The organism is Chitinophaga sp. H8, from assembly GCF_040567655.1.
Lineage (GTDB): Bacteria > Bacteroidota > Bacteroidia > Chitinophagales > Chitinophagaceae > Chitinophaga > Chitinophaga defluvii.
On the sequence record NZ_JBEXAC010000003.1, the window covers coordinates 288,358 to 346,028 of the forward strand.

The 57,671-nt window shown below is 45.3% G+C and carries 49 protein-coding genes (1 of these 49 running past the window's edge); 30 read left to right on the forward strand and 19 right to left on the reverse strand.

Going from position 1 to position 57,671, the window contains the following annotated elements:
• Both ABR189_RS28065 and ABR189_RS28070 read left to right on the forward strand, forming a co-directional pair.
• Positions 1-1,180, forward strand: partial view of a TonB-dependent siderophore receptor gene (locus ABR189_RS28065; RefSeq protein WP_354663843.1) — the 3' end only. The gene continues 1,256 nt to the left of window position 1, outside the view; only the last 1,180 of its 2,436 coding nucleotides appear in the window; its start codon lies off the left edge, out of view; its stop codon occupies positions 1,178-1,180.
• A 263-nt stretch (positions 1,181-1,443) separates the two neighbouring features.
• Entirely contained in the window at positions 1,444-3,762 is a 2,319-nt protein-coding gene (locus ABR189_RS28070; protein ID WP_354663844.1) for a TonB-dependent siderophore receptor, read from the forward strand.
• 55 nt (positions 3,763-3,817) lie between these two features.
• Here ABR189_RS28070 and ABR189_RS28075 read toward each other — a convergent pair whose 3' ends face one another.
• Entirely contained in the window at positions 3,818-5,335 is a 1,518-nt protein-coding gene (locus ABR189_RS28075; RefSeq protein WP_354663845.1) for a carboxypeptidase M32, read from the reverse strand.
• A gap of 141 nt (positions 5,336-5,476) precedes the next feature.
• On the opposite strand from ABR189_RS28075, the gene ABR189_RS28080 reads away from it, so the two are divergent.
• The 8 genes from ABR189_RS28080 to ABR189_RS28115 all read left to right on the forward strand — a co-directional run bounded on the left by ABR189_RS28080 (position 5,477) and on the right by ABR189_RS28115 (position 15,386).
• On the forward strand, positions 5,477-6,025 hold the full coding sequence (locus tag ABR189_RS28080) for an RNA polymerase sigma-70 factor (protein ID WP_354663846.1): 549 nt from the start codon (positions 5,477-5,479) through the stop codon (positions 6,023-6,025).
• Positions 6,026-6,057: 32 nt separating this feature from the next.
• Positions 6,058-7,056: a FecR family protein gene (locus ABR189_RS28085; RefSeq protein WP_354663847.1), complete on the forward strand. Its 999-nt coding sequence runs from the start codon at positions 6,058-6,060 to the stop codon at positions 7,054-7,056.
• A gap of 67 nt (positions 7,057-7,123) precedes the next feature.
• The gene (locus ABR189_RS28090; RefSeq protein WP_354663848.1) at positions 7,124-8,353 is read left to right on the forward strand and encodes an STN domain-containing protein; all 1,230 of its coding nucleotides are present in this window, start codon (positions 7,124-7,126) and stop codon (positions 8,351-8,353) included.
• 681 nt (positions 8,354-9,034) lie between these two features.
• Positions 9,035-10,129: a Nif3-like dinuclear metal center hexameric protein gene (locus tag ABR189_RS28095; protein ID WP_354663849.1), complete on the forward strand. Its 1,095-nt coding sequence runs from the start codon at positions 9,035-9,037 to the stop codon at positions 10,127-10,129.
• 3 nt (positions 10,130-10,132) lie between these two features.
• Entirely contained in the window at positions 10,133-10,885 is a 753-nt protein-coding gene (locus ABR189_RS28100; RefSeq protein ID WP_354663850.1) for a zinc ribbon domain-containing protein, read from the forward strand.
• A gap of 227 nt (positions 10,886-11,112) precedes the next feature.
• Positions 11,113-12,600 (forward strand): tetratricopeptide repeat protein, encoded by a 1,488-nt coding sequence (locus tag ABR189_RS28105; protein WP_354663851.1) that lies wholly within the window; start codon positions 11,113-11,115, stop codon positions 12,598-12,600.
• 97 nt (positions 12,601-12,697) lie between these two features.
• Positions 12,698-14,350 carry a DNA repair protein RecN gene (recN, locus tag ABR189_RS28110; RefSeq protein WP_354663852.1) on the forward strand — a complete coding sequence of 551 codons (1,653 nt, stop codon included), beginning with the start codon at positions 12,698-12,700 and terminating at the stop codon, positions 14,348-14,350.
• Positions 14,351-14,570: 220 nt separating this feature from the next.
• On the forward strand, positions 14,571-15,386 hold the full coding sequence (locus tag ABR189_RS28115) for an enoyl-ACP reductase FabI (protein ID WP_354663853.1): 816 nt from the start codon (positions 14,571-14,573) through the stop codon (positions 15,384-15,386).
• 131 nt (positions 15,387-15,517) lie between these two features.
• On the opposite strand, the gene ABR189_RS28120 is transcribed toward ABR189_RS28115, so the two are convergent.
• Positions 15,518-15,739 (reverse strand): DUF2795 domain-containing protein, encoded by a 222-nt coding sequence (locus tag ABR189_RS28120; protein WP_012794455.1) that lies wholly within the window; start codon positions 15,737-15,739, stop codon positions 15,518-15,520.
• A 101-nt stretch (positions 15,740-15,840) separates the two neighbouring features.
• Here ABR189_RS28120 and ABR189_RS28125 point away from each other — a divergent pair, with 101 nt between their 5' ends.
• From ABR189_RS28125 to ABR189_RS28135, 3 genes are read left to right on the forward strand one after another with little or no spacing between them, the layout of a single operon-like run.
• Positions 15,841-16,542 (forward strand): ABC transporter ATP-binding protein, encoded by a 702-nt coding sequence (locus ABR189_RS28125; protein ID WP_354663854.1) that lies wholly within the window; start codon positions 15,841-15,843, stop codon positions 16,540-16,542.
• 27 nt (positions 16,543-16,569) lie between these two features.
• Positions 16,570-16,884 (forward strand): nucleotidyltransferase family protein, encoded by a 315-nt coding sequence (locus ABR189_RS28130; RefSeq protein ID WP_354663855.1) that lies wholly within the window; start codon positions 16,570-16,572, stop codon positions 16,882-16,884.
• Entirely contained in the window at positions 16,871-17,215 is a 345-nt protein-coding gene (locus ABR189_RS28135; RefSeq protein WP_354663856.1) for a HepT-like ribonuclease domain-containing protein, read from the forward strand. The genes ABR189_RS28130 and ABR189_RS28135 overlap by 14 nt, the downstream gene beginning before the upstream one ends.
• A 32-nt stretch (positions 17,216-17,247) precedes the next feature.
• On the opposite strand, the gene ABR189_RS28140 is transcribed toward ABR189_RS28135, so the two are convergent.
• The 3 genes from ABR189_RS28140 to gatC all read right to left on the reverse strand — a co-directional run bounded on the left by ABR189_RS28140 (position 17,248) and on the right by gatC (position 19,070).
• A complete protein-coding gene (locus ABR189_RS28140; RefSeq protein ID WP_354663857.1) occupies positions 17,248-17,808 on the reverse strand; it encodes a cob(I)yrinic acid a,c-diamide adenosyltransferase in 561 nt (186 codons plus the stop codon).
• A 255-nt stretch (positions 17,809-18,063) separates the two neighbouring features.
• Positions 18,064-18,774, reverse strand: a complete 711-nt coding sequence (locus tag ABR189_RS28145) for an ABC transporter ATP-binding protein (protein ID WP_354663858.1) — start codon at positions 18,772-18,774, stop codon at positions 18,064-18,066.
• A gap of 5 nt (positions 18,775-18,779) precedes the next feature.
• Positions 18,780-19,070, reverse strand: coding sequence for an Asp-tRNA(Asn)/Glu-tRNA(Gln) amidotransferase subunit GatC (gene gatC, locus ABR189_RS28150; RefSeq protein WP_354663859.1), 291 nt, complete (start codon positions 19,068-19,070; stop codon positions 18,780-18,782).
• A 133-nt stretch (positions 19,071-19,203) separates the two neighbouring features.
• On the opposite strand from gatC, the gene trpS reads away from it, so the two are divergent.
• From trpS to ABR189_RS28190, 8 genes are all read left to right on the forward strand, one after another.
• Positions 19,204-20,208 (forward strand): tryptophan--tRNA ligase, encoded by a 1,005-nt coding sequence (gene trpS / locus ABR189_RS28155; protein WP_354663860.1) that lies wholly within the window; start codon positions 19,204-19,206, stop codon positions 20,206-20,208.
• 81 nt (positions 20,209-20,289) lie between these two features.
• Positions 20,290-20,925 carry a deoxynucleoside kinase gene (locus ABR189_RS28160; protein ID WP_354663861.1) on the forward strand — a complete coding sequence of 212 codons (636 nt, stop codon included), beginning with the start codon at positions 20,290-20,292 and terminating at the stop codon, positions 20,923-20,925.
• 220 nt (positions 20,926-21,145) lie between these two features.
• Positions 21,146-23,206, forward strand: coding sequence for a ComEA family DNA-binding protein (locus tag ABR189_RS28165; RefSeq protein ID WP_354663862.1), 2,061 nt, complete (start codon positions 21,146-21,148; stop codon positions 23,204-23,206).
• Between the two features lie 511 nt (positions 23,207-23,717).
• On the forward strand, positions 23,718-26,951 hold the full coding sequence (locus tag ABR189_RS28170; protein WP_354663863.1) for a SusC/RagA family TonB-linked outer membrane protein: 3,234 nt from the start codon (positions 23,718-23,720) through the stop codon (positions 26,949-26,951).
• A 49-nt stretch (positions 26,952-27,000) separates the two neighbouring features.
• A complete protein-coding gene (locus ABR189_RS28175) occupies positions 27,001-28,434 on the forward strand; it encodes a SusD/RagB family nutrient-binding outer membrane lipoprotein (protein WP_354663864.1) in 1,434 nt (477 codons plus the stop codon).
• Between the two features lie 156 nt (positions 28,435-28,590).
• On the forward strand, positions 28,591-28,905 hold the full coding sequence (locus ABR189_RS28180) for a DUF3467 domain-containing protein (protein ID WP_354663865.1): 315 nt from the start codon (positions 28,591-28,593) through the stop codon (positions 28,903-28,905).
• A gap of 21 nt (positions 28,906-28,926) precedes the next feature.
• Entirely contained in the window at positions 28,927-30,000 is a 1,074-nt protein-coding gene (locus ABR189_RS28185; protein WP_354663866.1) for an Ldh family oxidoreductase, read from the forward strand.
• Positions 30,001-30,111: 111 nt separating this feature from the next.
• Complete coding sequence (locus ABR189_RS28190; RefSeq protein WP_354663867.1) at positions 30,112-31,434, forward strand: aspartate kinase; 1,323 nt, start codon at positions 30,112-30,114, stop codon at positions 31,432-31,434.
• 94 nt (positions 31,435-31,528) lie between these two features.
• On the opposite strand, the gene ABR189_RS28195 is transcribed toward ABR189_RS28190, so the two are convergent.
• The 4 genes from ABR189_RS28195 to dinB are packed head-to-tail and all read right to left on the reverse strand — an operon-like array spanning position 31,529 to position 36,755.
• Positions 31,529-32,026 (reverse strand): RES family NAD+ phosphorylase, encoded by a 498-nt coding sequence (locus tag ABR189_RS28195; RefSeq protein WP_354663868.1) that lies wholly within the window; start codon positions 32,024-32,026, stop codon positions 31,529-31,531.
• Between the two features lie 50 nt (positions 32,027-32,076).
• Complete coding sequence (locus ABR189_RS28200; protein ID WP_354663869.1) at positions 32,077-32,538, reverse strand: Xre family toxin-antitoxin system antitoxin; 462 nt, start codon at positions 32,536-32,538, stop codon at positions 32,077-32,079.
• A gap of 46 nt (positions 32,539-32,584) precedes the next feature.
• A complete protein-coding gene (locus ABR189_RS28205) occupies positions 32,585-35,530 on the reverse strand; it encodes a DNA polymerase III subunit alpha (protein ID WP_354663870.1) in 2,946 nt (981 codons plus the stop codon).
• Between the two features lie 10 nt (positions 35,531-35,540).
• Entirely contained in the window at positions 35,541-36,755 is a 1,215-nt protein-coding gene (dinB, locus tag ABR189_RS28210) for a DNA polymerase IV (RefSeq protein ID WP_354663871.1), read from the reverse strand.
• Between the two features lie 248 nt (positions 36,756-37,003).
• On the opposite strand from dinB, the gene ABR189_RS28215 reads away from it, so the two are divergent.
• Complete coding sequence (locus ABR189_RS28215) at positions 37,004-37,672, forward strand: SdpI family protein (protein WP_354663872.1); 669 nt, start codon at positions 37,004-37,006, stop codon at positions 37,670-37,672.
• Positions 37,673-37,773: 101 nt separating this feature from the next.
• Here ABR189_RS28215 and ABR189_RS28220 read toward each other — a convergent pair whose 3' ends face one another.
• On the reverse strand, positions 37,774-38,220 hold the full coding sequence (locus ABR189_RS28220) for a hypothetical protein (protein ID WP_354663873.1): 447 nt from the start codon (positions 38,218-38,220) through the stop codon (positions 37,774-37,776).
• A 111-nt stretch (positions 38,221-38,331) separates the two neighbouring features.
• Here ABR189_RS28220 and ABR189_RS28225 point away from each other — a divergent pair, with 111 nt between their 5' ends.
• The gene (locus tag ABR189_RS28225; RefSeq protein WP_354663874.1) at positions 38,332-39,084 is read left to right on the forward strand and encodes an XRE family transcriptional regulator; all 753 of its coding nucleotides are present in this window, start codon (positions 38,332-38,334) and stop codon (positions 39,082-39,084) included.
• 72 nt (positions 39,085-39,156) lie between these two features.
• Positions 39,157-39,552 (forward strand): cupin domain-containing protein, encoded by a 396-nt coding sequence (locus ABR189_RS28230; RefSeq protein WP_354663875.1) that lies wholly within the window; start codon positions 39,157-39,159, stop codon positions 39,550-39,552.
• 39 nt (positions 39,553-39,591) lie between these two features.
• Here ABR189_RS28230 and ABR189_RS28235 read toward each other — a convergent pair whose 3' ends face one another.
• The 3 genes from ABR189_RS28235 to ABR189_RS28245 are packed head-to-tail and all read right to left on the reverse strand — an operon-like array spanning position 39,592 to position 43,664.
• Complete coding sequence (locus tag ABR189_RS28235; RefSeq protein ID WP_354663876.1) at positions 39,592-40,488, reverse strand: histone deacetylase family protein; 897 nt, start codon at positions 40,486-40,488, stop codon at positions 39,592-39,594.
• 21 nt (positions 40,489-40,509) lie between these two features.
• Positions 40,510-41,157 (reverse strand): ligase-associated DNA damage response endonuclease PdeM, encoded by a 648-nt coding sequence (gene pdeM / locus ABR189_RS28240; RefSeq protein ID WP_354663877.1) that lies wholly within the window; start codon positions 41,155-41,157, stop codon positions 40,510-40,512.
• 35 nt (positions 41,158-41,192) lie between these two features.
• The gene (locus tag ABR189_RS28245; RefSeq protein ID WP_354663878.1) at positions 41,193-43,664 is read right to left on the reverse strand and encodes a ligase-associated DNA damage response DEXH box helicase; all 2,472 of its coding nucleotides are present in this window, start codon (positions 43,662-43,664) and stop codon (positions 41,193-41,195) included.
• Positions 43,665-43,711: 47 nt separating this feature from the next.
• Here ABR189_RS28245 and ABR189_RS28250 point away from each other — a divergent pair, with 47 nt between their 5' ends.
• Positions 43,712-45,037, forward strand: coding sequence for an NCS2 family permease (locus ABR189_RS28250; RefSeq protein ID WP_354663879.1), 1,326 nt, complete (start codon positions 43,712-43,714; stop codon positions 45,035-45,037).
• Between the two features lie 17 nt (positions 45,038-45,054).
• Here ABR189_RS28250 and ABR189_RS28255 read toward each other — a convergent pair whose 3' ends face one another.
• Positions 45,055-46,095, reverse strand: coding sequence for a S66 peptidase family protein (locus tag ABR189_RS28255; protein ID WP_354663880.1), 1,041 nt, complete (start codon positions 46,093-46,095; stop codon positions 45,055-45,057).
• 102 nt (positions 46,096-46,197) lie between these two features.
• On the opposite strand from ABR189_RS28255, the gene ABR189_RS28260 reads away from it, so the two are divergent.
• On the forward strand, positions 46,198-46,791 hold the full coding sequence (locus ABR189_RS28260) for a hypothetical protein (RefSeq protein ID WP_354663881.1): 594 nt from the start codon (positions 46,198-46,200) through the stop codon (positions 46,789-46,791).
• A gap of 39 nt (positions 46,792-46,830) precedes the next feature.
• Here the strand turns inward: ABR189_RS28260 and ABR189_RS28265 are convergent, their stop codons facing one another.
• The 5 genes from ABR189_RS28265 to guaA all read right to left on the reverse strand — a co-directional run bounded on the left by ABR189_RS28265 (position 46,831) and on the right by guaA (position 53,264).
• Complete coding sequence (locus ABR189_RS28265; protein ID WP_354663882.1) at positions 46,831-47,325, reverse strand: Lrp/AsnC family transcriptional regulator; 495 nt, start codon at positions 47,323-47,325, stop codon at positions 46,831-46,833.
• Positions 47,326-47,476: 151 nt separating this feature from the next.
• Positions 47,477-49,069, reverse strand: coding sequence for an ATP-dependent DNA ligase (locus ABR189_RS28270; protein WP_354663883.1), 1,593 nt, complete (start codon positions 49,067-49,069; stop codon positions 47,477-47,479).
• A gap of 53 nt (positions 49,070-49,122) precedes the next feature.
• On the reverse strand, positions 49,123-50,142 hold the full coding sequence (locus ABR189_RS28275) for a ligase-associated DNA damage response exonuclease (protein WP_354663884.1): 1,020 nt from the start codon (positions 50,140-50,142) through the stop codon (positions 49,123-49,125).
• Between the two features lie 123 nt (positions 50,143-50,265).
• On the reverse strand, positions 50,266-51,585 hold the full coding sequence (locus tag ABR189_RS28280) for an ABC transporter substrate-binding protein (protein ID WP_354663885.1): 1,320 nt from the start codon (positions 51,583-51,585) through the stop codon (positions 50,266-50,268).
• Between the two features lie 110 nt (positions 51,586-51,695).
• Positions 51,696-53,264 (reverse strand): glutamine-hydrolyzing GMP synthase, encoded by a 1,569-nt coding sequence (guaA, locus tag ABR189_RS28285; RefSeq protein WP_435575343.1) that lies wholly within the window; start codon positions 53,262-53,264, stop codon positions 51,696-51,698.
• 429 nt (positions 53,265-53,693) lie between these two features.
• Here guaA and ABR189_RS28290 point away from each other — a divergent pair, with 429 nt between their 5' ends.
• The 4 genes from ABR189_RS28290 (at position 53,694) to DarG (ending at position 57,665) form a co-directional block, all read left to right on the forward strand.
• A complete protein-coding gene (locus ABR189_RS28290; protein WP_354663886.1) occupies positions 53,694-54,425 on the forward strand; it encodes a head GIN domain-containing protein in 732 nt (243 codons plus the stop codon).
• A 433-nt stretch (positions 54,426-54,858) separates the two neighbouring features.
• Positions 54,859-55,779 (forward strand): hypothetical protein, encoded by a 921-nt coding sequence (locus ABR189_RS28295; RefSeq protein ID WP_354663887.1) that lies wholly within the window; start codon positions 54,859-54,861, stop codon positions 55,777-55,779.
• A gap of 196 nt (positions 55,780-55,975) precedes the next feature.
• Positions 55,976-57,112 carry a dialkylresorcinol biosynthesis protein DarB gene (gene darB, locus ABR189_RS28300; RefSeq protein ID WP_354663888.1) on the forward strand — a complete coding sequence of 379 codons (1,137 nt, stop codon included), beginning with the start codon at positions 55,976-55,978 and terminating at the stop codon, positions 57,110-57,112.
• Between the two features lie 154 nt (positions 57,113-57,266).
• Positions 57,267-57,665, forward strand: coding sequence for a flexirubin biosynthesis protein DarG (gene DarG, locus ABR189_RS28305; protein WP_354663889.1), 399 nt, complete (start codon positions 57,267-57,269; stop codon positions 57,663-57,665).
• Positions 57,666-57,671 lie beyond the last annotated feature (6 nt).

Genomic DNA, 57,671 nt, shown 5'->3' on the forward strand with positions numbered 1-57,671 from the left:
CAATGATACGTTGATCAGCCGCTATGCTTATCATCAGAACTCTACTTCTTTGACTACAGATATACAGCAGAATTTTATTGGTGATTTTAAAATCGGCAAGATGCGTAACCGGCTGGTAGCTGGGTTAGATTTCCTCCGCATGGAAGTAGATAACGATTTCTCCCCCTACCTGCTTTTTGATTATGTAAATGTGGTCAATAAAAAGGATCCCCGTTACTCACAGCTGAACCGTCAGGCGGTAGATGCCAGGATAGCAGCAGCTACTTCCGGGTTTACAAAAAATACCAGTACCAGGAATACATACAGTGCCTATGTATCTGATGTACTGAACATTACGGATGCATTGATTGCTATGTTAAGCGTGCGGGTGGATTATTTTGATAATAAAGGTACGGTGGATCATACAGATGCCAGCCGCTCAGGTGATTTCAGCCAAACTACCGTATCTCCTAAATTTGGATTGGTATACCAGGTGGTGAAAAATAAGGTGAGCATATTCGCCAACTATATGAATGGTTTCCAGAATGTGCCTCCTGTAACACAGCCACTGGGTATCGACGGCAACTTCAAACCTCAGCAGGCTAACCAGTTCGAGGGTGGTATCAAGTTGGACGCACTGAACCATTTGCTCAACTTCACCGCCAGCTACTATAATATCCTGGTAGATAATATGACCCGTGGGGCCTCTATTGAAAAAGACGGGGTGACCTATAACTATACGATACAGGACGGCTCCCAGCGCAGTAAAGGAATAGAGCTGGACCTGGCAGCCAACCCTGTTCAGGGACTGAATATTGTGGCCGGATATGGTTATAACGACAGCAAAATGGAAAAGGCGGATAAAAATGTAGATGGCAGAAGACCAACCAGTGCAGGACCGGAACACCTGGCTAACCTGTGGATCAGCTATACCACCAGCGGTGGAAAACTGGAGGGTTTGGGAGCCGGGTTGGGTGGTAACTATGCCAGCAGCAATATCATTACCAATGATCTTAATACTGGCATCTTTACATTGCCTGCCTATACCATCCTGAATGGTACCATTTTTTACAACGTAAAAAAATACCGCCTGGCCGTGAAAGTGGATAACCTGACCAATAAAGCGTATTATGGTGGATGGACCACCGTAGAAAGACAAATGCCAAGACGTGTATCCGCCAGCGTTGCCTTTAAATTTTAAGCAGGGATTTATTACTGTTCGATAACCGGAAAGGGGTAATTCAAAGTATTTCACTTGAATTGCCCCTTTGTTATAGTATGGATACTGGTCGATGTATCCTGCTGTGGTATTGTGTATCTGCCCATTGCTACTTTTTCCTCATTGCGTAAATCATATTCCTGATTACGGAAATCACATAGCTGTTTCATTTATATTTTGTGCCTGCATTAATAGTGCTGAATAACACTGTTTACCTTCTCTTTTTTTATAATAACTAAAACAATATGAAAGGAATTTTTACACTTGTAGCGTGTCTGTTTGTGATCACAGCAGCTGCGCAAAATACATCCATCATCAGAGGTGTTGTAAAAACAGCTGATGGGATCCCTGCCGGATTTGTAAGTGTTGGTCTGAAAGGTACCTCCAAAGGAGCGGTAACCAATAATTATGGCCAGTTTGAAATAAAGAAAGTAGCCCCGGGGAAATATGTTTTGAAAGCATCTTTCACCGGTTTACAAACGCAGGAAACAATGGTTACGATAGCAGCAAATGAAATCCTGACGCTACCGGATATTGTATTGAAAGAGAATGAAACGCAGTTAAAAGAAGTAATGATCAACGGGGTAAATAACAAACGTCTCGTTAATAAAGAAAGCGGATATATTGCCCGTATGCCATTGAAAAACCTGGAAAACCCCCAGGTATATACCGTGATTGGAAAAGAGATTATAAAACAGCAGGTGATTACAAATATTGCTGATGCATTTAATGCCGGATCAAGTGCTGCTCCAGCCAGTTACCCAAGTGGGGGTATTGCTATTGTTTCACGGGGATTTCTTACTGAAATTAATGCCCGCAACGGGTTACCCACTACTTCCGGAAGAAGTCAGCCAGATATTGTAAATGTAGAAAGAATAGAGATACTAAAAGGACCATCAGGTACTTTGTTTGGGGGGTCCGTTTCATCTTTCGGAGGTGTGGTAAATCTCGTCACCAAAAAACCGGTGGAAGGTTTTCTTGGTGAAGTGAGCTATAATGTAGGCAGCTTTGGTTTAAACAGGGTGACTGCAGATATCAATACTCCTTTTAACAAAGAAGAAACAGCTTTGTTCCGGATCAATGCTTCTCTGCATCGGGAAAATAGTTTTAGAAATGCTGGGCACAACAATTCATTTGTAATAGCACCCAGCTTTTCCTATAAAGTGAATGACCGCCTCACTTTCTTTGCTGATATTGAAATACAGCGTGCAGATCAAACACGTATGACTTATACACAAAACCCTGGTTTACTCTTTAAGCATGTGAAAGAAATTCCATTGGGTTATGATCAGACACTTTTTGGCAACGATATAGATGCACAAACCTTTTCCAGCAAATACTTTGCAGAAGCGCGATATAAGATCTCTGACAACTGGACGGCTGTAACCAATGCCTCTTTTGTTAGTGAAAATGTACTCAGCAGTTATCAGTCCTACACCCGGTGGTTAAATAATAATGAGGTGGTAAGATCTGTGGGTTTATGGGGACCTATTTATAACAATTATACTACGGTACAGCAGAATTTCAACGGGAGCTTTAAAACGGGCGTGTTAAAGCATAAAATACTGATGGGACTGGATTATAGTAATTATATCACTACCAGAGAAGGATGGTCCACAACTGTCATAGATACTGTTAATATCTTAAAAGACTACAAACTGTTAAAAAAGGCGAAAGTGGATGCCGCATTTGTGAATGGCTCCAAAGATTATAGCTGGAAAGGTAAAACCAACAATAGCAGTTATGGTGCATATGTATCTGATGTAGTAAGTCTGGGAGACAGATTATACGCTATGCTGAGCCTTCGGTTTGATCGCTTTGAGCAATCAGACAAGGCTGCTGCCCCTTCCTCGTATAATCAAAATTCGCTGACCCCAAAATTGGGGCTGGTGTATCAACCTGTAAAGGAACAGGTATCGTTGTTTGCTAATTATATGTCCGGATTTCAAAATATAGCGCCGATAGAGCAGCCCGATGGCAGGTTATTCGTGGTATCACCGATATATGCCAAACAATGGGAGGCAGGTATAAAAACAGACGCTTTCCAACATAAATTGATTACAACATTAAGCTATTATAGCATTGCTATTGATAACGCCATCCGCACGGATGGAGAACGTTTTACCTTCCAGGATGGTAAACAAAACAGCAAAGGGATAGAATTGGAAGTAGCAGCACAGCTATTGGAGGGCTTAAACTTACTTGGGGCTTATGGTTATAACGAGAATAAATATATACGAGCTACCTCCAATGAAGGAAAAATAGCTGCCAATGCGCCCAATAACCTGGTAAATTACTGGATCAGTTATCAGTTTAACCGTACCGGATTAAAAGGTTTGGGCATAGGCGCAGGAGGAAACTATGTAGATAAGATATTTGCTACTGCTGATAATACCTTTTATGTTCCGGCCTACCATGTTTTAAATGCTACCCTGTTTTATGAAACTACACAGTGGAGGCTGGGAATTAAGCTAAATAACCTCAGTAATGAAAAGTATTGGGATAGTTATGGATATGCTCAGAAACCAAGGAATGTAGTCTGTAATCTGACATTTAAATTTTAACCGTCATGGTGCCGGGTAGGTATGATCTCGCTGCCCGGCACCATGATATTCTTCTTTAGTAGCCTTGCCCGCCTGCCAGGAATTTTTCCTGTGCATATTCCAGGAAATAACGGAACTGCAAGGTTTCGCCTGTTATCTTTTCACACAGTTCATTGGAGGTATAAAAACGGCCATATTCGTGAATGTTGGTCCTGAGCCACTGGAATAAGGATTGGTAATTGCCCGCAGCTATCTGTTCCGTAAGTCCGGGGAGCTGCTGTTGTGCGGTCCTGAAAAACTGGGCGGCATAGAAACTGCCCAGGGAATAAGTGGGGAAGTAGCCAAAGCTGCCGTGCGACCAATGAATATCCTGCAATACGCCCTGTGCATCATCCGGCACCGTTACCTGCAGGTATTCCTGGTAGTACCGGTTCCAGGTTGCGGCCAGGTCTTTGGTAGTGATACTGCCTGCTATCAGGCCCTTCTCTATTTCATAACGTATCATCACGTGAAAATGATAAGTCAGCTCATCCGCTTCTGTGCGGATCAGAGAAGGCTGTACGTGGTTGATGGCTTTATAGAAACGGTGGATATCCACCTGCCCGAGATTGTCGGGGAAGATGGCCTGTAAAGGAGCGTAGTGGTGCCGCCAGAAAGCCAGGCTGCGACCTACATTATTTTCCCACAGGCGCGACTGTGACTCATGGATGCCCAGGCTGATAGCCTCTCCACAGGGAAGTCCGTATTCGGTAGCCGGAAGTCCTTGCTCATAAAGGGCATGTCCGCCCTCATGAATACAGCTCCACGTCATATTGGTAAAGTCTTTTTCGTCGATACGGGTAGTGACCCTCACATCCTGTGGATTAAAGCTGGTGGTAAACGGATGTTCAGAAACATCCTGTCTGCCTGCCGCCATATCATAGCCCATTGCTTTTAACAGGCCGATCCCAAACTCCCATTGTTTATTGCGGTCATAATGCTGGAACAGGAAATCCCGGTTTTCAGCCGGTTGTTGGGTTACGGCACGCAATAACGGGGTTAAGGCCGTTTTTACTTCGCTGAAAACAGTATCCAGAAGGGTAGTGGTACACCCTTTTTCATATTCGTTTAGCAGCGCATTGTAGGGATGTCCTTCATGGCCCAGGATGTTGGCTTCCTGTTGTTTGAGCTTTACCATGGTGGCCAGCAGGGGTTCGTACACTGCATAACTGTTGGCTTTGCGGGCCTTTATCCAGGCATGATAACAGGCATTGGTGGCCTGAGATAGCGCTGCTACAAAGGCAGCGGGGTATCTTTTGTTCTTTTCATAATCTTCCAGGGAGAGGGCTACGTTTTTTTGCTGCACCGGGGTGAGGTCCTGGCGCTGATGCAGTTCCTGCAAAATTTCACCCAGGGGTGCAGCGGCAAACATTTCATGGGCTATACTGCTCAGGGTGGTGATTTGCTGCCCGCGGAAGGCTGCTCCCTTTTCAGGCAGGTACGTTTCCTGGTCCCATCCCAATACGGCAATAGCATTTCTTACATCGGCCAGCTGTTGCATCCGGGTAGTATAGTCGTTGTATAATTCCGAAGTAGGTTTGCGTATTACCATCATTATTACTTTTTTGCAAAAGTATACTGTTCGGTTTAATTACCTGCGTATAGACTGCCCTGAAAAAAAATATGGGGAGAGATAAGGGTTTTTCTTTTCATAAGTGTCTTATAAAAGGTACCTATTGATCCAGATACAAAAAAATTGGACAAACGAATAAATACAGCAAGCTTTTCAGCGGATAATCAGGCAGCATTTGCGCATTTTTTTCATACCTATTATGAACAATTGCACAGATATGCTTTTACGATTGTAAAAAATAATGAAGAAGCAGAAGATATTGTACAGGCCGTTTTTGCCAAGCTTTGGGAAAAATGGAATGATATCGATATGCAGGAGTCTGCCAGGGCCTATCTGTATAAATGGGTACACAACCGTTGTCTGAATAACTTACGGCACGAAAGAATCAGAGCAAATTATGTGGTGCAGGCCACCGCTGCCAACACAGAGAGCAGGACCACCGCTGTGGAAAATTCCGTTCAGGAAAAAGAGTTGGGGAAACAGATCCGGGACGCCATCGCCAGCCTGCCTGCCCAGTGCAGGCTGATATTTCAAAAAAGCCGCTTCGAGCATAAAAAGTATCATGAAATAGCAGATGAATTGAGTATCTCGCCTAAAACAGTGGAAGTTCAGATGGGAAAGGCATTAAAGGTGCTAAGGAAAAAACTATTGGATATTACCGGTAAGTCCTGATATAACAGGCCATTTTAAAATTGTCGGGCATTTTGAAAACAACACCAGACATCATCGTAAACATTGAAGTGCTGACCAGGTATCTGGCCGGGGAAGCTACGCCGGAGGAAGCGATGGCAGTAGACGATTGGCGGATGGCTTCAGCCGAAAATACCGCACTTTTTGCCCAGCTTTCCAGAGCATGGGAGGTGGCAGGAGAAAACAATTATCAACAGCCGGATCTTACCGCCAGTTGGCAGCAATTCCTGCAGCAGCCTGTGATGACTGTACCACCATTAAGGAAACGTACTTTCTCCCTGTATAAAATAGCGGCTGCTGCCATCTTTTTAATAGCAGCATTGGTTGCCGGGGTACTGCTCTTCCGCCATCCGGTAGCCAGATTACCTCAACAGGTAGTGGTACACACCGCTCACCAGATGGATACTACGGTCCTGCCGGATCAAACAACGGTGGTGTTGTGTCCACAAACCAGTATTTCCCATCCGCCCGTATTTAATAGCGCTGCCAGGGAAGTGACGATGAACGGAAAAGCATTCTTTGAGGTAACCAGCCAGGTACAGCACCCTTTTCGTATCAGCCTGGGAGATATCATTTTGGAAGTGATAGGTACTACCTTTGAGGTAAACAATACAGCCACAGACAGCCTTATTACGGTAAGCGTGGTTACAGGGGCTGTAAAACTGTACAGCAAAAAGGATACCTTGCTGGTACGCGCGGCTCAAACCGGTACTTATAATAAAATTCGTAAACAATTTGAAAGCATGGAGGGGGTTAACCTCAATGCACTGGCCTATGCTACCAGAAGCTTTGACTTTAACAACCTTACCCTGCAGGAAGTAGCCGGATACCTCGAAAGTGCTTACCAGGTAAAGATTCACTTTCAACAGGCGGCTACAGGGCAATGTCGGTTGAGTGCGGCCTTTGATCAGCAATCGCTTACCTATATTCTAGATATTATTGCGGCAACCATGGGAATAACTTATACAATAGCGGGCAATCAGGTAGATATTTCAGGAAATGGGTGTAATTAAACGTGTACGGTATTATTGTTTGCTGCTACTCTGTATGTGCGGTTGTCTTTTGGCAAAAGGACAGACCGTGCAGGCCCGCCTTCAGCAAAAGTTAGTACTCACCCCGGGTACGGTATCTTCCGCTTTTTTATTAACCGTGCTAAAACAACAGGCCGGATTAAAACTGTCCTACAATCCCAAGCAGTTACCATTAAGCGCTAATGTAGAAATAAAGTCCAATGCCCTCACGGTGCAGGAAGTGCTGCAGGTATTGCAAAGTGCGGATATCCATTACCGTATTATAGGAGGGCATGTGATCCTGCAAACAAAAAAGGCAGTTGTTAATGTTCCCCCGTCTAAAGTTATTACCGCACCACCAGCCGGAGATAAAACAGCGGAGCTGTTGCATAAAAAGGCCGGAGGTCCCGCAACATCCGGGCGTAAGACAGCTGTAGCAGGTGTGCAGGTGAAAACTGCAGCTGCGGGCATGGGCCGGACCAGCCAGGATACGCTTTCGGTACCTGGTAAGCCTGAGAAGCATACGATTACAGCTGCAGGTATAATCCTGACCAGCCAGGATACCCTGGCCACTTCCGGTAAGCCGGTTGGAGATAGTACGTTAGAACAGGGGCGTAGTTTTTACATGTATGCTATTCCATCCGCTTATCCTCGTATAGCTGCTCCGGTACATTTATTGCGCGCACCTGTTCCCGCTTTTGCTGCAAATACCCCGGTCGCTTTCTTCTCTCCGCAACAGAAAAAAAACGGAACTGTTTTTTATGTAGCCGCAGGGATCGCTACGGATGAAATCTGGAGAGTAAGCCCGGTGATACAAATCGGTGTACCCTGGCTGTTTGCCGTAGGTGCCTGGAATACCAACTTTACACAGCATAGCTGGAGTTATGGCCTGGGTACTTCCCTGAGGTTGTCTGATCAATGGAAGCTTGGCCTGACCCTGACTACCGGAACCATGGAAAAAAAATATCTGGATACGCTATTTATCAGATCCGACTTTGTAGTAAAGGGGAGATTGACGAGAGGGGGGATTACACTGGAAAAACAATTGAATGAGCAATGTAGTATACGGTTTGGGCCGGTCATGAATATCCTGAAAACCACCTATTATCTGAAAGGCGTTGCGATCCCCCCGCCAAGAACAGTTGCTGCGAATAGCTCGCCGGATAAGCTGTATGTTCCGCTGAAAGTACCCTATACCTTATCCAATACCTATTCTCCCTCGGCAGTATCTAACACTAAAACCTGGATAGGTGTGCAGGTAAGTATCTTTTACCGCCCGGATTTTTTTACCCGCAAATAAGGGAACGCTGCCGCTAAAGTGTCTAAGCGTAAGGGACAATACGGAAACCAGATGACTACATCCAGACTTTTGCCTGCTTTTATCCAGCGTTTTTTCCGGAATATAAAAACATATGGGTGGCCATATGTTTGCGTGATGTGTTTCCTGGTGCTGGTAAACGGATTATATATGCTGCTGGTCTTATTGGCGGGAGCTGCCATGATCGCATTAGGCACATGCTTCATCGGGAGCACCCCCCACTTTTAGCCGTAGATACACCTGGGGCGACCCGGAGAAAAATCAAGGATAAAACAACAATAAGCCATAAATATTCCATAGATATCCCGTAGATATCCCGACCAGTTACATTGTCGGGATATCTACGGGATATATACGGGACATATACGGGATATATACGGGATATCCCTATGCAAACGTAGGCCCATGGTAGGAATTGCTATGAAAATGCTATGTAAATGATTGATTATGTTTACTTTAATATCTATAAGATGATGACGATGATGGCATTTTACCACCCTGCACTATGGCTTATTGCCAGACTTTAAGCGGATTGGAATAATATTTACCTTATTCAGAAGTATAGCGTTAGTAGATTATGTACGTAATAGGCTGGCGCTCGCAGGTGACCAGAATGTTTGGACAGTTGGCATTTCAATGCAAATCTGTCTTAATTTTACGGATATGAAAATAAAGGACGTGATAGCGGTACTGGAAGGGTTTGCGCCATTGCAGTATCAGGAAAGCTATGATAACGCAGGACTTTTGTTTGGGGATGCCAGCCGGGAAGTCACTAATGTACTATTAACACTGGATGCAACGGAAGCGGTGATGGATGAAGCCATTGCCAAAAACTGCAACCTGGTCATTGCCCATCATCCTATTGTATTTGGCGGATTAAAGAAGATCACCGGCCGCAATTATGTGGAAAGGGTAGCTATAAAAGCCATTAAGCACGATATAGCGGTATATGCCGCCCATACAAACCTGGATAATGTACGTTACGGGGTAAGTGAACGGATGGCCGCCCGTATAGGATTACAGGACTGCCGGGTATTGGACCCCAAACATGGGATTTTAAGAAAGTTATACACATTTGTACCCTGGAAGGATGTGGAAATGGTGCGCGCGGCTTTATTTGAAGCCGGGGCTGGTCATATCGGAAACTACAGTGAGTGTAGTTTTACGGGAGAAGGCACGGGCACTTTTAAGGGAAATGAGCAGTCGGATCCTTATGTAGGTAAACCAGGGGAGCGGCATTTTGAGCCGGAAACGAAACTTGAAGTGATTTTTCCGGTATATTTGGAGCAGCAGATCGTGAAGGCCATGTTGGCCAGCCACCCATATGAAGAAGTGGCCTATGATGTGATCAGCCTGGAGAATGCATACCAGCAGGTAGGTTCCGGATTGGTAGGGGTACTACCGGAGCCGTTGCCCGAGCTGGATTTTTTACGCATGGTAAAAACGCGGTTCAATACCGGTTGTGTGCGGTATACCCCATTACGGGGGAAGCCGGTACACCAGGTGGCAGTTTGCGGAGGAGCAGGCAGCTTTCTGCTGAAGAAGGCAATTGCCGCGGGTGCAGACGCCTATATTTCCGCAGATTTTAAATACCATGAGTTTTTTGATGCTGAAAATCAATTAGTTATAGCGGACGTAGGACATTTTGAGAGCGAGCAGTTTACAGTAGAATTATTTTATCATATATTGACTGAAAAATTCCGTAATTTTGCGCCTCTTAAATCTACGATTCGTACAAACCCGGTAAATTACTTATAATACATGGCTACCGCAAAAGAATACTCCGTTGAAGAAAAATTAGCATCTGTACTCAAGTTACAGAAGATTGATTCAAAGCTGGATGGAATCCAGGTGTTGAAAGGGGAGTTGCCGATAGAAGTTAAAGACCTGGAAGATGAGATCGAAGGGTTAAACACCCGCCAGTCTCATATTGAGAGTGAACTTAAAAGCATCCAGGACTTCGTTGCCAACAAGAAAGTGGCCATCAAGGAAGCTGAAGCACTGATCAAGAAGTATGAAAAGCAACAGGACAACGTAAAGAACAACCGCGAGTTTGAAGCTATTACCAAGGAAATGGAAATGCAGGCGCTGGAAATTAAACTGGCAGAAAAGCATATCAAAGACGCGAATGAAGAAGTAAAGGATAAATCCCGTGCACTCGAAGTAGCTAAAAAAGCTGTTTCTGATAAAGAAACCAACCTGAAGCACAAGAAGGGGGAACTGGAAAAAATCATTGCGGAAACGGATAAGGAAGAAAAACAATTCCGTAAGCAGAGTGAAGAAGCCCGCACCAAGGTAGAACCACGCTTGCTGGCAGCCTATGAAAAGATCCGTACCAACTACCGTAACGGTCTGGCTGTGGTAACTGTTTCCCGTGACTCCTGCGGTGGTTGCTTTAATGCCATCCCTCCGCAACGCCAGGCTGAAATACGCCAGCACAAGAAAATTATCGTTTGCGAGCACTGTGGCCGTATCCTCGTGGATAACGACCTGGAAGCAACTGTAACTATTTAATATCCTGCAATGCCAGCTCCGGGCAATGACAGGTAGCAAAGACTTTTATTAGCGTGAGCGTGACAGGGCATCTTCGGATGCCCTTTTTACATTTATACCCCCCGGCTTTTTATCCACCACGCAAATAGTCTGCGTGATGATGATGGTTTTTTGGGTTAGGTATCTGATATTTGAAGTTTGGATTGAAGTTTGGATGTAGGAATCCGTTATCTGGAATTTTAGCTCATATGCGTAGTGTTTTTTCAATTATCCTAATGCTGACCATTTCTTTTGCCGCCTCCGGCAGGCAAAAGGTATATGATTTTAACGGCAGATGCCAACAGGCATATGCAGCGATCATGCAATTACGCCTGGATGCCGGCAGGGCATTCCTGGAAGCAGAAAAAAAAGAAAACCCCGACAACCTCATCCCTTATTTCCTGGATAACTATGCCGATTTCTTTACCCTTTTCTTTAATGAAGATCCGGCAGAATATGCGCAGAAAAGAAAACTGCGGAATGAAAGACTGAACCGCATGGCCGAAGGCCCGGAAAACTCTCCTTACTATCTCTACACCCAGGCAGCCATTAAATTTCAATGGGCGCTGGTAAAAGTAAAACATAACGAAAAGTGGGATGCCGTATGGGAAGTACGCAAGGCCTACATTACTTTAAAAGATAACCAACGCCAGTTTCCCCAGTTCTTACCCAATAACATGCTCCTGGGTACCATGCAAACTGTTTTTGGGACCATCCCCGATGGTTTTAAGTGGATCACCAATATACTTGGTCTTAAAGGCAGTATCAAAGACGGCATGCAAAACATGCAAACCGTGATAGACAGTAATGCGCCGGATGCCCGCCTGTTCAGGGAAGAAGCCTATTACTACTATTGTTACCTGAAATTATTTATCCAGAACAAGCCGGAAGAACTGTGGCAGTTCCTGCAACGCCGGCAGCTGGATACGAAAAACAACTATCTCTTTGCCCTGATGGTGGCCAACCTGTCGCTTAACAACCAGAAGGCAGCCATTGGTATCAAAGTATTGGAAGAAAAGAATGATAGTGTGCAATACGCCAATATACAGTACTACAACTATGTATTTGGGCTCCTGAAATTAAGCCGGATGGATGATGATGCCCATGTATACCTGGAAAGGTTTATCAATGAATTTAAAGGCAAGTTCTACGTGAAGGAAGCCCTGCAAAGGCTGAGCTGGTACTACTACCTGGAAAATAATATGGCATTGGCCAATAAATACCGGAACATGATCCTCACGCAGGGTAATACAGAAACGGATGCAGATAAGCAGGCGCTGAAAGAAGCCAAAGGCGGGCGTTGGCCTAACCCCTTATTACTGCGGGTACGGCTGGAGAGTGATGGGGGCTTTTTTAATGAAGCTCTGCACTTGCTGCTCACCAAAAAAGCCGCTGACTTTGAGCATATGGAAGAAAAGCTGGAATATGCTTACCGCCTGGGCCGTATCTATGATGAAATGGGGCAGGATGATAAAGCCATTCCCATGTATGAAGTAACGGTAAAGGTAGGAGCCAACAGGCCGGAATATTATGCTGCACGTGCTGCCCTGCAAATGGGCTATATTTATGAAAAAAGAAATAATAAGGCCAAAGCCGCCGAATGCTATCAAGCAACACTGAGCATGAAGGGGCATGATTATAAAAACTCTCTGGACCAGCGTGCTAAAGCAGGTCTTCAGCGGTTAAACGGCAGCTGAGGCCGTGCTTCGTGAATGGGTAAATAGTATTGGTTACATTTGAAACCGGTACCCTGAATTTGTTATCTGGCATTTGATATTGGAATTTTCCTGACTTATGTTACACCGTCTTACAATTAAGAATTACGCTATCATCTCACACCTGGAAGTAGATTTTTCCGGTAACCTGAATGTGATTACCGGAGAAACAGGAGCGGGTAAATCTATTTTGCTGGGAGCGCTTTCACTGATATTAGGCGAAAGAGCAGATCCGGGTGTTTTGTTTGACAAAACAGGCAAGTGTGTGATTGAAGGCCTGTTTAAGGTTAAAAAAACACAGGTACTTCCTTTTTTTAACAAACATGAGCTGGACCTGGAAGATCAGGTGATCCTCCGCCGGGAGATCAGTGCGGCTGGTAAATCACGCGCTTTTATCAATGATACTCCGGTAAACCTGTCCCAGCTGGCAGAACTGAGCACTTACCTGGTAGACCTGCACCAGCAGTTTGATACCCTGGAGCTGGAAAAGTCCGACTTTCAGCGGGAGGTGGTAGATGCGCTGGTCAACAAACCCACCCTGTTGCAGCAATACCAGCAAAGCTATCAGGAGTATGTACAGGTCCAGAAAAAATACAGGCAGCTGCAGGAACAGCGGGATAACGCTAATAAAGAGCTGGACTACAATAAGTTTTTGCTGGACGAGCTGGCAGATGCCGGTTTTACAGCGGATGAAATAGAAACCCTGGACGCCGAACTGAAAACCCTCAGTCATGCCGAAGAAATTAAAAACACGCTTAACAAGGTTTATTTTCAGCTGAAGGAAGATGAGCAACCCATCCTCCAGCAGCTAAAGCAATTGCAGGCCTCCCTCCAGGGGCTGGCCGACTTTCATAAGGAAGTGCCTGCTATCGCTGCCCGCCTGCAATCTTCCTACCTGGAATTGCAGGATATAGCGGCCGAGGTGGAACATATCAATGACCAGGTGCACTACGATGGAGAGCGTATAGCGCAGGTAAACGAACGTCAGACCCTGGGATACCGCCTTTTGAAAAAACACAGCGTACAAACTACTGCCGAACTGCTGGCTATCCAGGAAGAACTGTCGCAGAAGGTAGGTAATGTGCTGAACCTGGACGAGGCGCTGGCACAGCTGGAAAAACAACAAACCTCCCTGCAGGAGTCATTAAAAGCTGCTGCTGCAGTGATCAGTGCGGAGCGCCTTAAACAGGTGGCACCATTTGAAAAGCAGGTAAATGCCTTACTGGCACAGGTAGGGATGCCTAATGCCCGTATCCGGGTGGAGATCACCACCGGCCACCTGCATGCATACGGACAGGACAATATTGAATTTTTATTTGATGCCAATAAAAGCAACCAGTTTGCCCCTATCCGTAAGGTAGCTTCCGGTGGGGAGCTAAGCAGGCTGATGCTGTGTATCAAATCACTGGTAGCCCAGTCGGTAGCACTGCCTACCCTGATCTTTGATGAAATCGATACGGGTATTTCCGGGGAAGCTGCCCGCCAGGTGGGCGTGATCCTGAAAGGACTGGCCAAGGCACACCAGGTAATCTGTATCACCCACCAGCCACAGATAGCCGGAAAAGCAGATGCGCACTATTTTGTGTATAAAGATGCCAGCGCTGATAAAGTAACCACCAATATACGCCTGCTCAGCAAAGAAGAGCGGATCACCCATATTGCCCAGATGCTCAGCGGAGAGAAACCCACGGCCGCCGCATTGGAGAATGCCAGGGAAATGGTTGGTAGTTAGCTTTGAGCTTTTAGCAGTTAGCTTTTAGCATCAAAGCGAATATTAAATGTATATTGTGGGCCGCTAACTGCTTAAACAACAAAACATCATACTAACAGCTAATAGCTAAAGGGTAATAGTTAGCAACAAAACATAATGCTAACAGCTAAAAGCTAATAGCCAACAGCTACTTTTTTTCAACTATAACAACTATTTTTGCCAAAATTAATTTTCGACCATTATGGCTCATAACTTATTAAAAGGAAAGAAAGGCATCATATTTGGCGCACTGGACGAAAAGTCTATAGCCTGGAGAACTGCATTGCGTTGTGTGGAAGAAGGCGCTGAAATTGTGCTGACTAACGCACCTGTTGCCATGCGCATGGGGGAAATCAACAAGCTGGCAGAAATATGCAAGGCTCCTGTAATTGCCGCTGATGTTACCAGCATGGAAGATATCGAGAATCTCCTTACCAAATCCATGGAGCATTTTGGTGGAAAAATAGATTTTATACTGCACTCCGTAGGGATGAGTCTGAATATCCGTAAAGGCAGAAGTTATACAGACCTGGACTACAATTTTACCCAGAAAACAATGGATATCTCTGCATTATCCCTGCACCGGGTATTGCAAACGGCGTATAAGCTGGATGCGATCAACGAGTGGGGATCTGTGGTAGCGCTTACCTACATTGCTGCACAGCGTGTATTTACGCACTACAGTGAGATGGCAGATGCCAAGTCCTTGCTGGAATCTATTGCCCGCAGCTTTGGTTACCACTATGGTGTGAAGAAAAAAGTACGTATCAATACCATTTCCCAGTCTCCTACTAAAACAACGGCAGGTTCAGGCGTAAAAGGATTTGACGGATTTGTAAGTTATGCAGAGAAAATGAGTCCGTTGGGCAATGCCACTGCGGATGAATGTGCAGATTACACTGTGAGTCTGTTCTCTGACTATACGAAGATGGTAACCATGCAGAACCTTTACCACGATGGAGGTTTCTCTTCAACAGGGATTTCTACTGCAGTAGCGGAACAAATGGAAAAAGAGTAACAATATAATTGTACCCGTCATCTTTCCGGCAGGAGGGATACGGATAAAATAAAAAAATAGCCGGTCCGTAAAGGAGCGGCTATTTTTTTAGCACAGGGACTGTTGGGCTGAATTAACAACGAACGATCCCATTAATATTCGTCTTCATTAAAGAAAAAGTCGTCCTGCGAAGGATAATCCGACCAGATATCCTCTATGCCTTCGTAAATTTCACCTTCGTCTTCCAGTTCCTGAAGATTTTCAATTACTTCAATGGGTGCACCGGAACGGATGGCGTAATCGATAAGTTCGTCCTTCGTAGCTGGCCAGGGAGCGTCCTCCAGGTATGAAGCTAATTCTAATGTCCAGTACATGTTATATAAATTTTTACTTTTTTAATTTTCCGCAAAAGTATTATTTAATTTGAAATAAACAACTATTACTATTTTAACGGTTAATTACTTTTCTTTGGGTTATGCTTACTGCACGCAACATTACCAAAAATTATTCCAACTTACACGTTTTGAAGGGAGTAAATATTACTGTCCACCAGGGAGAGATTGTAACGATCGTAGGCTCTTCCGGAGCAGGTAAAAGTACCCTTTTGCATATTCTGGGTACCCTGGACACGCCCTCCGGGGGAGAAGTATGGCTGGATGATGTCAATCTGACCGCTTTAAAGGGGTCTTTACTGGCAGATGTCCGTAATAAGTATATGGGATTCATTTTTCAGTTCCACCATTTGCTGCCGGAGTTTAATGCCCTGGAGAATGTATGTATTCCCGGCTTTATAGCAGGTACTGCCAAGTCGGCCGTGAGGGAGCGGGCGGCTTTTTTACTGGAAACCCTGGGGCTGAAAGACCGGATGGACCATAAACCTAAAGCGCTTTCCGGTGGAGAACAGCAAAGAGTGGCCGTAGCCCGTGCATTGATCAACAACCCGGCAGTGGTAATGGCAGACGAACCTACCGGCAACCTGGACTCCAAAAATGCCCGGGAATTGCATAACCTCTTTTTTGAACTGCGGGATAAATTTCAGCAAACCTTTATTATCGTTACCCATAATGAGGAGCTGGCTCCTTTGAGCGACCGGCAGCTGGTGATGAAAGATGGCCGTATCGTAAGCGGTAATGCTGAGGAGAACGGGGCACTGGAAAATATCATTGTGGAAAAGTAGCGGGACAAAAAGCCTTATATTTGTAATATGAATTCGTCCGTACATACCAAAAAGCTCTTGCTCCACCGTTTATCTCTGCATAGGGATAAGATAAAATCATTTGGGGTGAAGGAGTTGGGATTGTTCGGTTCTTTCAAAAAGGATACGAATATTCATATCAATAGCGATATTGATTTCTTAATAGAATTTGAAAAAGGTAAAAAAAACTACGATAACTTTATAGGGCTTTCTTTTTATCTGGAGGAACTTCTTGGCAGAAAAGTTGAACTGGTTACTTCCAAATCTCTAAGTAAATATATAGGTCCTCATATATTAAAAGAGGTGGAGCATGTCAGTCTCTAATGTCGAGTTGTTGAAGCATATTGAAGAGGAAGTAAACTTTATTCTGAAGGTGACTGCTGGTAAAACCCTCTCCGAACTTGAAGATGATCCTGTTTTAAGCCGGGCAGTAATCAGGAGCCTGGAAATCATTGGAGAAGCTGCAAAAAAGATTGATGATGAATTCAGGTCCCAATACCCATATATTGAATGGAAGAAAATGGCGGGTACACGAGACAAGTTGATTCATGACTATTTTGGGGTAGATTATGACATTGTTTGGAACATCATTGAAAGTAAACTCCCTACGCTAAAGGAACATGTAGATGTTATCCTTAGGGAACAATACCCTTAGTATTCCTTATATTTTTACGAAGTCTGATTTTACTACACCCTTGGCCGCCATGGTATTTCCGCTACGCCTAAACGTTGCGCTTCCCAACGGGCCAGCACAAACAGGTAGTCACTGAGGCGGTTGATATATTTTAAAACCAGGGGCTCGATAAACAGGTCCTGCTCCTGCATCCCTACACAAAGCCGTTCTGCCCTGCGGCACACACAACGGGCAATATGACAGGTAGATACCGCTACATGCCCACCCGGTAAAATAAACGACTTCATAACAGGCAGTTCTTCATTCATCTTATCGATACTGTTTTCCAGCAGGGTAATATCCGCTTCATGCAGATCCGGAATCTTCATCTTCGTTTCCTTATCCGGATCACAGGCTAATGCCGAACCTACTGTAAATAAACGATCCTGTACTTCTTTCAGCAAATTGTTGGTGTCCTGGTCGGCGATATAATCATTTACCAGCCCTATGTAGGAGTTGAGCTCGTCAATAGTGCCATAGGCATCTATCCGGATATGACTTTTGGGTACCTTGGTACCACCTATGAGGGAGGTTTTCCCCTTATCGCCTGTTTTGGTGTATATCTTGAAGGACATGTAGTTAAGCTTTTAGCTGTTGGCTGTTAGCTTTTAGCTGGCGATCGCAAATAGATCATTACTTACATCCCCAGCTAAAGGCTGTGAGCATTAAATGTGAACACTAAATAAGACTGCTAAGATAACTAAATGTCTTTGGTTTATTGCGGGTTACTGCTGGTTCAAAGGGCTTAAGCAAACAACTATTTCCATCCGCTTCAACCAGCTAACGGCTAAGAGCTAACAGCTCTTTATATTCGCTTCAATCGCTAACAGCTAAATGCTAACAGCTGATTTTATTTCATTCAGCTTATCGCTTTCTATCACACCATCGCGGAGGCGTACAATGCGGCGGGCATGTTCGGCAATATCTTCTTCGTGGGTAACGAGTACTACGGTATTACCGGAGGCATGGATGTTACCGAATATATCCATGATCTCTACAGAGGTTTTACTATCCAGGTTACCGGTAGGTTCATCGGCCAGGATAAGGGAGGGATCATTTACCAGGGCGCGGGCAATGGCCACACGCTGGCATTGTCCACCGGAGAGTTCGTTGGGACGGTGTTTATAACGTTCGCCCAGCCCTACTTTTTCGAGCATGGCCCTGGCTTTATCTTCTCTTTCTTTTTTGCTTACCCCCGCATAGATGAGGGGCACTGCCACATTTTCAAGTGCCGTGAGGCGGGGCATGAGGTTAAACTGCTGGAATACAAATCCGATCTCCTGGTTTCGTATCCGGGCCAGTTCATTGTCTTCCATTGTGCTCACATCATGGCCGCTTAATACGTACTTACCACCGGAAGGGGTATCCAGGCATCCTAATATATTCATCAGGGTGGATTTGCCGGAACCGGAGGGTCCCATGAGGGCTACATATTCATTCTTAAAAATGTTGAGGGATACCCCTTTCAACACTTGTAAGTCATTGTTGCCCATGTGGTAACTCTTCAGGATGTTTTCCAGGTGGATGACGGCATCTTTCATGTGCGTTATTTCTTAATGATTTTCGGAACTTTAAAATACTGGTCATTGCGGGAGGGCGCGTTTAACAAACCTTCTTCCCGGCTGATGGAAGGGACCACGGCATCTTCCCTGAAAACATTATAGTCTTCCGTTAAATGGAGCAAAGGCGCCACTTCCGTAGTGTCCAGCTCATTCAGCTTCTCCACAAAGGTAATCATGCGCTGCAAATCGCCTTTGATTTCGGATTTCTCCTCCTGGTTAAACTCCAGTCTGGCCAGCTCAGCTAATTGTTGCACCAGGGCATCATTCACTTCCATATTCAAATTAAATGAAAAAATAATAAAAGATAAGTTATAATTATGATGGTTTCCTCAAAAATAGGGATAAACGGGAGAATGTACTAATGGTCCGTCATTCACCTCCTCATTTTTTATTAACTTGCGCCCTTATATGGCAACAGAAAAAGAAATAGTGGTGAGCGGTATTCGCTCGACCGGTTTTTTACACTTGGGTAATTATTTTGGAGCAATCCGCAACTATATCCGGATGCAGGAAGATTTTAACTGTTACTTCTTTGTGGCAGACTGGCACTCCCTGACTACCCATCCCGATCCTAAAGATTTACGCGGCAATGTATTGCGTGTACTGGCAGAAAATATAGCGTCCGGCCTGGACCCTGAAAAGGTAGCTTTATATGCTCAAAGCGATATTCCTGAAATTGCAGAATTGTACCTGTTACTGAATATGCTGGCCTATAAGGGGGAGCTGGAAAAAGTACCCACTTTTAAGGATAAAGTACGCTTAAGCCCGCAAAACGTAAATGCAGGGTTATTAACTTATCCTGTACTGATGAGTGCAGACATTATGATCCAGCGTGCGGTAAAAGTACCTGTGGGTAAAGACCAGGAGCAACACCTGGAAATGACCCGTAATTATGCACAACGTTTTAATAACCGGTATGGTTATTTATTCCCGGAGCCGGTAGCCTTTAATTTTGGCGACAACCTGGTGAGAATCCCCAGTCTGGATGGTTCCGGTAAGATGAGCAAAAGCGAAAATGAAATGGCTACCCTTTATCTGGCAGATGAAGATGATATGATCCGAAAAAAGATCATGAAGGCCAAAACAGACAGCGGTCCGGCTGCGCCTGATGCGCCCCGTCCGGAATCTATTGTAAACCTGTTTCAGTTAATGAGCCTGGTATCAGCACCCGATACCCTGCAGTTTTTTGAAACCGCTTATGATAACCAGTCTATCCGTTACGGTGATATGAAAAAACAACTGGCGGAAGATATGGTCAATTTTATTGCGCCTATCCGTAACAAAGCCAGGGATCTGCAGCAAAATCCCGGATACCTGAACAGGATCATGAGAGATGGTGCTGCTAAAGCAAGAGAAAATGCGGCACAAACTTTGCAACAGGCGAGAAAACTTATTGGTATCAATTATTATTGATAATATGGGTTATTATTGATATTATGAGGACGGGTAGTGTGATTGCTACTCATTGCATTTACTTCTTACGATTTATAAAGCATGGCAAAACAAAATAAGATCAAGCACATAGCAGTAGCCGGAAACATTGGCGCCGGTAAAACTACGCTTACTGAAATGCTGTCAAAGCATTATAAGTGGATTCCACAATTTGAAGATGTAGAGCACAACCCGTACCTCAACGATTTTTATGAAGATATGCCCCGCTGGTCGTTCAACCTGCAGGTGTACTTCCTGAATGGCAGGTTAAAACAATTACTGGAAATACAACATGGCAAAGATGTAGTGATCCAGGACCGTACTATTTATGAGGATGCGCACATCTTTGCGCCCAACCTCTATGAAATGGGCCTGATGACCAAAAGAGACTTTGACAACTATTTCAATTTCTTTGAAACCCTGAAGTCGATGGTGAAACCACCGGACTTGCTGATCTACCTGCAGGCATCTGTACCTACCCTGGTAGCGCAGATACAAAAAAGGGGGCGGGAATATGAAGAAAATATCCGCCTCGATTACCTGAAACGCCTCAACGAATACTACAATAACTGGATCGATAAATACCAGGAAGGCCCCTTGCTGATCATTGATATCGATAAAAATAAATTCCCTGAGAGCGATGAAGACCTCGGTGAAATCATTTCAAAAGTAGACGCTCAGTTATACGGACTTTTCTGATTTTATTTTTTTAAGTATATTGCTGTTAGTGCTCTTTGTGTAAAGAGCAGGTTGACCCATTTTGGTATCACCTACCATCATAACTTTTCCACTTTAATGAGTTAAAAGTATACCCCCTGCAGGTGGCAGGCAGTTTTTGCTATGCCTGATCGGTATACCTGTAAATGAATACCTGTTGTACGGCAACAGGTATCACGATTGTCATTAAATGAACCCCCATATGAAACCCCTTTATGTATCCATTGTTTATGTATTGTTATCCACATGGGCATCTGCACAACAACCGGAAGAAGCATTGCCGGATATGCAGGAAAGCATGCTGGAAGAAGCTGCCGCAGCAACTGATATGGTACCGGAAGATGATACCCAATGGCAACGGCTTTCTATTTATGCCCGCCGCAAATTATCGCTTAATACTGCCGATGAAGCGGCTTTGCAATCATTGGGATTACTGCATCCTTTGCAGATAAACAGTTTTTTAGCTTACCGGCAACTAATGGGTAAGCTGGTCAGTATTTATGAATTGCAGGCAATACCAGGATTTGATCAGGAGCTGATCCGGCAGTTGTTACCTTATGTGGCAGTAGGCAATGACCTGGCACCACATTACACGCTCCGGGATTATATGCGTAATGGAGAACATAGTTTGTTGCTGCGTTATAGCCGGCAGCTGGAACGCGCAAAGGGATACCTTAAAAAAGAAGCTGCGGCTCCCCATTACCTGGGCAGCCCGGATAAGCTATTGCTACGGTACCGGTATAGTTTTCCGCAGTATGCCAGCTGGGGAATCACAATGAAGAAAGATGCCGGCGAACAATTTTTCAAAGGCGCACAACGGGCCGGATTTGATTTTTACAGTGCCCATTTATTTATCCGTAATTACAGAAAAATAAAAGCACTGGCGCTGGGTGATTTTACGGTGAATATGGGGCAGGGGCTGGTCAACTGGCAGGCACATGCCACAGGGAAAAGTGCGGCTGTCATGAATATGAAAAGGGAAGGCGAAGTGTTACGGCCTTACTCAGCTACCGGTGAGTTTAATTTTTTCAGGGGCATAGGTATTACGGTGCAACAAAAAGCCTGGCAGCTAACGGGATTTCTTTCCCACCGGCAACTGGATGGTAATCTGCTGCCACCTGATTCACTATGGAAAGAAGGACATATATCTTCCATCATCATGGGAGGATATCACCGGGCTGCTAATGAGCTGGCGCATCAAAATACCGTGCAACAATTATCGGGAGGTGGCAATCTGCAATACAACGGCAACCGGTGGAAGGTAGGGACCAATGTTATTTACCATCATTTATCCCTGCCATTGCAGAAAAAACAAGCACCCTATAATCAATTTGAATTTAGTGGGCAGGAAGCAGGCAGTGCCAGTATTGATTATGCAGGCTACTGGAAAAATGTTCACTTCTTTGGAGAAACCGCCATGAGTTATAATGGCCATATGGCTACTGTAAATGGTATCCTTACCAGTATATCGCCGAGGGTGGATATGGCGTTATTATATCGTAATTATCATCCTGCTTATCAAGCCATGTATAGCAATGCTTTTGGCGATGGTTATAAAGCCGCTAATGAAAGTGGAGTATATATAGCCGCAACGGTAAATATTACCCCACAGCTGAAAGTAAATGTCTATGCAGACCTATTCCGGTTTCCCTGGCAGAAGTTTAAGATCAGTACGCCTTCTGACGGACAGCAACATTTACTATTGTTCACGTACAGTCCTTCCAAACGTCTGATGGCCAGCATACGGTATCGTGCTGAAAGCGGTGCTGCCAATATTCCTACAGCGGATACTGCCCGGTTGATGAAGATAGTAATGCCAGTGACTAAACGAAATATCAGATGCCAGCTGCAGGTAGCTCCCGGCCAGGAGATAACCCTGCAAAGCCGGTTGGAAATAAATTACTATCGCACGCTTTATGGCAAACAAACAGGATGGATGGCATATCAACAGGTGCGATATAAACCTAAAAAAGTACCGGTAAGTATCACCTGCCGGTTAACTGCGTTTAGTACTACCAGTTATGACAGCCGTATTTATACAATAGAAAGCAGTGTGCTGTATGATTATGCTTTATCACAATTGTATGGAAAAGGCTGGCAGTATAATACCACGGTTAAATGGCGTGTCAGAAAAGGGTTGTCCTGCTGGGTACGGATACAACAGGTGTTTTATGCAGATACAGCCAGCATTGGCAGTGGCTGGGATCAGATAAACGGGCATAAAAAATCGGTAGTACAATTGCAAGTACAGCAGTTATTCTAGCGGAATTGTAGAATAAAAACACCTTGTTTTTGGCTATTTTTTCAGGTTAAGTAATTGATAACCATATTTGTAAGTCGTTTGGTTAATGAATTGTTAAATTAAACTTGTTGTTGATTTGATTTTTTTCCTAAATTGCCAGTACGTTCAACCAAAATCTAAATCATTTTATGAAGGAGTCCTACCTCTTTTATACTGTGCTTATGAGCATAACCTGCATTTCCGCGCATCTTTGCCTGCAATCAGCGTTATCAACCACCGGAACAATGACCATTATCACAGCAATTACTTAAAGTCAATTTATTTGTTATTGGGCGGACCGTATGCTATTCATAATGCTTAACCAATGTTAAAACAACGCAGTTAACTGGCCAACACTATAGACGATTTCCATGACACAAGACTGAACCATTCGTTTAACAGTAAAATTAATCTATGACCTGATGCAACACAACAGCTATATAAAGCTATAGCAGGACTAACTATTTTTTTCAACCAAAATCTGAATCATTGTATGAAAAAGTTCTTTCTTTTTCTCACCATGTTATTGGTGAGTGCATGCCTGGCCTATGCCCAGCAACGCCAGGTTACAGGAAAGGTCACAGGCAGCGATGGAGCGCCTGTACCATTTGCTACTATACAGCTTAAAGGTACCAACTCCGGTACAACCGCCAACCAGGACGGGGTTTTTAAGCTAAATGTATCCGGTAATTCCGCAGTTTTAATTGTAAGAAGTGTAGGATATGCTACACAGGAAGTAATGGTAGGCAGTACCAATACGGTTGCCGTTACGCTCAAAGCCGATGACCAGAACCTTGATGAGGTAGTGGTAACTGCATTGGGTGTACGAAGAAATAAAAATGAACTGGCTTACTCTGCACAGAATATAGGTGGGGAAGAGCTGAACAGAACAAGAGATGCGAACGTGGTAAATTCTTTGTCGGGTAAGATATCTGGATTGGAGATCCGCAGGAATAATACATTGGGGGGATCTACCAACATTGTATTGCGGGGTACCAAATCACTGACCGGCAATAACCAGGCACTGTTTGTAGTAGACGGCGTACCTATTGACAACTCCAATACCAACGCTGTGAATAACAGTGTGAATCGTGCCACTAACAGGGATCAGTCTACCGGTGGAGGTGGATACGATTATGGCAATGCTGCTGCTGATATCAACCCGGATGACATTGAATCAGTAAACGTACTGAAAGGTGCCGCTGCCGCTGCACTATATGGCTCCAGGGCCTCCAACGGTGTGGTAATGATTACTACCAAAAAGGGCAGGAGAGGTTTAGGCGTTACCGTTAATTCCGGCGTAACATTGGGTTATGTGGATAAAAAAACCTTCCCTACTTATCAGAAGGAATATGGTTCCGGTTACAGTGCTGATTACGGATCTCCTGATGGCGGATATTTTTCCTACGAAGATGTAGATGGCGACGGGCAACCGGATCTGCTGGTACCTTTAACAGAAGATGCCTCCTATGGTGGCCGGTTTGATCCTAATCTGCAAACTTTTTACTGGGGATCAGTATATCCCAAACTGGCTTCTTACCGGAAAAAACATGCCTGGGTAGGTGCTGCCAATGATCCCTCCTCATTTTTTGAAACAGCGGTTGGTACCAACAACAGTGTTATGGTAGATGGTGGTGGAGATCAGGGATATTTTAAACTGGGCTATACCAAAAATATCGATAAAGGTATTATGCCTAACAGCAAGATCACTAAAGACCTGATCAACTTTGGCGCTTCCTATAATATTACTTCCAAGCTCACCGCTTCTGCTTCCGTGAATACTACTATCATCAACGGATTGGGTAGATATGGTACAGGTTATAATTCAAAAAACCTGATGACCAACTTCAAGCAATGGTGGCAAACCAATGTGGATGTAAAAGAGCAAAAAGATGCTTATTTCCTGACCAAAGACAATGTCACCTGGAATCCCAAAGGTGTAGATAACCTGGTACCTGCTTATTGGGATAATCCCTACTGGACCAGGTATGAGAACTTTGAATCTGATAAGCGTACCAGGAATTTCGGCAATGTAAGTTTGAATTATAAACCTACGGACTGGCTGGAAGTACTGGGACGTGTTTCACTGGATACTTATAATGAAACACAGGAAGAAAGAACTGCTATAGGTTCGTTTGATCCATCAGAATATGCACGGTTTGAACATGCTTTCCAGGAGTTTAACTATGACCTGTTATTGAATTTTAGTAAGAATATATCAGATGATATCTCCTTCAAAGGCATACTGGGAGGTAATGTGCGAAGAACCACCAACGAATCCATTTTGTCTAAAACCAATGGTGGTTTACTGATTCCCCACCTCTATGCATTGCTCAACTCTGCCAACCCCATGGAAGCGCCAAGGGAAGTATCCACTACAGAAGAAGTAGATGGTATTTTTGCCAGTGTGAGTTTTGGCTTCAAGGAATACCTGTTTCTGGATCTGACTGCCAGAAGGGATGTGTCTTCTACCTTACCGGCAGGTAGCAATGATTATTATTATCCATCCGCTTCCCTGGGTTTTGTATTTTCTAAACTGATGCCGGACGCTACCTGGTTATCGCATGGTAAATTCAGGGTCAACTATGCAGAAGTGGGTACCAGTGCTCCTCCTTTGTATGTAAAGAACTACTATGATGTACCTACCGGCATTGATGGCGTACCGCTGGCTTCTGTAGACGGCAGAAAATATAATCCTAATCTGAAACCGGAACGTACCAAGAGCTTTGAAACAGGGCTTGAAATGGCCTTCCTGAATAACCGCGTTGGTTTTGACCTCACTTACTATAAACAAAATACGATAGACCAGATCGTACCACTTCCGGTATCAAGATCTACCGGTTTTGACTACAAAGTAATTAATGCAGGTAATATCCAGAATAAGGGAGTAGAAGTATCCGCTTTTGGTACACCGGTTAAAACAAATGATTTTTCATGGACGATTAATCTGAACTGGTCACGCAACCGGAATGAAGTAAAATCGTTACCAGGTATTACTACTTTGCAGCTGGCCAACTTCCAGGGAGGAGTTTCACTGAATGCTTCTGTGGGACAGCCTTATGGCACTATCATTGGCAGCAACTTTGTGTATAAGGATGGACAAAAGCTGATCGGAGAAGATGGCTATTATGTACAGTCTCCCACCTCCAATGAAATTATCGGAAATGTGAACCCCAACTGGATTGGTGGTATCAGCAACACTTTGAAATACAAGGATCTTGCCCTGAGCTTTTTAGTAGACATACGTCAGGGAGGCGATCTGTTTTCGCTGGATTTGTATTATGGACTGGCCACAGGCGTATTACCTGAAACAGTAGGCAACAATGATAAAGGCAATCCCTCCAGAAGCCCGATTGCAGATGGGGGAGGTGTGATCCTGCCTGGTATAACAGAAGACGGTAAAGCCAATGCCACCCGGGTAGAGAATATCTACGGTTTGTATGGATACGTAAATAACCCATCTGCTGCTTTCGTGTATGATGCCAGTTATGTAAAACTGCGTGAAGTGGCCCTGACTTATTCTTTGCCAAGATCAGTGATGGCGCGTATCTCTCCTTTCAAAGCAATTGATTTTTCATTGATCGGCAGAAACCTCTGGATCATTCATAAAAACATTCCTTACAACGATCCGGAAGAAGGTTTAGGTTCCGGTAACCTGCAGGGGTATTTATCCGGTAGTTATCCTGCCACCCGGACTTTTGGATTTAACGTGAAATTCAGATTCTGACATTTGCCATATGCAAGGAATTACATATAGCCAATAAAAATAGAAAAACATGAAAAAGCTTATTATATATACATCAGTTGCCCTGGCGGTATTGTTCACCGGAGTGTCTTGTACAAAGGACCTGACGGACCTGAACAATGATAAGAAAAAACCTGCTGGCGTATCACAGGGCGCGCTCTTTGCCAGCGCCCAGAAAGAGTTGGTAGATGCCGTGACCAGCACCAACGTAAACCTGAACATTTTCAGATTGATTGTACAACATTGGCAGGAAACCACCTACCTGGATGAGTCCCGCTATGATTTAAATACCAGAAGTATTCCGGATAATTTCTGGGATGCTATTTATACCGATGTGGTAAAAGACCTGGAAGAATCGAGAGGAGTGGTAAATGCAGATGCTACCATTTCCGACGGTGTTAAAAAGAACCAGATTGCACAGATTGAGATTATGAGTGTGTATGCTTTTTCCGTAGGGGTAAATACTTTTGGAGATATCCCTTATAAAAAGGCAATGGATATTGAAAATATCTTTCCATCCTATGATGGGGCGCAGGCGATCTATGATGATATGATTGTACGTTTGAATGCAGCGATTGGTGCGCTGGATGCAGGAAGCGGAAGTTTTGATAACAGCGACCTCATTTACAGAGGAGATATTGTAAAATGGAAAAAATTCGCCAATTCGCTTAAAATGCGGCTGGGAATGATATTGGCAGATGTTTCTCCGGCCGTAGCCAAGAAGATTGTGGAAGAAGCTTCCCCTGGCGCTTTTGGCGCCAATGATGATAACGCTACTTTCCCTTATTCTACCGTACCTCCCAATACCAACCCGCTTTGGGAGGATCTGGTACAGAGCCAGCGTCAGGATTTTGTAGGGGCCAATACCCTGATTGATTTTATGAATGCCAGAAATGACCCCAGAAGAGCCATTTTCTTTACCCAGCGCGGTGGCACTTACATTGGAGGCAATCCGGGATCAAGCAGTCCATTCAGTAATTTCTCTGGTCCCGGCACCCTGCTTACCAAGAAAGATCTGGTAGGTTTGCTGATCGATTATGCAGAAGTGGAGTTTATGAGAGCAGAAGCACTGGAAAGACAATTTGCCGTAGGAGGCACTCCAAAAGAACATTATGACAATGCGATCCGTGCATCCTTTCAGTATTGGGGACTTACCACTGCCGATGCTGATACTTACCTGGCCCGGCCGGATGTAGCCTATGCTACTGCCACAGGGACCTATAAGCAGAAAATAGGAGAGCAGAAATGGGTAGCCCTGTATAATCGCGGGTATGATGCATGGGTAGAGTGGAGAAGACTTGATTTCCCTAAATTAAAAGTACCCAACAGGGCACAATCAGTTACACCATTACGTTTTACTTATTCCATAGATGAACAAAACCTGAACAGGACCAATTATGACGCCGCAGCAGCGGCCATTGGCGGGGATGTAGTAGCCACTAAACTGTTCTGGGATAAATTTTAGTTTTTCCTAATAAGCATATGTAGAAAAGACCGCCCTTTTCCAGGGGCGGTTTTTTTATGCGGTCTGTAAAGGGCAGAACTTTAATATATCCCAAAAAAAGCGCGATAAATACGCCCTGCTTTTCTATTTTTGTACTTTCCTTTTAAAAAGTACAGCATGGAAAATCAGCAAGAAGATCAGAACCAGCTTAATATTGAGTTGACTGAAGAAATAGCGGAAGGCGTATATGCCAACCTGGCCATTATCACGCATTCTAATGCCGAATTTGTGGTAGATTTTGTAAACGTTATGCCTGGTCTTCCCAAAGCCAAAGTTAAGTCCCGCATCATATTGACCCCCCAGCACGCCAAACGGTTTATGAAGGCCATGGTAGATAATATCAAGAAGTATGAAGCCGTAAATGGCACCATACAGGATCAGGAGCCGGTATCATTACCTATGAATTTTGGTGGTCCTACTGCACAGGCTTAGTGCATTATATAATTACTGATAATGAATCATATATATTCCTATCATCATTTAAGGGAGTTTACCCGTGAAGTATTTATTCATATGGGTTGTTCTCTCGAACATGCTGCTATGGCCAGCGAGGTATTGGTATCGGCGGATCTGAGAGGCATTGATTCTCATGGAGTAGCACGGTTATCCGGATATGTACGCTTATGGGAAGCCGGGCGTATTAATCCCAAACCCAATATCCGCATTGTGCATGAAACACCCAGCACAGCGGTAGTAGACGGGGATAGCGGACTCGGTCTGGTGGTAGCGCCTTTTGCCATGGAAGTAGCCATGCAAAAAGCAGCAGCAGTAGGCAGTGGTTGGGTGAGTGTAAAACATTCCAACCATTTTGGTATTGCAGGCTATCATGCTATGAAAGCCCTGGAAAGGGATATGATCGGTATGGCCATGACCAATGCCAGCCCGCTGGTGGCACCCACTTTTGCGAAGGAGCGTATGCTGGGTACCAATCCCATTGCAGTAGCCATACCAGCCGACCAGCAACCTCCTTTTGTGGCTGATTTTGCCACTACTACTGCAGCCAACGGTAAGCTGGAAATACTGCAACGGAAAAGTGAAGCAGCCCCTGTGGGCTGGATCCAGGACAAGGATGGGCATTCCAGTACCAACCCGCACGAATTAAAAGATGGCGGCGCGTTATTGCCCCTTGGCGGCGACCGGGAGCATGGCAGTCATAAAGGGTATTGTTTGGGAGCAATTGTTGATATATTTTCGGCCGTTCTTTCCGGCGCTAACTATGGTCCCTGGGCTCCTCCATTTGTGAGCTTCCTGCCTTTACCCCCCGATCCGGTAGGGGAAGGGCTGGGGCATTTCTTTGGGGCCATGCGGGTAGATGCTTTCCGTCCGGCAGATGAATTTAAGCAACATATGGATAAGTGGATAGGCCGCTTCAGGAGTGCTACCCCGGTAGAAGGGCAGCAGGTACTGATCCCCGGTGATCCGGAACGGGAAATGCAAAAAGCCCGGCTGGAAGAAGGGATACCGGTATTGGCACCGGTAGTAAAAGACCTCCGGGAAGTAGCTGACAGGTTTAAATTGAATTTTTGATAAACAGGTAAGGGGTAATGCTTTCCGGCACTGCCTTTCATAAACATAAATCAATAGCAGGAAACGGGCATACCGCACGCTCCGGCTGCCTTAAAAACAAACAACATTCAGATGAAAGTCTTAAAATTTGGTGGAACTTCTGTAGGTAAACCAGAACGTATGCATGCCGTGGCACAACTGATTACAGCAGATGACGAGCCCAAAATTGTGGTATTATCCGCGTTGTCAGGTACTACCAACGCTTTAGTGGAGATCAACCAGTCATTGGCAGAATCAAAGAAGGAACAGGCTAAACAACAGATCGACAAGCTGGAAAAGCATTACCGTGCTTTTTGCGAAGAGCTGCTGAAACAGGACGATTCCCGCGCAAAAGCGAAGGCGATTGTAGATGAACATTTTGAATTCCTGAATATTATTCTGAAAATATCCTTTAACGAAGCGCTCAATAAGGATATCCTGGCACAGGGAGAGCTGCTGTCTACCAAATTATTCTGCGTATATGTGGCAGAGAGCGGAATAGACGCCGTATTGCTGCCTGCACTGGATTTTATGAGCATTGACGAGTTTGAAGATCCAGAAATACCTAAAATTAAGATCAAGCTCAGCAACCTGATCGAAAAGCACAAAGGACAAAAAGTATTCGTTACCCAGGGATATATTTGCCGTAATGCAAAAGGAGAAGTAGATAACCTGAAGCGTGGTGGCAGTGATTACTCCGCTTCCCTGATCGGTGCTGCTATTCAGGCCAGCGAAATCCAGATCTGGACGGATATCGATGGCATGCACAATAATGATCCCCGTATCGTAAAGAAAACATTCCCGATAGAACAGTTGTCGTTTGATGAAGCTGCCGAGCTGGCCTATTTTGGCGCCAAAATATTACACCCTGCTTCTATCTGGCCTGCCCAGCACTTTAACATTCCGGTGAAATTGCTGAATACCATGCAGCCGGAAGCCAAAGGTACCCTGATCACAGAACTGCCTAATGGCAACGGGGTAAAGGCAGTTGCTGCAAAAGACGGCATTATTGCTATCAAAATTAAATCCAGCCGCATGCTGCTGGCATACGGTTTCCTGCGTAAGATTTTCGAAGTATTTGAAAAATACCGTACCCCTATCGATATGATCACCACTTCTGAAGTGGCCGTATCATTGACTATCGATAATACCCAGCACCTGGATCAGATATTGAAAGAATTACAGCCATTTGGTTCTGTAGAGCTGGATCATCATCAAACGATTGTTTCCATTGTTGGAAATGAAGTAGCAGCTACACCTGCTATTCTGAAGAAATTGTTTGATGCCCTTACAGAAGTGCCATTGCGCATGATCTCTTATGGTGGCAGCCGGCATAATATTTCTATCCTGGTAGGGGGGCAATACAAAGATAAAACCCTGCAATTGCTGAATGGCGGATTGTTTGGATTGGAATAGCAGTATAACAGACAGAAAAGCATAAAAGCGCAAAGCTGATGACGATATCGTTATCAGCTTTGCGCTTTTATGTAGCTATGTGTCATACTTAGTTTTAGTCTTTGGGCCTTTCGGGGTTTTTCAGTTTTCCGCCCCTATCCTGCAGCCGCTGATCAAAGTAAAAAGGCTGGGAATGTGTAATAACAATACGGGCCGCATCAGGATGGAGTGGATTGATCAGGTAGTTAAATTCTTCTGCAATTACCACGGAGGGTATTTTGAGCACAGCCTGTGCAGCGGAAGTAATCCATTCATCACCTACCTGCTGTAAAGCAGGAAAAGGAGCGAGCGACTGCCATCCGGAAGGGAGTTCTTTGCGCAGCATGGTTTTAATGTGGATATCATCCGGAATATGAATCGTAGCGATACAAAAATCCAGTACAATATTTTTCAGCGGAATATGCACGAGTACTTCCAGTGCTGATAAGGCGCGGCTACCGGCAGTGTATACAATAGCATGTCCGGGGCTGTTCCACCTGCCGCCATATAAGCGGGCACCGGTGCCATTCATATCGGTTATATAAGCACATTTGCTGATCCGGTATACTTCCATAAGATATTGTGTAGTGGGGGCAAAAAAGACCCTTATGCGGGTAAGCCCGTTTAGGCAAACAAGCCATGTTCTATACGGCCCAGTTCGTCTTGAATGAGTTGAAAACCAAACGTAGTGTCCAGCAGGGAAATAGGGTGTTGGTAATTAAATGCAGGGAGTGGTGTGCGCATCCATTCCTTGAAGTTTTCAAGGTCGCCGAATACTTCCGTACCCCGTTGGTATAATTGTGATAATAGTATAGCTCTTTCTGACGTGTCTGCAGAGAGTTTGGCATCGTCTGCATAGCGTTGAAGGGTTCTTTCAGAAATATGCAGCACGTGTGCTATTTCTGATAAAGTAAAGGATAGCTGACGGGAAAGGTTCAGCAGCGCCTTTTTGATAATGCCACTTCTGGATAACTGAATAAATTCAAAATACCCGCTCCCTGCCACGTAGGCGGCAGTGGGTGGCTCACTTACAATGAGCAGTGTCTGCTCTTGTTCCTGGTACCTGTTGCTTTTTGAATGTTTCATATAATGCGACATTTGTCACAAAGATACAACATTTTGTCTTGTCTTCCTATTCCTTTTCCAGATACCCGATTTTTCGCATGTAATTGATTTCCATAGATAATACCCCATATTCTGATATTACTTTGCCCTGTAATACATAAAAACCACCTTTTTGAACCGGGTATTGCCGGAGGCTATCGGGAAAGTGCACCGTATCGATGAATTGTCCTTCCCGGTCGAGGAAAGTACCAAAGCACATCGGTTCTCCTTTGGAGGTACGTACATATTTGGTACATACCAGGTAGCCCAGCGCCTGTATGCTGTGCCCTATATACTGTGCAAAATTTTTTAGCAGGATAAAGGGACTTTGGTCCAGTTGCAGTATTTCAAAAGGGGAGGAGAGGGAAAAGCCGAGGAGTGCTATTTCATCAAATGCATTTTCGTGGGCATGGTATGCCAGGGTGGGGAGTTGTCCGGTAGTGACCGGCTCCCGGAAAAGGGAGACGGTATTCGTATGTTTTTTATCATTGTTTCTTATCAGCAGGCTACTTTCCCAGAGCAATTCTTTTTTCGTATGTCCGGTAAAGTTAAAACATCCGATCCGGATCAGTATTTCCAGTTGTTCCGGAGCAGGTGCTATTCTGCTGATAAAATCTTCCAGGTGCAGAAAGGGGCCGTATATATTCCGGTTTTCCAGCAGTTGCTCTGCCAGTAGTTGTTCCAGTCCATCAATATGAATAAATCCCGTATATACATCATTGCCGCAGAGTTGTGTTTCATATATACTGTTATTCACACAGGGAGGATGAATATTAACGCCTGTTTTCTGTAATTCTCTGAAATAAAGTTCCCGGTTATAAAAGCCGCCAAAGTTATTGATCACTGCCACCATAAATTCTGCGGGGAAGTAGGTTTTTAAGAAGAGGCTTTGATAGCTTTCTACAGCAAAGCTGGCGGAATGTGCTTTGGAAAAGGAGAAGTTAGCGAAGCTGGATATTTGGCGCCATACTTCTTCGGCTATATGTCTGGGGCGTTTAAGCGCGTCGCAGTTATCAAAAAACTGGTCCTGTATTTTCCGGAAGTTATCCTGGCCCCGGTATTTGCCGGACATAGCGCGGCGGAGGGTATCTGCATCTGCCAGTTCGAGGTTGGCAAACCGGTGGGCCACCTTAATCACATCTTCCTGGTATACCATGATACCGAAGGTTTCATGTAATAGCTCCCTGATAATGGGATGGAGGTATACTACCTGGTCGGGGTGGCGGAAGTTGTGGATATATTGCCGCATCATACCGGATTGTGCCACACCCGGACGTATAATAGAGCTGGCAGCTACGAGGGTCAGGTAGTCTTCGCATTCCAGTTTTTTCAGCAGTTGGCGCATGGCAGGAGATTCAATGTAAAAGCAGCCGATGGTGTTCACGGTTTTCAGCTGTTGCTGTACATTTTTATCCACCATGAAAGATTTTACATCATGAATGTCGATGTGTACGCCTTTGTTTTCTTTGATGATATTGATGGTATCCCGGATATGGCCCAGCCCGCGTTGGCTCAGAATATCAAATTTAAACAGGCCGATAGCTTCTGCCTGGTGCATGTCCAGTTGTGCCGTATTAAATCCCTTGGGCGGCAGGTGGGTAGTACAATACTGATGGATAGGTGCTTCACTGATCAGGATACCACCGGCATGGATACTGAGGTGGTTGGGGAATGATTTTTCAACAGCCATCAGTTTTACATATTTCAGGATCTTTTCCTGGATGCTGTCTTTGTCCAGGCGGATATCAAAACTGTTTTCCAGTATTTTATCTATCTCATTTTTAGGAAGGCCATATACTTTACCCAGTTCACGTATCATGGCATTGGTCTGGAAGGTGGCTACCGTACCCAGCAATGCGGTATGTTCTTCTTTGTAAGTATCAAATACATATTTGATCACTTCGTCCCGGTCGCGCCAGGAAAAGTCAATATCAAAATCCGGTGGGGAGCTGCGGTGTGGATTTAAGAAACGTTCAAAGTAGAGGTCCAGTGCTATGGGATCCACATCCGTTATTTTGAGACAGTAGGCCACCACTGAATTAGCGCCGCTGCCTCTGCCTACATAAAAAAAGTCACGGTGCCGGGCATACCGGATAATATCCCAGGTGATAAGGAAGTAGGATTCAAATTGCAGTTGGTTGATGATCTGCAATTCTTTTTCAACCCGGTTGCGGGCTTCCTGGTTGTTGGTACCATAGCGGTATTCCAGGCCTTCGAGTGCCAGTTGGCGTAGCAGCTTATGATCGGTGACTGCATCTTTTTTGTAGTATTTCCTGTTATGCGAAATGGTGAAGTCGAAATGTATTTCGCAGGCTTCCATTACCCTCAGGGTATTGCGCACGATATGCGGATAAGCGGCGTAATGATGAAGCAGGGTAGCCGGCGGAATGAACTGTTCATCTGCTGCAGCCACGGTATCGGGTTGCAGTTGGCTGATCAGGATGTTCTGGTCTACTGCCCGCAGTAAACAATGTAAAACGTAGTGATCCCGGTTCTGGAAAGTAACGGGTTGGAGGATCACCAGTTTGTCTTTATACGCTATGGTATTTATCCGGAATAGTTTATTTATTTCCCCCGGCTTTACGCCCATTAGTTCATGAGGAGCCAATTGTGATAAGGGGCGGCTGTTCCAGGCATAAATCACGAATGTATGTGGCAGAAAGGGCGCCTGATCAGGGTATGGCGCAGTACTATGCAGATGCGAAGAAACGAAGCGGTTGATGTGCAGCCAGCCTTCCATGTTCTGTGCCAGCAGGATATATTTAAAAGTATGTTCGTTCCTGCATTCCACGCCAATGATAGGTTTGATATCCTGGGCATGGCATTCCTGTACAAATTCCCAGGTATCGGCAGTGATGTTGATATTGGTGAGTGCAAGGGAGGAGATGCTCAGTTTTTTGGCAGTTGCTACCAGTGCTTTGGCATTGATGGTACCATAGCGGAGGCTGAAAAATGTTTTACAGTTAAGATACATGGCAATGGCTTCAGAACTTTTTATAATAAGGACGCAGTGGAGTGGGGCCTGCCAGTTTCTTTTTTTCCGGGGAGAGTACGTTTGTGCCTTTCATGAGGTATTGCCATCCGAACCTGTTTTTGATATGATCAATAGCCTGGTATAATGCAATCATTTCCTGGGTATCGTCAAACAGGCTGATCTGGTAATTACCTTGTACCATATGGCTGAAGCGAACGCCTATCAGGCGAATTAACAGGCGGCGGTCGTATAGTTTTTTAAACAGTTCCTTTACTTTTTCGAGCAGCAGGTGATCGCAGCAGGTATAGGGAATGCTCATTTGTTTGGTAACGGTTTCAAAGTCGGAATAGCGGATTTTGATGGTCACGCATCCGGTGAGTTTATTTTGCTGCCGGAGTTCGAAGGCAATTTTTTCGGTCATCCTGACCAGCTCTGCATTAATGAATTGCATATCGATGGTATCGGCAGCAAAAGTGCTCTCTGTGGAAATAGATTTTTGTTCATGGTAGGGGATGACAGGCGTATCATCTATTCCATTCGCTTTATTCCAGAGGGAGATGCCATTTTTGCCCAGCCATGCTTCCAGGAGGGCAACGGGTATTTCGCTCAGGGTTTTTACATTTTCCACACCGCGTTGTCTGAGTTGTGCACCGGTTTCTTTGCCTACCATGGGTAATTTTTCGATGGGCATGGGCGCCAGGAAGATCTTTTCGTTGCCAAAGGGGATTTGCAGTTGTCCGTTGGGTTTAACCTCGTTGGTAGCAACTTTGGAGATCATTTTATTGGAAGCCAGGCCAAAGGAGATGGGGAGGCCGGTTTCTTTAATAATGAGCTGGCGCAGTTCGGCGGTCCACTTCATGGTACCGAAGTACTTATCCATGCCGCTGAGGTCAAGGTAAAACTCGTCAATAGATGATTTTTCATATAAAGGAGCCTGCCGGGCGATGATATCGGTTACATCTTTAGAAAACTGGCTGTATTTTTCCATGTCACCATTGCGTACCAGGGCATGGGGGCATAGTTTAAGTGCTGTTTTCATGGGCATGGCAGAGTGGATGCCGTATTGTCTGGCTTCATAGCTGCAGGCCGCTACCACGGCGCGGTCGCTGCGGCCACCTACCAGCAGGGGTTTTCCTTTCAGGCTGCTGTCACTCAGGCACTCTACCGACACAAAAAAACAATCCAGGTCAAAATGTGCAATTGAACGCTGCTGTAAAGAAATCATAAAAACAGTTTTTATGAAGAAACGGTGCAGCCGCTGTTAGTTGGCATTTGAAGCGGGGCTGCCTCCAAAGATACTAATAAATTTAGTGAATACTAAAAATATTAGTATTTTACAACAATGGGATTTTACCATCAGCCGGTATTTTCCTAACTTTAACCCAACATATTGGGCATGAAGTATGTAGTAAGATAAGAGGTGGACATGAAGGATCAGGAAATAGTGTAATTCACCAATAAAACTATTTTTCCATGAAACAGCCGGATTATCCAAAAGAACTGCTATTGTTGGCCTTATTGCTTGCGCCCATGGTTTACCTGGGCATTATCTGGAATACGTTGCCCACTATTATCCCTACTAATTTTAATGTAGAAGGCACCCCGGACCGGGTAGGCGGTAAAAGTGAGGTATTACTGCTCATGATTTTCCTGTTTTTTACCAATGCGTTGCTGTATTTTTTGTTCCGGTATATTCCTAAAACTGAAGGGGAACCGGGACCGGAGGCAGCTATTCATCAAAGTGAGTATTACCGTATCCGTTTTATGATCCATATTTATCTGTCTTTATTTACCGGAGGCATCATTTTTATGCTTAGCCAGGGGAGAGAGATCATAATGGAACGCTGGGCATTTATTGGCGTAGGGATATTGATTGCGGTAATTGGGCTTTATCTGAAAAAGCTGCAACCCAATAATTATGTAGGGGTACGTACGCCCTGGACTTTGCAAAGCCCTGCTATCTGGAAAGAAACACACCGTATGGCTGGTACGCTTTGGTTATGTACCGGGATTGTTATTATTCTGGCATCTTTTTTCCTGCCATTGGTAACCGGGGTATTTGTGCTCATTTTTGTGGCATTTATACTCGCCGCACTCCCCTATATATATTCATTCCGGTTATACAATACAGATAAAGGTTAACATAAAAAGAGTTCCGGTGTTTTGCCGGAACTCTTTTTATATAAACGGTGTTTTAGTGGAAGCGGTATTATGCGCCACTATAAACGATTATGATGATCAGATCAGAACCAACCTTTGCCTAATGCTTCATAGAAAGGCCAGGGGATTTGTTTTATCAGGATCAGCATTACGATGCCGTAAAATATCAGGGCATATTTGTGTTTCTGGGCGTCGGTGGCCGCTTTCTTCACTTTGGAGTAGCCAATGTGTACCAGGGCCAGGGCGATAATAGCCATTACTTCATGCTCTACCGTAAAAAAGCGTACTACCGGGTTTTTCATAGCAGCACCCATATCCTGTAGTCCTGTTTGTGCCAGGGGACTAAAAAAGAAGAATACCAATAAACCCACTACTAACTGGATATCGAAGAATATCATAAAGAACATCCCAGCTTTCTTATCTGTTGCGGTAAAAGGAGTTTTGCCGCTAACACCTTTGATTGCACGAATTACGGCCCATATTCCAGCCAATACTATAGCCCATCTTAAAAGGGAGTGAACATGTAACATATTTGAGTTGGATTTGTTAACGGCAAAAATAAGCTAAGAAGTGGGAATATATTTGGTAAATCAGAAAATTATTTGCTAATTTTGTTAGTAATGTACTAAATAATTTAGGTTATGTCTGTTGTATGCCAAAATTTAAAGTTTCTGCGTAAGCAAAAAGGCTGGACCCAGCAGGAGTTTGCTGATAAACTGGGGATCAAACGTTCTTTATTGGGTGCTTATGAAGAAGAGCGGGCTGAACCGCGCACAGAAGTACTGGAACTGGTAAGTGACATGTTCCGGGTATCCATTGATGATCTGTTGCGCCGGGATGTAGGCTCGCAGAAAGAAAGTTTTCTTGAAAAACGACGGCAACAGAAGTTGGGTACCAACCGGCAACAGATAGAATTTGTTCCGGTAAAAGCAGCAGCAGGGTACCTGGCTGGTTATAACGATGATGAATTTATTGAAGAGTTAAACACTTTTACGCTTCCCATGCTGGGGGCCGGTAATTACCGTGCTTTTGAAATTGCGGGGGATTCCATGCTGCCTGTATCTTCCGGTTCCGTTATTGTATGCCATAAGGTAGACGGATGGGAGGATATCAAGAATAATGAAACCTATGTGGTAGTGACCACCCGTGAAGGGATTGTATATAAAAGGGTGTTGAAGAGCAACCGCAGCAAGGTAAAAGTGACCCTTATGTCTGATAACCCCCAGTTTGAACCTTATGCCGTAGGGATGGATGAAATCCTGGAACTGTGGCAAACAGATGCGATCATTAATAAAGTAGGACAACAAAGCAGAATGAGTGTTAACCACCTGGCCGATATGGTCAGCCACCTGCAGGAACAGGTAAGCATGCTCAAGAAGAAGATCAAGAATTAAGGAGGGATAACAGTTTACTTTTACGCCACTGGTTGGTTTTGTAGTTTAAAAGGCATAAATTAATTGTAAGTTATGTTGACCCTGCCTGGTGATAAGATCGGGCAGGCCAGGGGGATGGATCACTGTAAACCGCCAGTCAAAATGAACTTTCATATTTCTTTTGCCGAAGCATTCCGGCAGCTACAGAAAAGCGAGGATGATTTTGCTGTTCTCATTGAAAATGGATCTATGCGGGGAATTATATTCGGTCCCGATGAGATAGATGATCAGCAACCGCATATGCAGGATGAAATATATATTGTAATGCGGGGTACCAGTGAATTTAATCTCCAGAACAAAGTAGTGAAAACAGGCCCCGGTGATTTCCTCTTCGTCCCCGCCGGTGCAGAACACCGCTTCTTCAATTTTACCAGTGATTTATTATTATGGGTGATTTTCTACGGACCTGAAGGCGGGGAACGTGCCTGATCCTTGCAGTGCCCAGACCCTGTCAGTGTGCAGCGCTTGTCAGAAAATAGCCGCGGCTGCTTTAAAAGTATGACAGTGTGCATTCACAATATCCCTGATATGTGGCGAGTAACCTCCTCCCATCGCCACGGCACAGGGAATACGATGCTGTTTTAAGGTACGGAATACCAGCTCATCTCTTTCCCTGCACCCATCCGGTGTTACTTTTAACTTCCCGTATTTATCCGTTTCCAGGATATCCACTCCCGATAGATAAAAAACAATATCCGGCTTTACCCGGGCTATTAATAAGGGTAAGGCATCCTTTAGCAACTGCAGGTAAGTAAGGGTATCCATACCATCCTGTAGTGGAATATCCCAGTCGGACACTTCTTTGTGAAAAGGATAGTTATGCGCACCATGCATACTGAAGGTAAATACCTGTGGATTATTGTTGAATATGGCAGCAGTGCCATTACCCTGATGCACGTCCAGGTCGATGATCAGTATTTGTCGTACCAGTTGTTGGTAGAGCAGGTAATTGGCCGCAACAGCAAAATCATTTAGCAGGCAAAATCCTTCTCCCCGGTCTGCAAAAGCGTGATGGGTACCACCAGCTACATTTAAAGCGATGCCATGTTCCAGTGCGTGTAAGGCGCAATCTATGGTACCCTGGCAAATCACTATCTCCCGCTGGGTAAGTGCAGGAGATTGTGGAAAACCGATGCGCCGTTGTTCCCTTTCCGGCAGGGTTTGTTCCTTTAGCTGTTGCCAGTAGCCGGAGGTATGTGTTAGTAAGATCACCTCCGCAGGCAGTGGCGTCGGAGAAAAAATATGATCCTGTGTGATCACCCCTTCCCGTAATAGTTGCGCGGGGATCAGTTCGTATTTGATCATGGGAAAACGATGTCCTTCCGGTAAGGGGTGTGCGTATATTTCGTGGTAGGCAATGCGCATGGTTTTATTCTTTTATCATCATCACTGTATCTGTACAATACTTTTATTGGCAATAACAAATACGTTTTCATGGGCAGCGGGCGCCAGCATGGCCAGACCGGTAAAATGCCCGAAGGCCGGGAGGATGCCGCAGTGGCGGCCAAAATAAAAACAGGGTAGGCGCAGCCGTTGTTTGCCCACGCCAGGGAGGGTTACTCCCGGATGTATATGTCCGGAGAACGTATAATTGTGCCCGTTATCTTCTTCGCAAGGTTCATGCAGGAAGTGAATATTCCGGATAGTAAGCTGCTCATGCACCGTTACCTGTAAGGTATCGTATACGGCAGCAGGCATAATATCATGATTGCCTTTTACCAGTTCAAAACGGATATGTGCAAACTGCTGCCGCCAGATGCGGAAGTATTGTACATCATTGTTTTCGTTGCTGTGAAACATATCGCCCACAATAATGATTTGTGTGGGGTGATATTTTGTAATCAGGCGTTGCAGCCGGAACAGGTCTTCCTGTACAATACCGGCCGGTACTGCAATACCGGCTTTTCTGAAATGCGCTGCCTTGCCCAGGTGGAGGTCCGACAGGATCAATGCTTTTTCCTCTTCCCAGAATATAGCCTTACCGGCAGAGAGCCGCCAATGTTGTTGTTGAAAATAAAATACCTGTTCTTCCAAGCCTTGTTATATCGTTTATGTGGTGAGCAATGTAGTTATGCCTTTTCCAGCTGTACCTGCAGTTTTCTTACCCGGTCTTCCAGTTTTTCGCTGGTCAGATTTTCCCGCATACTGTCTACCTTGATCGGGAAGCAGAAAGGGGTAAGCTGTGTTGGAAAGGTAATGACAATATTACCATTGTATATGCGTTCCATCGTTTCCCGCAAGCGGGCTTCTTCCATCTGATAAAAGAATGCCTCGTTAAAAGCCTGTCGCAGTAAAAGGTTATGGGTATCATAATCCTTAAATACATTAAAGAGGAGGGAAGCCGAAGATTGCAGATGCCGGGCTGCTTTATTTTTTCCGGGGTATCCCTGGAAGATAAGTCCGGCAATTACGGCAATGTCCCGGAATTTACGCCTGGCCATTTCAGTAGCGTTAACGCTGGTTTGCAGTTCCGTATTCAGGTTGTCCAGCGTAAAGAGTTGTTTTACATTTTCATTGGTAACAGGAATGGGCTGATCTGAAAGGAGTTCAAAACCATAATCATTCATGGCCATTGAGAAGGTAATAGGCTGGATAAGGCTGATACGGTAGGCCAGCAAGGCAGCCATCACTTCATGTACCAGGCGGCCTTCAAACGGGTATACAAAAAGATGGTACCCATCTTTGGTATGGATTTGTTCAATGAGCAGTTCATCTGCTTTGGGAATATGTGACAGTTGTTCCTGTAAGGTGAACAGTGGTTGCAGGGCTATCAGTTCCGGGTCTTTGGATTTACGGGAAATCGCTTCATTGAATTTGCGGCGCAGCATCATCCCCAGGTTGGCAGAAAGGGGCATGCGGCCGCCCTGCCAGCTGGGAACAATTGTTTTCTTCGCATTTGATTTGCGCACCAGTACGGTCATGTCTTTGATCATCACAAATTCCAGGTTACGGCCACCCAGGCTAAAGGTATCACCGGCTTGCAACCTGGCAATAAATCCTTCTTCTATCATGCCGATGTATCCACCTGTCATGAATTTTACTTTCAGCATGGCGTCGCTTACAATGGTACCAATATGCAGCCGATGGCGGAGTGCCAGCATACGGCTATGGCAGGCATAAAAGTTACCTGTACGGTCCAGCTTTTTGAATTCATCGTAACTATACAGTGCATCTCCGCCGGTAGTTAAAAAGGAGAGTAGCCACTGCCATTCGTCCGGCGTAATATGCTGATAGCAGAAAGTACCTGTTATTTCTTCCCATATTTCTTCCGCATCAAAGCCATCAGAAACACCCAGTGTCATCAGGTATTGGAGCAGCACGTCATATGCCAGGAGTACCGGCATGCGGCTTTCGATCAGGTTTTCTTTCATGGCTGCTTTGAGAGCAGCCGCTTCTACCAGTTCGAGAGAGTGGGTGGGCAGGAAGTATATTTTACTCACGGCATCCGGCTGGTGACCGCTACGTCCGGCCCTTTGTAAAAAGCGGGCTACTCCTTTGGGGCTGCCCACCTGGATTACGGTATCTACCGGCCTGAAATCGACGCCCAGATCTAAACTGGCTGTACATACCACCGCCTTCAATACACCCGCGTGAAGGGCCTCTTCTACCCAGATACGGAGCTCCATATCAATAGATCCATGATGTAAGGCAATAGCCCCTGCCAGTTCAGGGCATTCCCGCAAAAGTCCCTGGTACCATATTTCGCATTGGGAGCGGGTATTGGTAAAGATCAGGGTGGTTTTGCTATTCAGGATGATGGGAATAGCCCGGTGTATCAGTTTGATACCCAGGTGTCCGGCCCAGGGAAATTTTTCTATTTCTTCGGGCAGTACACTTTCCAGGTCTATCTTTTTGGTCAGCTTTGCCTTGATGATGGTGGTATTGGTGTGGGTAGAGCCCATTAATACGTCCAGTGCTTCTTCGAGGTTACCAATTGTGGCAGAAATACCCCATATTTTCAAGGGAGGGCGATTGGATTTCAGGGTCAGTCCCTTTAAGCGGCTGAGGCCTAGTTCTACCATTACCCCGCGTTTGCTGCCTATCAATTCATGCCATTCGTCTACTACTACGGTATGTAAGTGGGTAAATACGGTAGCATAACCTTTCTGCGCCATGAGCAGGTGCAGGCTTTCCGGGGTGATGATCAGCACTTCCGGCATTTGTTTCTTTTGTTGCTGACGGGTAGCGACAGGAGTATCACCGCTGCGGATCCCTACTTTCCAGGGAACGTTCAGCTCCTGCAATGCTTCTTCCATTGCCCTGCCCAGGTCTTTGGCCAATGCCCTGAGCGGGGTGACCCATAGCAGCTGTAATCCGTTTTGTGTTTTATGCGGGTAGTTGTCCGGATATTTATTGATCCAGTCAATAACGGCAGCAAGAAAAAGGGAGAACGTTTTACCATAGCCGGTAGGTGCATTCACCAGGCCGGATTTACCTTGTAAATATTGCGTCCAGGCTTCTTGCTGAAAAGCAAAAGGTTGTAGTTCTTTGCCTGCCAGCCAATCAGTAATCACTTGCCATCCGGGCGGAGTTTTTTTCATCACAGATTGAAATTAGGACAAAAACAGATATCACCTATTTTTGTGCCATGTTATCCACATTTTTCCGCTTATCCGAACATCAGACTACCGTAAAAAAAGAGATCCTGGCAGGGCTTACCACCTTTTCTACCATGGCTTATATCCTGGCGGTAAATCCTTCTATTTTGTCTGCTACCGGGATGGATTTTAATGCGCTGATTACAGCTACCGCACTGGCCGCAGCGATAGGTACGCTGGTGATGGCATTGTATGCCCGTCTGCCTATTGGAGTGGCTCCCGGTATGGGACTGAACGCTTTTTTTGCCTATACCATTGTGGCGGGAATGGGGTACAGCTGGCAATTTGCGCTGACAGCCGTTTTCCTGGAAGGGGTCATCTTCATTTTTTTATCCATGTTCCGCATACGGGAAGCTATTATCAACAGTATCCCGGAAAATCTGAAACATGCGATATCAGTGGGTATTGGCCTACTGATTGCTTTGATCGGGATGGCCAATGCGGGAATTATTGAAACAGGGATGCGGCCGGTAGGTGATGGCAAACTGGATGGGGTGATCCTGAAAATCGGGGATGTTACCAGTACGGGACCATTGATTGCATTGGTAGGGCTACTTGTGAGTGCCGTACTGATGTACCGCAAGGTAAATGCCGCATTGCTGATCGGGATCCTGGCAGCAACGGTAGCAGGTATTCCCCTGGGTATTACGCACTGGCCGGCAAACGGGCATCTGGTGAGTATGCCGCCCTCTTTGGCGCCTATCGCACTTAAACTACAGTTTGGCGAAATCTTTTCCATGAAAATGGTGGTGATATTGTTTACCCTGCTGATGGTAAACCTGTTTGATACGGTAGGTACTTTAATCGGATTGTGCAATAAAGCGGGATTATTGGATAGCAACGGACGCCTGCCCCGCGCCAAGCAAGCCCTGATGGCAGATGCAGTGGGCACTACTGCCGCCGGACTCCTGGGTACCAGTGTAGTGACGGCCTATGTGGAAAGTGCGAGTGGTATTGCCGCAGGTGGCAGAACCGGATTGACAGCGCTTACAGTGGCCGGCATGTTTTTACTGGCCCTGTTTTTTGCACCGCTGTTTGCCATGATTCCGCAGGCAGCTACTGCTCCTGCACTGATCATTGTGGGGATGCTGATGATGGGGGCGGTGACAAAAATTGATTTTAATGATATTACGGAAGCAATCCCCGCATTTCTCGCTATTGTATTAATGCCTTATTCTTACAGCATTGCAGAGGGTATTGTGTTTGGAATGCTGTCTTACGTGTTGCTGAAAGTACTAACAGGGCAATACCGTGCCATCAGCCCCGTGATGTATATCCTGTCCGTATTGTTTATCGTTAGTTTCCTGGTAAAATAGCTAGCATGTGATGTAGCCTAAGCGCTCCATTCCTTTAATTGCACTTTATCTTTTTGCACGGTAAGCTGATGAAGCGCACTGCATTTCAGCGCGTAGTTATTTTTCTGATGCCCTACCGGAAAATTAAATGCGATGGGGAAGCTGGTATCCTTTACTTTTTCCCGTACGATATCATAAATGGATCTGCCAAATTCTTCACCGGGATCATCGGGTTTAATGCGGTTAAAACCGCCGATGATCAACCCTGCCAGGTTATCGAGCTTATGTGCCCGCTGCAGGCTGCCCATCATCCGGTCAAGACTATAGAGATATTCTCCCACCTCTTCCAGGAACAGTATTTTGCCGTTGGTATTTATTTCTGAATGGGTACCCAGCATACTTTGAATGATAGATAAGTTGCCGCCAATCAGTTCTCCTTTGGCGATGCCGGTACGGTTGTTGGCATCGGGCGTGGCACTATACTGCAATTTTTTACCGGTAAGCGCCTGATAGATGGACATGATCGTATCTTGTACAATGGGCTCTGCAGACTGGAAGTCGTCCGGAAAACTATTACACATTTTTGAGTGGATAGACGGGATGCCAAAGTGCCGGTTGATATGGCAATGTAATACCGTTACATCACTGAATCCTATTACCCATTTAGGCTGTTTCCGAAATTTGGTGAAGTCTACTTTGTCGATGATACGAGCTGCACCATATCCTCCGCGGCCACACATAATGGCTTTGATATCATTGTCATTCAGCATAGCCTGCAGGTCCTGCAACCTTTCTGCATCTGTGCCACCAAAGGTATAATCTCTGGCGCCTACTGTTTTACCAATACGGATATTGAATCCCCAGCTTTGCATAATGCGTACAGCGGGCTGTATTTCCTCCCTGGTGATATACCCTGCGGGGCAGGTAATGCCGATAATATCCCCCGGCTTTAAATAGGGTGGGGTGATGGGTTGTCTTTCTTTTTCTGCGGTATTAACAACGATGTTGGGCACATGGGCCATCGCGGGTATGCCAATACCTGCTGTTAATAAGGAGGACAAAAAATGCTTACGGTTCATAAGCTTAATGTAATAATTATTTGGCAAATGGCGGGCTGCGGTCATGGGAGATATGGTAGTGATGGCCTGCTTTTTGTTGTCCCTTCTATAAAAACCTTGTTTATGCGATCCTTATTTTATCAGCTTACCATAGGTATATTGTTATGCTGGCAGCTACCGGCATTACAGGCACAAAGCGCATGGCGTATAGAACCGGGGAAATATATCGGCAAAACTTTATTGGGAGATACACCGGATAAAATAAGTGCCCGCCTGGGTAATGCGGATGGAGGCGATGCTGCTATGGGCAAAGCGTGGAGCCTGTGGTACAGTCGTCATAAAGATAATACGATTGATTCCAGCCGGTTATTAGCCATTTATTTTACCAGGGATGAAAAAGACCGGATGCAAGCCAGGGAAATCAGGATCAATACACCTGCTTTTAAAACATTGGCTGGTATTAAAGTGGGTAGCCCGCTGGTAAATATCAAACGGGCTTTTCCCTACGTAAAGAAGGCTGCCGTATACGAAGATGCGGTTACCGGAAAACGTATTGAACTGTATGATGAGGTAAGACGTGGCATTACGTTTGAACTAACCCAACAAAAAACCGGCTCTCCGGTATGTACCGCTATTACCGTGCATGAAAGCGGTAAAGGAATAGTGGACCAGTACATGGCTTTTCCTGCTTATGAGAACTTTAAAAAGATAGAATAGTTCGTGATAGCAGACTTCGACAGGTAGTAAATAGTCAAATCAATACACCATCTGGTGGGTGGCCTTGATCACAGAGATCACAAAAATGCTTTGGGTATGGCTCAGGTTATCTACCTCCCCCAGCTTATTGACATAAAACTCGCGATACGCATTCATATCTTTTACCTGCACTTTGATCAGGAAATCAAATTCTCCGGAGATATTCAAACACTCTGTAACTTCTGTAAAAGCCACTATTTCCCGGATGAACTTTGCGCCGCATTTCTTACTGTGCTCTTTCAGCGAGATGTAGCATAATACGGTAAGACCTTTATCTATTTTTTGCGGGTCTACAATAGCTGCATACTGCTTAATCACACCTGCCTGTTCCATTTTGCGGATACGCTCATATACAGGTGTAGTGGTAAGGTTTAGCTGACTGGCAATATTACGTATCGTCATCTTGGCATCCACCTGTAATAGTTTAAGAATGCCCATGTCTTTTTCATCCAGTACTAAAGGCAGGTCCGTAACATTTTCTTTTTTATGGATCATGGTGCTTGTTGTTCAGGAATATGTACTGCAATATTACTTGTTTACAGTGTAATGTTCCAAATTATTGCACTTTGAATATTTTTTGTTCTATTGCCGGCGTGGGGTAGCTATGCAGTAAGCGCTGTGCCGGCGCGGCATAAATAATATAAGCTTATCCGTTATACTGCTGTAACAATTGCCGGAGATCTTCCAGGCTGTTAATTTCCTGGGGTGGTTTATCTTTCCGCCACCGGTTGATCCGGGGGAAGCGCAGGGCGATACCGGATTTGTGCCGGTTGGAAGCAGCAATGCCTTCAAACGCAATTTCAAATACCAGTTCCGGTTTTACGGTTCTGACAGGACCAAACTTTTCCAGCGCATTTCTTTTTACCCAGTTGTCTACCTCATTGATTTCTTTGTCTGTAAGACCGGAATAGGCTTTGGTGAAGGGTACCAGCTGATCGCCATCGCGCACGGCAAATGTATAATCAGTATAGAGATTAGAGCGGCGCCCATGACCTTTTTGCGCATAGATCATCACTGCATCGATGGTAAAAGGATCGGTTTTCCACTTCCACCAGTCGCCCCGCTTGCGTCCTACCTGGTAGGGGGACTGCTTTCTTTTCAGCATCAATCCTTCGCTGCCTTTTTCGCGCGATTGCAGTCGCAGTGCGGTAAGGTGTTCCCAGTTGTCGAAGGTGATCACCACAGACAACCGGAGTGCGGGGTGGTTGGCCTGCTCCACTACTTGTTCCAGCAGTTGGCGGCGTTCCAGCAGTGGTTTGTTTCTGATATCTGTACCCTGGTATTCGAGCAGATCATAGCTTAAAAATACTACCGGCGCTTCCTGCAATTGTTTCTTCGTCACATTTTTACGGCCTATGCGTGTTTGAAGTGTTTGGAAAGGGAGTGGAAAATCATTCGCATAGGTAAGGATTTCCCCATCTATCACTGTACCATCCGGCAGCGCCGTTGCCAGTGGAGTAAATTCAGGGAATTTGGGGGTGATCAGTTCTTCCCCTCTGGACCATACAAAGAGTTCCCCATTACGTTTGATGATTTGTCCGCGTATGCCATCCCACTTCCATTCTGCGTTCCACTCCTGTTCTGTGCCCAGCGTATCCGGTAGGCCTTCCAGGGGGTAGGCCAGGTAGAATGGATAGGGTTTGGAAGCATCCGCAGCAGTAATATTTTCATTCAGCAGGGTATCCATGGTAGTCGTAGCGGGATCCCAGCTGCCACTGATCATGTGTGATAAGGTAGCAGGAGGAATATCATAGGTAGCCGCCAGTGCATTGACCATCATTTTCTGGGATACGCCTATACGAAAGCCGCCGGTGATCAGTTTATTGAAAACAAATTTTTCCCCGCCGCTTAGTTCCTGCCATGCCTGGAGAATAAACGCCTGTTTGTGCGCATCATCCGCTTTGTCCAGTTGAATAAGCTGTTCCAGCCAGTAGTGCAGCGGGTGGGGTACCGTAGCAGGGTGATCGGGAAGGAGGAGCGCGATGGTTTCGGCCAGATCGCCTACGGTATGATAACATTCTTCAAACAGCCATTCGGGTAGTTGGGTGACCTGCATGCACCAGTTTTTGAGTTGGGTAGCGTTGACGGTTCTTTTGGGCCGTCTGCCGGAGAACAATGCCAGCACCCAGGTTTTATCCTGCTCTTCCGCCGTTGCAAAATAATGCGCCAGCGCCGCCAGTTTCTCATTGGTTTTGGTGCTGTTGCTGAGTGTTTTTACAAGGTGTGCGAATAACTGCATATGGTAGAATAAGCTATGGATGAAGAGATAGCTGGTGCAATGGTTACCTGATATTATGGCGTAGGTGCAGGTGTGGGCGGTACTGCCTCTTCTTCCTCACCGAATGCCGTTTTTACCTCACTCGCCGCTATACCGGTATCCTGCAAATACCGGGCAAAAACACTGCTGAACCCATGTGTGGCATATACTTTTTGCGCACCGGTTGCCTTTACCGCAGCCAGCAGTGCGGGCCAGTCGGCATGGTCCGATAATGCAAAGCCAGCATCCGCATTACGGCGGCGCATGTTGCCTCTTACCTGCATCCATCCGCTGCAAACCCCCAGCGCATAAGGATTGAATTTACGCATCCAGGTAGAGTCGGCAGCAGAAGGAGGTGCGATGATCAGGCTGTTTTTGAAAACGGATTTAGGCGTGTCTGGTGTGAGCAATGTTACCGGCGGAAGGTCCCATCCATTTTCCAGCAGCACCTGGTGGGTATTAAAAATAGCACCATGCACGAGGAAGTGATCCACTTTACCTTTCAGGTGATAGAGGAGGCGTTGTGCTTTTCCCAGGCTGTAGGCCAGTATAACACTGTTCTTGTCGGTCTGGCTGTTGTTGTCAATCCATTGTGCGATGTTGTCAAAAATTGTTTCCTGTGGCAGCCAGTTATAAATAGGAAGGCCAAAGGTGCTTTCTGTAATAAAGGTGTGGCATTTCACCACCTCAAACTGTCCGGATAATCCATCATTTTCCAGCTTATAGTCGCCGCTGGCTACCCATACTTCACCAGCCTGTTCTACCCTGATCTGGGCCGATCCGATGATATGCCCGGCCGGATGCAGGGAAATAGTCACCCCGTTGTACCGGATGGTTTCCCCAAAGGCTGCCCCCTGTACCTGTATATCACTACCTAAGCGCAGCTTCAGCAGCGGTACACTATCATGCTGGCAAAGGTAGTGCTGGTGGCCCCAGCGCGCATGATCGGAGTGGGCGTGGGTGATCACCGCCCGCCGCACCGGCTGCCAGGGATCTATGTAAAAATCACCTGCTGGACAGTAAATCCCTTTATCTGTAAATTGTAGTAGCTGCATACTTATCCGAATCTAACATTTTTTAGAAGCATAGCGGCCTATCATCCTCCAAGAGATAAATATTCATGCCAATAAAAAAGCCGGAAGAGCATCTCCCGGCTTTTTAAATATCGTGTTAAGCGCTTATTGCAGATTCATTCTGATATCTGTGCTGTCTCCTTTTTGAATGATATAGATGTTTTTATTTTCAAAATAGGAGGGGGTATTTTCTCCTTCTTTAAGATAAACCGGCTGGAAATTGAACTGAGTAAATACCTTATTAGACGGATCATTCACGTCAGCATTAAAATAAACCCCTTTTTCGGCCAGTTTTTTTACAAAGTAGTACGTCATCTCAAAGCCTTTGAAAGCCATATCAGAGGGGCGGGCCTTGTATACTCTTTTAAAGTAGTCGGTGATATACCGGCTGAACGGATCTGTTTTTTCATTGAAGTAAGGCGTAGAATAGTATACCTGCAGGCCTTTCAGTTCCGGCTCTTTAAATTTCATGATGTCCCAGGTAGGCATGCCAAATACATGTATGGGATAGGTAGCCGTTTGCACGTTCAGTTTGCGCAGGATGGCTTTAGCACCGGTTTCATCCAGGGCTGTCACCAGGCACACGTTAGGGCGGTCGGTGAGCAGGAATTTGGAGATTTCTGCATCGGTAGTACCATCATTCCAGATCACTTCGCGGATCCTTGATTTTTTATTGCTTTCCATTTTCTCGTAGGCAGCCTTGAAATCTGCCGCCATACGTGCTTCAAAAGGTGTGTTTCTGCGGAAGAGCACAATATTTTTAGTGGCAAATGCTTCCTGCACATAATTCTGCAGGGCCTCGCAATGTGATTTCAGGGTGCTGTTGGAGATGAATAAGAAAGGGTTGTTATTGATGCCGCCATCATTAGGGTAGGTAGCAGACACTATATTGATTTCCTTTTCTTTTGCAAAATCGCTTAGTTCTTTCAGTTCCGGGTTGCTCACTGCGCCGATGATCAGGTCGGTAGCATCGATGGTTTTATTACGGATCAGTGTGGGAACGCTGTTGTGTTTAGCCTTGTTATCATAAACAGCTACTTTCAGGTTGTAGCCTTGTTGCTGCAGGGTATCCAGTGCCAGTTGCGCACCTTCATAAAATTCCAGTCCCGGTAAAATATACCTTGGCATGGTGCGGCCGGGAATCTCTGCAGATGTTGCAAATACAGAATCCAGGTACAGTGGTGCAAACAAGGCAATATTATAACTGTTTCTTTTTACTTCTTTGCCAAAAGCGGGCACATTAAACGGCGCTTTCACATCCGGCTTTTTGGTTTCTTCCGGTTTTTTCTCCGGGGTAGGCTTGGTAGCTACTGGCGGAGGAGTGGCCGGTTTACTGGAAGTATTTTTGAATAGCGAACAGGAAGGCAGCAATATGGATATGGCTAACCCAGCTAACAGGTGTTTATAAATATTCGATTGGCTCATAGCAGGCGTTAAATTACAAAAATCGTTCCCAATACGGTAGTAAAGCATAAGTAGCAGGCCATAAGTTATTGATAAATCACTTATAACCTGCTACTTACAGCTTACTTTTTTTATTCCCACTCAATAGTAGCGGGAGGTTTGGAACTGATATCGTATACTACACGATTAATGCCTTTCACTTTATTGATAATATCGTTAGACATTTTAGCCAGGAACTCATAAGGCAGGTGCGCCCAGTCGGCCGTCATACCATCTGTGGAAGTCACTGCGCGTAATGCTACGGTAAACTCGTAGGTTCTTTCATCCCCCATTACGCCTACGCTTTGTACAGGTAATAAGATAGTACCTGCCTGCCATACCTGGTTATACAAACCAGATTCACGCAGGCCATCAATATATACTGCATCTGCTTCCTGCAGCATGGCTACTTTTTCGGGAGTGATTTCTCCGAGGATGCGGATAGCGAGGCCAGGACCCGGAAAGGGGTGACGGCCCAGGAATATTTCGCTGATTCCGATTTCACGGCCTACGCGGCGTACTTCATCCTTAAAAAGGAAACGCAGGGGCTCTACCAGCTGCATATTCATTTTTTCCGGCAATCCACCTACGTTATGGTGTGATTTGATGGTAACAGAAGGACCATTTACAGATACGGATTCAATCACATCCGGATAAATGGTACCCTGGCCCAGGAAGGAAATATCCGTCAATTGCGTAGCCTCCTGCTGGAATACTTCAATAAACAGGCGGCCAATGATCTTACGTTTTTGTTCCGGATCGCTTACACCTTTCAGCTCACCATAGAACATATCTTTTGCATTGATACCTTTTACATTGAGTCCCATGTGTTTATAGGAATCCAGTACGGTTTCAAACTCATCTTTACGGAGGAGGCCATTATCTACAAATATGCAGAACAGGTTTTTGCCAATAGCTTTATGGATCAGTTCGGCTGCTACGGTAGAATCTACGCCACCGCTCAATGCCATTACTACTCTTTTATCGCCTACCTGTGCTTTTATTTTGCCAATCATTTCCTGCACAAAAGCGGCAGGTGTCCAGTCTTGTTTGCAACCGCAAATATGTACCAGGTAGTTGCGCAGGATCTGCTTACCTTCCAGGGAGTGGGTTACTTCCGGGTGGAATTGCAGGGCCAGCAACGGGTGAGGGGTAAGGGTAGTACATTTAAATGCCGCTACGGGGATGTTTTCCGTACGGGCTATTATTTCAAATGCTTCCGGCATGCGAACAATGGTATCCGCATGGCTCATCCACACCTGGCTTTTAGCTGCTACGTCAAATAATAATTTTTCATCTTTGTTGGAGTGCTCCATAAATGCACGACCGTATTCACGGCTATTGCTTTTGGCCACCTCGCCACCAAAATTCTTCGCCATCATCTGGGCACCATAGCAGATACCCAGTACCGGTACTTTTGCTGCTATAGCAGCAATGTCCACATTGGGCGCATTAGGGTCGTTTACAGAAAACGGACTGCCGGATAATATAACACCTTTAATAGATTCGTCCCAGGCGATAGGCTGGAGACAAGGTTTAATTTCACAATAAACATTCAACTCCCGGATGCAACGTGCAATCAATTGCGTGTATTGGGAGCCAAAATCGAGAATAAGTATCTTTTCTGTCATGGTGGTGCAAAGATAAAGTCCAGATTTCAAATCCCAATATTTTAATAGCTGTTAGCTTTTAGCTGTTGGCTTTTAGCTTAAATGCAGCGGATGAGAAGAGCTGTTAGCCTTTAGCTTAATGCAATGGATGCTATGTGTGGTAATATTGCCCCACAGAGTGCTTTTATTGCTGGTCCTTCATAGCCTTTTATGCACTATTCATACTCTATCTATGCTCTATCTATGCTTTAACCATGCTTTAACTATGCTCCAACCGTGGTGCAACCACCATAAAAGCGGCAAACGGTCAGCTACGGGGTATTAGCTTAAATGCAGCAAATGATTGATAGCGAGGGGGAATTGTTTACTGTTTTCCCCCTCCGCTGCATTTAAGCTAAAGGCTAACAGCTAACCGCTAAAAGCTATTAGCCAACAGCTAATTCTTCGTATCTTTCCATTCACATAAAAACCCTCCAGTATATGAAAGTCTTCCCTGCTTTTGCTTCCTTGCTCTTCTTCCAGATGTTTTTTGGTACCAGTTGTGATGTTATCAGTGACCGCCGGGTAAATGGTAGCGGCAATGTCATTACCACCGAGCGGAATATCAATGCTTTCCAGCGGCTGGATTTGCAGGGATCGATGGATGTGTATTTAACCCAGGGCCCGGTAAAACCGGCAGTGATTGTAGCAGAAGATAATATTATACCTTTTATAGAGCTGATAGATAAGGGCGGGGAGCTGGAAGTGCGGTTTAAGCATGATACCCGGATCAATAGTGATAAGGACATCAAAATCTACCTCAGTTCTCCGGCTATTAATGAGGTACGGTTGTCCGGTTCTGGTGGTATCAGGCTAGAAAACAAATTTAGTGCGGAAGGGATGATGCAATTTACTTCTGTAGGTTCGGGTGATATCAGCGGAGTGATCAATGCACCCCAGGTAAAGGCGTCCATTGCAGGGTCTGGTAATGTGAAGCTGCAGGGAGAAACCAGGGAAATGGATGTAAATATTGCCGGTAGTGGGGATTATGAAGGAGGGGAGCTGATGGCAGAAAATGTGACGGTGAATATTGCGGGCAGCGGCGATGCAAAAGTGCATGCCAGCGTAAAGCTGGATGCCAGGATTGTAGGTTCCGGAGATGTGAAATATAAAGGCACTCCTCAAATAAGTTCCAATATAATAGGTTCTGGTGTGGTGCAAAAAAATGATTAAACTTTCTGCAAACTTTATTGTTAATATCTATGCCTGTTAAAACAAGCCAACAGTTTTAACATTTCATTTATCATATTTCGCCGCTATTAACAGTTATTACTTACTGAAACTTATTATAATAAAGTCCTTTAGCCCAGGTACTGCAGGCCATTGTTCAAAATTATTGCTGTAGTACCTGGCTGAGGCACAATTATTACCCCTTGCCTCATCGCTTACTCCTGATAACTTTGCTTCACCTTTACATTATCCGGGAAAACCGGCAGCCAATATTTGGTGGCAGGGCTAGGAGTGTCCGTTTGTATCCGGCACCCGGCGTGAAAACCAGCAGCGATATTTGATGTACAGGTGGTGATCAAGACACATAACAAAAATTTATCTCATTAGTCCAGGGAGTTTTTTGTATGTTTACGGCTTCAATTGTTGAACTCCTTGTATGAATGAACGACCTAAGATCCTGGTGGTATATTATACCCAGACCGGGCAGTTAAGAAGGATCATAGATAATGTGCTGGCACCAATAAGGGATAAGGCAGATATTGTGTTTGAGGAGCTGGTACCAGTGGAACCCTTCCCTTTCCCATGGAAAAAACAACAGTTTTATGATGCCATGCCGGAATCGGTACAGGGTACCCCACGAGCCATCAAGCCATTAAAGGTAGATGTGCAGGCACATTACGACCTGGTAGTGCTGGCATATCAGCCCTGGTTTTTATCACCTTCCCAGCCAACGGCCGCTTTTTTACAAAGTGATGAGGCAAGGCAGCTGTTGAATGGGAAAAAGGTAGTTACCTTGCTGGGAAGCCGTAATATGTGGCTGAACGCACAGGAAAAAGTAAAAGGATATTTGACCAAAGCCGGTGCTGACCTGGTGGGTAATATTGTGTTGGTAGATACTTCTCCCAACCTGGTATCAGTGATTACGGTGCTCCGTTGGGCATTTAAAGGAAAAAAGGAAGCTACCTGGCTGCTGCCACCGGCAGGCGTACAGGAAAAAGATATTGTAGCATCCAGCCGGTTTGCAGCCCCCATTGCACAGGCATTGGAACAAAAAAGCTGGGACAATTTGCATCCCCAGCTGCTGGCCGCACAATCAGTGGATTTAAAACCTAATCTGGTACTGCTGGAAGAGAGAGGGGTGAAAGCCTTCCGCTTCTGGGCTAAGTTTATCAGCGATAAAGGCGGTCCGGGCGCTGCTTCACGCCAGGGACGTGTATCCATGTACCGTGGATTATTGCTGGTAGGCATTTTTGTATTAACACCTATTACCTTACTATCCTCCCTTATTAAGCTGAACCTGAAAAGAAACGCATTACAAAAAGAAGTAGAATATTATAAAGGCATCCGCTTACGATAGCCGTTTTTTTCCGGAGATTGTCGCGTAGCTTTGCAACGGTTCACTGTCACACAATTTCCGGCATACATTATGCCTGTTGTATTGTATTTGCGTTTAGAATTATATATTTACGGCTCTGTAATTTAAACCCCGGGATCACTGAGCATATCAGACTGCCGGGGAGGATATAGACAAATAAAAAGACGAATTATTTCAAATGAAGGAAGTTTATATTACCAGGCTCTCCAAATTTTTGCCTAATAAGCCTGTTGAGAATGAGGAAATGGAAAGCATCCTGGGAATGGTAGATGGAAAGCCTTCCCGTGCCAGGTTGAAGATTTTGGGAAATAACAAGATCAAGACCCGTTATTATGCCCTTGATCAGGAAGGGAAAACAACACATACGAATGCCCAGATGACAGCGGAAGCGGTAAAAGCATTGTTTGACGAAAAATACCCGCTTAGTAACCTGCAATTATTAGCTTGTGGTACTACTTCTCCCGATCAGTTATTGCCAAATCATGCGGCCATGGTGCATGGATTGCTGCAATGTCAGCCTGTAGAGCTGATCGCAGCTACCGGTGCCTGTGCAGCAGGGATGCAGGCATTTAAATATGCCTGGATGTCGATTAAATGCGGCAATACCAGCAATGCGGTGAGCACCGGTTCTGAAAAGTTTTCCAGCTGGATGCTGGCCAGGAAGTTTCAGCCCGAAGCAGAAAACCTGAAGAGCCTGGATGAGAATCCGATCATCGCTTTTGAAAAGGATTTCCTCCGCTGGATGCTGTCTGACGGTGCCAGTGCGGCCTTGTTTCAGGATAAGCCTAATGAAGAAGGGCTTTCCCTGCGGGTAGACTGGGTAGAAATTGCCTCTTATGCCAATGAACTGGAAACCTGTATGTATGCAGGTGCGATCAAACAACCAGACGGCAGCACTACCGGCTGGATAGATATGACACCCGATGAATGGGCACAGCACAGCGTATTTTCCTTCAAGCAGGACACCCGTCTGCTGGGCAAAAACATTGTTCCTTCCGGTGCTAAAATGTGGAAAGAGCTGGTGGAAAAATATAACATCAACCTCGACGAAATTGATTTCTTCCTGCCGCATCTGTCATCTGAATTTTTCAGGTTGAAGATCGATGAAGAGATTTCCCGTATAGGTGTACCTATTCCGTTGGAAAAATGGTTCACCAACCTGGCCAACGTAGGTAACGTAGGTACGGCATCACCTTACTTTATGCTGGAAGAGCTGATGAGTACCGGCCGTTTCAAAAAAGGACAGAAAATAGTGATGATGGTACCTGAAAGTGCCCGTTTCTCTTATGCTTACGCACACTTAACTGTAGTGTAAGTATAGTATAACCGGCATCAGGAGCCCGTTATTAATAAATTTTTATAGCAGAGGGGACGTAATCAGCAGCGCCCCCTCTTGCATTTAAGTCCGATAGCTGGGGTATGGAGCAAAAAATAGGTGTAATTTCATTTCCTTAAAATTACTGCTACCAATGAAAAAAGAAGAAGTGCCGCAGGATGGCGATAACCTCCACGAAGGTACATTCAAGCAAATATTTTATGCGGTGGACAATGCCGGCAGTTATGTGCAGGTATCGAGCGTAGGCTGGGAACCGGAAAATGTGGCGTTGGGGCAGGCCTGGGAAGAAGTAAATAAAAAGGTGGAAGAGGCACGCCGCCGTGTACTGGCAGGGGAAGTAAGTCCTATTGCCTACTATATGGAAAAGCACCTGATGGAAATACCTTTACTGGCCAGTTATGTAGGCAAGTTTCAATGGCAGGTAAAACGGCACCTGAAGCCGGCAGTATTTAACAAACTAAGCGATCTGATGCTGCAACGGTATGCTACCGCCTTTAAGGTAAGCATTGCTGAGCTGAAGCATATTAAATAGTTGCTT

Bases quoted from the DNA above. Each gene is read 5' to 3' on its own strand.
- darB (WP_354663888.1), top strand. From the start codon at position 55,976: ATGAAGGAAGTTTATATTACCAGGCTCTCCAAATTTTTGCCTAATAAG.
- ABR189_RS28180 (WP_354663865.1), top strand. From the start codon at position 28,591: ATGGAAAATCAGCAAGAAGATCAGAACCAGCTTAATATTGAGTTGACT.
- ABR189_RS28235 (WP_354663876.1), bottom strand. From the start codon at position 40,488: ATGCGCATTGCCTACCACGAAATATACGCACACCCCTTACCGGAAGGA.
- ABR189_RS28105 (WP_354663851.1), top strand. From the start codon at position 11,113: ATGCGTAGTGTTTTTTCAATTATCCTAATGCTGACCATTTCTTTTGCC.
- ABR189_RS28265 (WP_354663882.1), bottom strand. From the start codon at position 47,325: ATGATCCATAAAAAAGAAAATGTTACGGACCTGCCTTTAGTACTGGAT.
- ABR189_RS28120 (WP_012794455.1), bottom strand. From the start codon at position 15,739: ATGTACTGGACATTAGAATTAGCTTCATACCTGGAGGACGCTCCCTGG.
- ABR189_RS28095 (WP_354663849.1), top strand. From the start codon at position 9,035: ATGAAAATAAAGGACGTGATAGCGGTACTGGAAGGGTTTGCGCCATTG.
- trpS (WP_354663860.1), top strand. From the start codon at position 19,204: ATGGCAACAGAAAAAGAAATAGTGGTGAGCGGTATTCGCTCGACCGGT.
- ABR189_RS28160 (WP_354663861.1), top strand. From the start codon at position 20,290: ATGGCAAAACAAAATAAGATCAAGCACATAGCAGTAGCCGGAAACATT.
- ABR189_RS28070 (WP_354663844.1), top strand. From the start codon at position 1,444: ATGAAAGGAATTTTTACACTTGTAGCGTGTCTGTTTGTGATCACAGCA.
- ABR189_RS28280 (WP_354663885.1), bottom strand. From the start codon at position 51,585: ATGAGCCAATCGAATATTTATAAACACCTGTTAGCTGGGTTAGCCATA.
- ABR189_RS28145 (WP_354663858.1), bottom strand. From the start codon at position 18,774: ATGAAAGATGCCGTCATCCACCTGGAAAACATCCTGAAGAGTTACCAC.
- ABR189_RS28290 (WP_354663886.1), top strand. From the start codon at position 53,694: ATGAAAGTCTTCCCTGCTTTTGCTTCCTTGCTCTTCTTCCAGATGTTT.
- ABR189_RS28200 (WP_354663869.1), bottom strand. From the start codon at position 32,538: ATGAAACATTCAAAAAGCAACAGGTACCAGGAACAAGAGCAGACACTG.
- ABR189_RS28175 (WP_354663864.1), top strand. From the start codon at position 27,001: ATGAAAAAGCTTATTATATATACATCAGTTGCCCTGGCGGTATTGTTC.
- ABR189_RS28185 (WP_354663866.1), top strand. From the start codon at position 28,927: ATGAATCATATATATTCCTATCATCATTTAAGGGAGTTTACCCGTGAA.
- ABR189_RS28135 (WP_354663856.1), top strand. From the start codon at position 16,871: ATGTCAGTCTCTAATGTCGAGTTGTTGAAGCATATTGAAGAGGAAGTA.
- ABR189_RS28295 (WP_354663887.1), top strand. From the start codon at position 54,859: ATGAATGAACGACCTAAGATCCTGGTGGTATATTATACCCAGACCGGG.
- ABR189_RS28245 (WP_354663878.1), bottom strand. From the start codon at position 43,664: ATGAAAAAAACTCCGCCCGGATGGCAAGTGATTACTGATTGGCTGGCA.
- ABR189_RS28195 (WP_354663868.1), bottom strand. From the start codon at position 32,026: ATGGAAGTATACCGGATCAGCAAATGTGCTTATATAACCGATATGAAT.
- ABR189_RS28100 (WP_354663850.1), top strand. From the start codon at position 10,133: ATGGCTACCGCAAAAGAATACTCCGTTGAAGAAAAATTAGCATCTGTA.
- ABR189_RS28270 (WP_354663883.1), bottom strand. From the start codon at position 49,069: ATGCAGTTATTCGCACACCTTGTAAAAACACTCAGCAACAGCACCAAA.
- ABR189_RS28260 (WP_354663881.1), top strand. From the start codon at position 46,198: ATGCGATCCTTATTTTATCAGCTTACCATAGGTATATTGTTATGCTGG.
- recN (WP_354663852.1), top strand. From the start codon at position 12,698: ATGTTACACCGTCTTACAATTAAGAATTACGCTATCATCTCACACCTG.
- ABR189_RS28255 (WP_354663880.1), bottom strand. From the start codon at position 46,095: ATGAACCGTAAGCATTTTTTGTCCTCCTTATTAACAGCAGGTATTGGC.
- ABR189_RS28275 (WP_354663884.1), bottom strand. From the start codon at position 50,142: ATGCAGCTACTACAATTTACAGATAAAGGGATTTACTGTCCAGCAGGT.
- ABR189_RS28075 (WP_354663845.1), bottom strand. From the start codon at position 5,335: ATGATGGTAATACGCAAACCTACTTCGGAATTATACAACGACTATACT.
- dinB (WP_354663871.1), bottom strand. From the start codon at position 36,755: ATGATTTCTTTACAGCAGCGTTCAATTGCACATTTTGACCTGGATTGT.
- ABR189_RS28140 (WP_354663857.1), bottom strand. From the start codon at position 17,808: ATGTCCTTCAAGATATACACCAAAACAGGCGATAAGGGGAAAACCTCC.
- ABR189_RS28225 (WP_354663874.1), top strand. From the start codon at position 38,332: ATGTCTGTTGTATGCCAAAATTTAAAGTTTCTGCGTAAGCAAAAAGGC.
- ABR189_RS28205 (WP_354663870.1), bottom strand. From the start codon at position 35,530: ATGTATCTTAACTGTAAAACATTTTTCAGCCTCCGCTATGGTACCATC.
- ABR189_RS28115 (WP_354663853.1), top strand. From the start codon at position 14,571: ATGGCTCATAACTTATTAAAAGGAAAGAAAGGCATCATATTTGGCGCA.
- DarG (WP_354663889.1), top strand. From the start codon at position 57,267: ATGAAAAAAGAAGAAGTGCCGCAGGATGGCGATAACCTCCACGAAGGT.
- ABR189_RS28220 (WP_354663873.1), bottom strand. From the start codon at position 38,220: ATGTTACATGTTCACTCCCTTTTAAGATGGGCTATAGTATTGGCTGGA.
- ABR189_RS28250 (WP_354663879.1), top strand. From the start codon at position 43,712: ATGTTATCCACATTTTTCCGCTTATCCGAACATCAGACTACCGTAAAA.
- ABR189_RS28215 (WP_354663872.1), top strand. From the start codon at position 37,004: ATGAAACAGCCGGATTATCCAAAAGAACTGCTATTGTTGGCCTTATTG.
- gatC (WP_354663859.1), bottom strand. From the start codon at position 19,070: ATGGAAGTGAATGATGCCCTGGTGCAACAATTAGCTGAGCTGGCCAGA.
- ABR189_RS28230 (WP_354663875.1), top strand. From the start codon at position 39,157: ATGTTGACCCTGCCTGGTGATAAGATCGGGCAGGCCAGGGGGATGGAT.
- ABR189_RS28130 (WP_354663855.1), top strand. From the start codon at position 16,570: ATGAATTCGTCCGTACATACCAAAAAGCTCTTGCTCCACCGTTTATCT.
- ABR189_RS28170 (WP_354663863.1), top strand. From the start codon at position 23,718: ATGAAAAAGTTCTTTCTTTTTCTCACCATGTTATTGGTGAGTGCATGC.
- ABR189_RS28165 (WP_354663862.1), top strand. From the start codon at position 21,146: ATGAAACCCCTTTATGTATCCATTGTTTATGTATTGTTATCCACATGG.
- ABR189_RS28190 (WP_354663867.1), top strand. From the start codon at position 30,112: ATGAAAGTCTTAAAATTTGGTGGAACTTCTGTAGGTAAACCAGAACGT.
- ABR189_RS28125 (WP_354663854.1), top strand. From the start codon at position 15,841: ATGCTTACTGCACGCAACATTACCAAAAATTATTCCAACTTACACGTT.